Below are 56,316 nucleotides of genomic sequence, written 5' to 3'. Positions count from 1 at the left end.
GTGACGCGCCGCCCTCACACGCCCGCCGCACCCTCGGCCGCATCCTGGCGCTGCGGATGCTCGCCCTGGTCGGTGGCGTGGTGCTGGCGCTGGCCGTGGCCGGCATCCTGATCTTCTCCCCGAAGGACTCGACCGTGCAGCCGAGCACGGCGTTACCCGCCTTCACCCCCGGCCAGCCCGGAAGCCCACCCGCCGCCCCCGCCCACCCGTCGGCCTCGGTGGCGACCTCATCACCCAGCGCATCGGCAAGCGCGTCACCCAGCGCCTCCGTCTCGGCGTCGGTCGCGGCGAGCGCCTCCGCCCCGAGCCCGTCGGCATCCGTTTCGGTGACGCCGACCCCACCGGCCAGCGACCGCACCGGCTCGGTGACCGCGGCAAGCGGCCGATGCCTGGCCCTGGGCGGCCTGTTCGGCATCGACGGCAGCCCGATCATGGTGAGCGGCTGCGCCGACGTGGACGCCCAGCACTTCACCCTGGCCACGGACGGCACGCTGCGGGTAGCCGGCAAATGCGCCCAGACAACCGGCGACGCCACGGTCCGCATAGCCGGCTGCACCGGCCAGGCGTCCGGCCAGTGGCGAACCGGAGCCGCAAACGCCCTGGTAAACCCCGCAACCGGCCAGTGCCTGACCGACCCCGGCTCACTGGGCGCAACAACAAAGGTCACCGCATGCTCGGGCGCCACCGACCAGAGCTGGTCCCTGCCGTAGGAAAGTCCACGTCCGAAGGACAGTTCTTGCCGCACCGTCGGTCGGAACGATAGAACCTACGACCGTGCCGTTCGTGACCCGCCCCGACGGCGCACTGCCGGCTTCGAGCGATCTTGATGAGATGGCGCGCGCTTTGAGCACGAACCGACAGGTTTCAGCGTGCGACTCCCGGCCGCGATCAACCTTGTCGAGTTGATGCTCTCCGCGGACAGGAAATGCTCAAGGTCTAGACGCGCCACGCTCGCGCCTCGCCCGACTCGCACCGCCGCGCGCCGCACCACGCCCGCGCTGCATCCGGGCGCTGTGCTGGTCAGGCGTGTGCGTTGCGGGTGGTCTGCCCGAAGGGACATTGACTTCGGTCGCTGTCGGGGAAACGCTGGCTCAGGAGAGAGCGCTCTCAATTACGGCCTGGCCACATCCCCCGACCAGCCTCCGCCGCGGCCGGAGCCGGACGCCATCCCCCCTTGCGGCGTCGAACCTGGAGGCCCATCCCCAACGGATGTGAGCCATGAAGAAACTGCTCATCGTCGCCGGCGCGCTCGTGCTTGCGCTTGGTGGTGCCGTCGCCGTTGCCGGCGGTGCTGATGCCGCCCAGACCAGTCTTCGGGCCGCTGATCCCAGTGTTCTGCGGGTCGGGGGCACCTACATCTCGGTGCAATCGACCGGTGGTGGCATCGCCGTACGGCAAGCCGGCTCTCCTGATGCTCTTGGCTCGGCTGCCGCTCGGCAGGTCTGGAGTGACAGCCGTGGGCGCGGTGAAGTTTGGGCTCCCGAGATCGTGGTGGATGGTGGGCGCTTCTACATCTACTTCACCGCGGGGGTCGGCTCTGCTCATCGGATGTTCGTGATCAGCTCGGCGACTGCGGACAGCGGGTATGGGGGCGAGACGCAGCTTGCGTTGCCCGACAACAAGTGGGCGATCGACGGGACGCTGTTCACCTTCAACTCGCAGCGGTGGTTCGTCTGGTCGGGGTGGGCCGGTGACACCAATGTCGAGCAGAACCTCTACATCGCGCGGATGAGCTCGCCCACCGCGCCGACCGGGGCTCGCTATGTCATCTCGCAACCCCGGGAGAGCTGGGAACGGGTCGTCGGGAATCCGTTCATCAACGAGGCGCCGGAAGCGATCAAAGACCCGAACGGGCAGCTGCACATCGTCTACTCCGCCAACGGCAGCTGGAGTGAGCAGTACTGCCTGGCCGAGTTGCGGCTTCGGGCCGGCGGCGACCCCACCTACGTCTGGGACTGGTACAAGTCGAACGGCTGCCTGTTCGGGTCGAACCGGGCGACGATGATGGCCGGCTGGGATCCGACGGTCAACGTCAACGGGCCCGGGCACCACTCGTTCGTGCTGCTCAACGGGGACATCGCCACCTCGCCGCCGGCCGGGCCGCGGTTTCCGCTGATGTTCCACGCGGTGCCGAAGGGCACGCCGTACTCGTGGAGCAACCGCTACTGGTTCACCGGGAGTTTCTGCTGGTGGGGCAACACCACCTACAGCCGGGCGAACGTTCCGGGCGCGACCACGAACACCGGGTTCAGCCTGAAGCTCTTTGAGTAAGGCCTTTCCTGAGCTAAATTACATCCACCATCGTCGATCCGGCTCGCGGTGTCGTGGGAACGCGGGCGCGGAGGAGGTCCCCCATGCACCGTCCCACGCTCGCCGTCCTCACCGTCGTGGCCGTCGCCCTCGTCGCGACGGCCACCGCCGCGTCCGCCGCCACCACCTACGTCGTGGCCGCCGACGGCTCCGGCAACTACACCACCATCCAGGCCGCGCTGGCCAAGGCCGCTGCCGGCGACACCATCTCGGTCAAGGCCGGCACCTACAAGGGCCAGGTCTCCATCCCGGCCAGCAAGTCCGGGATCACCATCAAGGGCGCCACCGGCACCGCGACCGACATCGTGATCACCGGGAACGTGCCGCAGTCCACCGGCGGCGCCACCGGCAGCGCGACCGTGCTCAACCTCGCGGCCAACACCTCGATCACCGGGGTGACCATTGCCAACACGTACGGCATCGGCAGTCAGGCTCTTGCTCTTTATGCCGGTGGCGATCGTCAGGTCTACCGCAACGTGCGACTCCTCGGTCGCCAGGACACGTTCCTGTCGTGGGGCGGCACCGGCAGCAAGCAGGTGCGGCAGTACGTCTACAAGAGCTACATCGAGGGCGACGTCGACTTCATCTACGGCAACGGCGCGCTCGTCATCGACAGCAGCACGATCAAGTCGCTGGACCGCGGGAGCAGCAACAACGGCTACATCACCGCGGCGGCGACGAACGCTTCCAACGCGTACGGGATCCTGATCACCCGGTCCACCCTGCAGGGCCCGGCGGCGCAGACCGTGGCGCTCGGCCGCTGCTGGCACGCCGGCGGCGCGACCGACGCCATCGGTCAGGTGCTCATCCGGGACTCGTCGCTCGGCAGCCACGTCCGGCAGGCCGGGGCGTGGCAGGACATGAGCGGTTTCTCCTGGAAGACGTGCCGCTTCACCGAGTACAACAACAGCGGCGCCGGCGTCACCCAGGGCACGAGTGACCGCCCGCAGATGAGCGCGTCGACGGCGGCCAACTACACGTCGCAGAAGTACCTGGCCGGCGCCGACGGCTGGAACCCGGTGCAATAGTTCCTAGATCTCCAGCGACTTTTCGATGTTCCGCAGCTGGTGGCGGGCCATGGCGAGGTTGGCCCGGTCCTTCTTGAGCGCCAGGTAGAGGAAGAGCCCGTGCCCCGATCGCGCGGTGAGCGGGCGGATCAGGTGGTACTGCGAGTCGAGCGTCACCAGGACGTCCTCGATCGACTCGTCCAGGCCGAGCATCTCCATGGTGCGCAGCTTGGCCCGGATCACATCGGTGTTGGCGGCCGCGGCGGTGATGAGGTCGAAATCCTTGTCACCGCCGACGGTCCCGAGCGCCATGCCACTGGTGTGGTCGACGAGGGCGACACCGATGGCGCCATGAATCTGCATCGCGTCCTTGAGTGCAACGTCCATCTCTGCCATCGGAGTCCTCCCGTGGGTTGGCTGGGGATGCGACGACCATGCCGGGCGATCGCACGAGTCGATCGGACACGATGTCCGATGCGGCAGTGACCACCGGTGAAATCTTTATTTGGCAAGCCAACCGACTTGAAGAATTCTGCAACTACGCATCACTTCATGCGGCGTAACCGTTCGGCGCGCGCGCAGTTATAGGCCGGATACCGCTGCGAACACACCTGGGGGGACGCGCATGTCGGTGCCGCTGTACCAGGCGAAGGCCGAAATGTTCCGCACCCTCGGTCATCCGGTTCGCATCCGGGTCCTCGAACTGCTGCAGGCGGGCCCGCGCCCGGTCCGCGACCTGCTGGCCGAGATCGACGTCGAGCCGTCGAATCTCTCCCAGCAGCTGGCGCTGCTCCGCCGGGCCGGCATCGTGGTGAGCTTCCGCCAGGGCGGCTTGGTGATGTACGCGTTGAGCACCCCCGCCGTGGCCGATCTGCTGGCCGCCGGCCGCCGCATCCTGGGTGAGGTGCTGACCGACCGGGACGGCCTGCTGGCCGAGTTGAAAGCCCGCGACTGACCAGGCCCTGCGGGTTACTCCGGCGGCGGCTACCTGCTGATCAGCAGCGCCGGCCAGCACTACGGCTACGGCGACGCACCGCCCCTCGGCAGCCCGCCAACGCCAGCCCCTTCTGAGCGAGCGGAACGGCCCCTCGGCATCGAGACCGAGGGGCCGTTCCGTCGCTGATAACGCTGTCAGGAGACGATGCAGTTCTTGCCGTTGGCGCCGCTGCCGGTCTTGACCGGCTCGGCGCCGGTGTTGTTGCCGGTGTAGAGCCAGCAGGTGGGGATGCTGCCGATGCTGTTGCCCTTCAGGGTCGCGACGTCGCCGTAGTTGGTGTTGACGCCGGCGATCACCTTGCCGCTGGTGGCGGTGACGCCGGTGATCGTCACCTTGCGGGCTGCCTGGGTCGAGCAGTTGCCGCAGGAGCGGTAGAGCTTGCCGAAGTTGCTGACCTTGAAGTTCTTGATGGTCACCGAGCCGCCGGCGCCGCGGTTGTCCTGGAACACCTTGTCCGAGGCGCTGGCGGCGCTGCCGCCGCTGACCACGACGGTCGCGTTGGTGCCGCGGAAGGTGGCGGCGTCCTCGCCGACGTCCTGCCAGACGACGTTGGTGAGGTTGCAGCTTCCCGCGCAGTGGACGCCGTCGGCGGCCGGGGAGCCGAGGATGACGTTCTTCAGGGTCGCACCGGCCGCCAGGTCGAAAATCGGATCCTGGCCTTCGGCCTGGCCACCGCTGCCGAGGTCGCCGGAGCCGATGTAGCGCTTACCGCCACCGTCGAACGTGCCGGTCACCTTGATCGAGGCGGTGACTTTCACATCGGTGGCGGCGGACGCCAGGCTCACCACGGAGGCGGAGCCGACGAGTGCTACGGCCAGCACGGCCGCACCGATGAGAATGCGTGGCCTTTTCATTTTTTGGACCTTTCCTCGAGTACCCACCTTTGTTCGGTCAAGATGGGGCGTACGGGAGGAACATATGCCTCGGTAATAGGTCCGAAAACAGTTCGACACAGATGAATGTCTTAGGAGACCTTTAATCGGTGCTTTTTTCAAGGCTAATTTTGCTGCAACTTACTATTGACATGCGTAAATGTGGCTACACGGCGATCGAGCCGGCGAGGTCCAGCCCCAGCCACTCGGCCAGCGACTCGATCTCCCGGGTCACCTCGGACTCGTCGAACGGCTCGTCCTCGTGGATCGCGTCCACCCGCAGCACGCCGGCTTTCCGGTCGGCGGTCGCGTCCACCTTGCCGACCAGGCGGTCGCCGTCGAGGATCGGCAGCGCCCAATAGCCCCAGCGGCGCTTGGCGGCCGGTTTGTACATCTCCAGCTGGTAGTCGAACGCGAAGAGATCGGTCATCCGCTTGCGGTCGAAGATCAGGCGGTCCAACGGGGACAACAGCGCCACCCGGCCCTCGAAGGGCTGGTCCAGCTGGGCGGGATCGACCCGCCATTTGCCGCGTACGCCCTCGATCTGCGCCTCTTCGCCGACGTCGCCGGCGCCGTTCGGCTCGATCATCGTCTCGGCCGCCCGGGCCCGGGCGATGCCCAGCGCCGACAGGCGCCGTTCGTTCCGCCTGCGGGCCGCTTCCGCCGCCGGCACCGCGGGCACGTCCGGGTAGACCCGTTCGGCCAGGTCGAACCGGCGCTCGCCGCGGTGCCGGGAGGACACCGCCACCTCGCCGCGGGCGACCATCATCTCGAGCATCTGCAGGACGTTGCGGTCGTTGGTCCAGCCCGTCGACTTCCACGGCACCGCGCAGGTGTCCGGCAGGTCCTGGGCGGCCGACTCGCCGTCGGCGGCCAGCCGGCGCAGGATGTCGCGGCGGCAGGCGTCGTTCGCCTCGAGCCACTGCGCCCGCTGCGAACGCCACGCCGAATCCCCCGGCCACGCCGCCATCTCCGCCCGGAACAGCGCCAGGTCGGCGGCCGGCCGGATCAGGCCCTGCAGATCGATCAGCTCCCGGGTGGCCAGCGCCCGGGTCAGGTCGGCCGGCGAATAGGCCGGGCCCAGCCGGCTCCAGGCGACCAGGTGGGCGCTCGGCGCCACCGCGGCGGTCTGGTCGTGCTGCAACAGGGTCAGGCCGTGCACCATGTCGAGCAGCCCGTCCGGCCGGGCGGCGTCGAGCAGTTGCGCCCGCACCGCGATCCGCCGTGCTTCCTGGCGCGACAGCTGATGAACACCCACGAGCTGAAATCTACCGGCCCGCGACAGCCGGCAGTGCCAGAGCGAGTGCACGGTCGCCGTCGAGGAACATCAGGCCGCGGTCAGCCAGCGCCGCGAACGTCGCGCGAACGGTCTCTTCCGGCAAAGCCAGTTCGCGAGCCACGGCGACGGCGGTCCGTGGGCGTTCGGCGCAGGCCTCGTGGATGCCGGCCACGGGGTCGGGAAACGTGTAGGTGCCATCATGGCCGCGCCGGTCCCGGATCTGCAGGAGGCCGGGAATCCAGCGATAGGTGAGGGACGGGCGGGTACGCCATCGGTCCTGCCAGGCGACAACGCCGAGGCGCAGTTCCTCGTACGGGGGCAGGTCGTCGGGCCAGTCGAAGAAGTAGGCGGCTTTCGACAGGTCGACCGACGGCGGATAAACGTAGCGATAGCTGGGTTCCGGCGAAGGTGACACGGTCGACGTGAACAGCGGGCTGAATCGCTCCAGCCAGATCCGGTCGGCCGAGCCGGGTGGCTGCAGGTGAACCAGGTGCGGGAGGAGCTCGGTCTGCGCGCGGTAATCCTCAGCGGTCTCACCGGGGAAACCCCACAACAGATTCCAGGCCACGTCGATGTCGTAGTAGCGCGCCCACCGCAGCAGGTTGACGTTCTGCGAGGCCCGCACCCCCTTGCGCATCAACCCCAGCACCCGGGTGCTCAAAGATTCCAGACCGGGCTGCAAGCGGCGTACGCCGGCCTGCGCCAGCAACCGCAGCTGCGCGCGCCCCAGATTGGCCTTGACCTCGTAGAACAGGTCGTAGCCGGACTCGGTGAGGGCGGGCATGACCGTCTTCAGATACGCGGGGTCGAGGATGTTGTCGACCGCGTCGAAGCGGAACGTCCGGTAGCGCCGGGCCAGGCCGGCCAGCTCGGCCAGGACCTGTTCGGGCGGCTTCGACCGATAGGCCATCGTGGTGCCGTTGAGACCGCAGAACGTGCAGTGATGTTTGGCGCCCCACCAGCAGCCCCGGCTCGACTCGAACGGCAGCCGCACCTTCTCCCGGTCGAGCAGCCCGAGGCGTTCGGCCCGCTCGAAGTATTCGTCGTAGTCGGGCGGGAAGGCCGACCCCGACGCGGTGCCGCCGAGCAACTCGGGCAGCGCGACCTCGCCCGGCCCGGACACCACGTGGTCGACGCAGTCCATCGCCCGCAGATACTCGGCGCCCATCGGCGGGTCGAAGTTGGCGCCCCCGAACACGGTGACCAGCGACGGAAACCGCGCCTTGAGCCGCCGGGCCAGCGCGAACGACGCCACATTCTGCTGAAAGGTCGAGGTGAATCCGACCACGGTCGCGTCGTCGAACACCGGATCGGCGGCCAGCGCGTCCAGATACTCGGGCACGACGGCGTCCCGGATCTTCATGAGGTCCAGGTCGGGGGCGTCCGCGGCGAACCGGGACACCATCAACCCGTCCGGGTCGGGCGCCGCGGAGCCGAAGGCCTGCACCGAGAACAGCCAGTCGCCGAACATCCGCCCGCGATGCGCGGCCAGCTGCCGGTAGGCGGGCATCCCGATCCGGGCGGCCAGATCCAGCCCGGCGTGCAGCGTGCGAACCGGGAAGCCGGCCGCCGCGACGGCCGGTTTGAGCAGGCCGAGCTGCAGCGACGGCCCGTCGGCGAACGGCATGGAGACCAGGACGACCGCCCCGGTCACCGCCCGATCTTTCCGAACGTCACCGCCACCGTGTCGTCCTTGCCGTCGTCGTCACCGGCGGCGGAAGCGGCAGCGGACGGTGCGAACGCCTGGTCGAAGATGGTTCCGAGGTCCGGCAACGGGCCGTCCTGGATGATCGTCACGCCGGGTGTGCTCCGCTGCACCAGGACATCGGGCAGGGTGCGGCCGAGCGAGTCGACGGCGAGCGCGAAGACGGCCAGCATCACCGACGTCTCGTGCTCGTCCAGCTGCAGGCCGGCGATCTTCTCGGCGAGGTTGTCGAGGTCCTGTCGGGTGATCCGCGTGGTCGTCATGGCTGACCTCCGGCCCCGATGAAACGCGCACCACCGCTGACCGGTCAAGGGGCGGTCCGCAATCGGACACGCACCCCGCCGGCGTCCGGATGTTCGAGAATCTCGAAGATCTCCAACGCCGTACGCCAGGCCTCGCGCGCCGTCCCGATCGCCCCGTCGTCGCGGTAGGTGTCGCCGAGCGACACCAGGGTGTCCGCCTCGTTGAAGCGATCGCCGAAATCCCGGTAGAGCCCGGCCGCCCACCGATAGTGCACCGCCGCGGCGGCATATTCGCCCAGGTTGCGATAGATGAACCCGAGACTGTCCAGGGTCTCCGCCTCGCCGAACCGGTCCCCCAGAAGCCGCTGCCGATCGACCGCCGCCGCACATCGCACGAGAGCCCGCCGATGGTCGCCGAGTCGCGCATGGAACCAGCCGAGCGCGTTCAGCGCACGCCCCTCCCCCACCCGATTCCCGGCGGCGTGATGATCGGCGAGCGCGCATCGGGCCCGGTCGAGCGCCTCGGCATGCCGGCCCTGCCGTTCCAGCACCCACGCCGCCGTCCGGTGCACCCGGGCCCGTCCGCCGGGCCCGGCACAGAGCGCCAGCGCCTGGTCGAGGTGCACGTGCGCGGCCCGGAAGCGACCCAGCCTGACCTGCGCCGATCCGAGCATCCGATGGGTCTCGGCGCACAGTTCCGGGTCGTCGAGGCGCTGCGCGGCGGCCAGGGCCGCATCGAGCACGTCGACCTTTTCCTGCCAATACCCGGCATAGTCCAGAAAGGACACCATGGTCCAGGCGAGCCGCACCACCGGCCGCCCGAGCTCGGCCGTGCGCCGCACCAGCGCGATCAGCACCGGGAGCTCGGCGGTCAGCCACGCCGCGGCGTCCGGTCGGCCGGCGAACGACGCCGGCGTCACCCCGGCGAGCGCGGCGGCGAGCGGCAACCGGTCGTCGCGGTGCGGCTTGAGCAGCACATCCGCGCCATGCGCGGAGTGCAGATAATGATCGAGCAGGCGGGTGGTCGCGGCCCGGCGGTCCTCGTCCGGATCGTCGTGCAGGTGCCGACTGATGGCGTACGACCGGAGCAGATCGTGCACCTCATACCGCCCGTCCGGCTGCTCCCGGATCAGGTGCGCCCCGGCCAGTTCGGCCAGCAGTCGCCGCACCGCCGGCACCGGCAGGCCGGCCGCGCTGGCCGCCGCGGCCACCCCGAACCCGGGCCCGGGATGCGGCCCGAGCAACCGGAACAGGCGCGCCCCGGGCCGGGTGAGCTGCTGGTAGGACCAGTCGAACGCGGCCCGAACATCGGTGCTGCGGTCCTCGGCCGGCCCGTCGAGCACCTGCTCGGCGACCGTGCCGAGGGAGATGCCGGGGCGGGCCACCGCCCGGGCCGCCACCACCGCGAGGGCCAGCGGCAGCCGGGCGCAGGCACCGATGAGCGCGGTCACCGCGGCCGGTTCGGCGGCCACCCGGTCGTCGCCGAGCCGGGCCCGGAGCAGCAGCCGGGCCGCCGCGTAGCCGGGCCGTTCCAGGGTGATCGGCCGGGCGCCCTCGGCCACCGCCAGGCCGGTCAGCTCGTTGCGGCTGGTCACCACGGTGAGGCAGCCGGGGGTGCCGGGCAGCAGCGGGCGCACCTGTTCGCTGCTCCGGGCGTTGTCGAGCAGCACCAGCATCCGGCGGCCGGCGAGCAGGCTGCGGTAGAGGGCGGTCTGCGCGGCCAGGCCCGGCGGCACGGCGGTGACGGACAGCGCGGCGAGGAACCCGCGGAGCACCTCGGCCGGGTCGGCCGGCACCCCGTCCGGGTCGAAGCCGCGCAGGTCGGCGTAGAGCTGGCCGTCCGGGAAACCGGGCCGGGCCTGGTGCGCCCAGTGGACCGCGAGGCTGGTCTTGCCGACGCCGGCGGTGCCGCTCAGCACCGCGACGGTGGCCGGGTCGCGGCCGTCGGTCAGGGCGTCCAGCCGGTCCAGCTCGGACTCCCGGTCGACGAACCCGGGCAGCCCGGACGGCAGCTGCATCGGGGCGACCGGCGCGGCGGCGGGCGACTCCAGGGCCGGGTCGGCGTCGAGGACGCGGCGGTGCAGGGTCTGCAGGGCGGCGGCCGGTTCGACGCCGTACTCCTCGCGCAGCAGCCGGTCGATGCGGCGGAACTCGGCCAGCGCGGCCGGGCGGTGGCCGGTGCGGTGCAGGGCCAGCATGAGCAGGCCGCACAGCCGTTCGTCGGCCGGGTGCTCGGCGACCAGCCGGCGCAGGTCGCCGGTGACGTCGGCGCGACCGGGCCGGTCCAGCTCGGCCGCGCACCGGTCGGCCTCGACCGCGAGCCGCTGCTCGTCGAGCCGGCGGCGCTCGGCGGCCAGGAGCGGGCCGGGCAGGCCGGCGCAGAACGGTCCGCGCCACAGCGCCAGGGCAGCCCGGTACGCGGCCGGGTCGCCGGTCTCCCGGGCGCGGGCGACGGCCTGCTCGAACTCGTCGAGGTCGCGGGCGCCGGGCGGCACGGTCAGGACGTAGCCGTGGTCGGTCCAGGTGAGGACGCGGTCCGGGGTGAGGGCCCGGCGCAGGGCCGACATGTGCTTCTGGAGCTGATTCACCGCGTACGCCGGGGAATCCTCACCCCAGACGGCGCGGATGAGAGCGTCCCGGCCGAATGGCCGTCCTGGCCGCAGGAGCAGCGTGGCCAGCACCGCCTGCCGCTGTGCGGAACCCAGCGGCAGGACGCGATCGCCGCGCCGGGCCCGGAACGGCCCGAGCAGCTCGAACCGCACGTCCGCGTCCATGCGTCCGCACGATAGTCCGCTCCAGCGCACGTTCCAGCGGTCGTTCCAGCCCTCTGCCACAGGGTGGGAAACAAGCAACACCCAATACCAAGGGGGACAAGAAATGCCGACCATCGCCGACTACGTCGTCGTTCAGGACAGCTCCGAGACGCTGCCCAAGTCCAACGGGGACATCGACCACGACTTCGGGAAGTTCAGCGCCACCGGGCTGGCCAGTGGCCGGACCGTGCTCATGTTCCGGGTCAACCCGAGCGGCACCGCCACCCTGGAGGTGACGCTGAACGGCACCAGCCTGCTGACCCAGACGTTCGACACCGAGCCGCAGCGGTCCTGGCACGAGGTCATCGACGACGGAATCCTGCAGGCGACCAACAACGTACTCACCGTGACCCGCACCGCCGGGCCCGGCTCGATCACCGTCTCCGACCTGGTGATCCTCTACCAGGCCACGGTCTGATCCGCGGGTGATCCACGGGCCGCGCCGGTTATCCGGCGCGGCCCGTTCCGTGTCCACATCGCGCCATGGCGTTGGTGCGGCAGGTTTGGGTCTTTTCGCAGGACATCCGGTGTCCTCAAAATTTGAACCGCTGCCCCACCGCCGGTTGCTCGAAGGAGACCCACCATGCGGCAACTGCCAGCGCTCGCCGGCGCCCCGATCGGCGTCCGAGCCGCGGCGGGGTCGCCTCAGGCCCCGGCCGCACCCGCCCGCGCGACTCCCCCAGCCGCGCCGGCGCCAGCGCCCCGCACCTACGTCGCTCCGCATGCCCCCGCGCGCGACGTGTGCACCGCGCCGGTGCGGCCGGGTTTCCGGCAGCCGTCATGATCCCGCTCGGCGGGTACGACGGTCAGAGCCACCCGCGCTTCGCCGCCTGGAAGGCCAGGCCGGCCCGGCTGTCCACGCCGGCCACCAGCATCAGGCGGTCCAGGCGCCGCTGCACCGTTCGCTTGCTGACCTGGAGGTGGGTGGCGATCGACTTGTCCGGCATGCCCGCCACCAGCAGCGACAGCAGCAACCGGTCGGGCTCCTCCGGCGACGTCGCCAGCAGCGGCGTCGCCCGCACCCAGTAGCTCTCGAACAACGCGATCAGGGCGTCGAGCAGCTCGCAGGGGCGGATCAGCGCGGCACTCGGCTCACCGCCGCCGCGAGCGGCATCCGGGACGAGCGGGCAGATCGCCAGGTTGCGGTCGGCGATGGCCAGCCGGACCGGAAGAACCGGGAGCGTACGCGCCTGCTCGCCCAGGCCGACCGCCTCGACGATGCTCTGCAGCTCACCCGGCTTCTCCAGCAGGGCCCGCTCGTAGATCGCGCGATAGCGCACGCCGCGGGTGAGGGCCGGCGTCTCCTCGGCGTTCTCCGGGCCCTGCATCGCGATCGGGTTGGCCCGGCAGAACCAGAGGATCTCCTGCTTGGCCGAGTCCTGCATCTCGCGCAGCCGTTCGCGCAGCGCGGGCGCGCCGACCACGATCTCCATCAGGTGCTCGGTGCTGCGCCAGCGGGTGTTGCTGCGGTACTCCTCGCTGAGCGCGGCCACCATCTGCCGGGCGGTCTCGAGGTGCTCCTGCTCGCGCAGGAGCACCTCACCGAGCGCAACATCGGGTGGTAGCGGACGGTAAGCCGGGCCGGCCGTCACGAGCCCGCGATGCCGCAGGCCCTCCAGCAGCGTGAGGGCTCGCTCGGGCCCGATCCCGGCCCGCTCCGCGAACTCGTCCACGCCGGCGCCCGCCATCCGCACCAGCAGGCGATAGGCCTGCTCCTCGGACGGCGGCAGCACATCCAGCCGCTCCACCACGCGCACACCATACGAACCTTTACCGCACGGCGTCGCCCCCCGAGGCCATCAGAACGGTACGCAGCGGCGGGAATCCGTTGAAGCCGACCGACGCGTAGGTAGCGGTGTAGGCGCCGGTGCCGTGGATCTGCACGATGTCGCCGGGCCGCAACGCCAGCGGCAGCTCGTAGTGCGCGTTCTGATAGAGGATGTCCACGCTGTCGCAGGTCGGGCCGGCCAGCACGACCGGGGCGGTGATCGCGCCGTCGTGCGGGGTGGTCAGGCGGTACTCGATCGCCTCGTCCTCGGTCTCGGCCAGCCCGCCGAAGCGGCCGACGTCCAGATAGACCCAGCGCGGTTCGTCGGCGTAGGACTTGCGCGACACCAGCACCACCTCGGTGTGCAGGACCCCGGCCGGGGCGGCGATGTAGCGGCCCGGCTCGATCATCAGGTCCGGGCGCACCGGGAAGTGCTTGGTGACGGCGGTGGCGATGGCCGACGCGTACTCCTCGATCGGCGCCACCACGGTCTGATAGTCGACCGGGAAGCCGCCACCGCAGTTGAGCAGGCGCAACGTGATGCCGTCCGCGGCCAGCCGGGCGAAGATGGCGGCCGCGTCGGCGATGCTCGGCTCCCAGCGGCCCGGGTCCAGCTGCTGCGAACCGACGTGGAAGCAGACCCCGGCCGGGTCGAGACCGTGCGCCGCCGCCCACCGGATCAGGTCGACCGCCATCTCCGGCGCGCACCCGAACTTGCGGCTCAGCGGCCACCGCGCCCCCTTGCTGGAGGCGAGCACCCGGCAGATCACCGCCGCTCCGGGCGCGTGCTCGGCGAGCTTCTCCAGCTCACCGAGACTGTCAAAGGCGAAGGTCCGGACACCCTTGGCGTACGCGTACGCAATGTCGTCGGCCTTCTTGATGGTGTTGCCGAAGGACAGCGTGGACGGGTCGGCGCCGGCCGCGAGGGCCAGGTCGATCTCGGTGCGGCTGGCCACGTCGAAGTGGCAGCCGGCCCGGACCAGCTCGATGAGCAGGGCGTGCTCGGGGTTGGCCTTGACCGCGTAGTAGACCGGGGTGCCGGGGAAGGCCGCGGCGATGCGGCGGTACTGGGCGACGGCGACGGCGATGTCGACGAGAAGGTAGGGAGTGTCCATCCATGGCCCCCGTGATCACTGGAAGGGTTCGCCGAAGACTTCCCGGATGCGGTAGAGGTCGCGCATCCGCGGCTCGGTGGTGCCGGCCACCCAGCGGCTGATCGTCTTGGTGGAGACGTCGAGCCGGCGGGCGGCCGCCTCCATGGTCAGGCCTTCCTCGCGCAACCGCCGGCCGAGCCAGGCCGCGAACGACGGCCAGTCCTTGGGCACCGGCGGGATCTGAGCGGCCGCCGGGGTCACCGGAGTGGACGGTGCGAACAGCACGTCCACCTCGGCCGAGTCCGGGAAGATGCGCATCGAGACCTGGATCATGCCGGTCGCGCCGGCGCCGTCGAGGAGCACATCGGCGACGCGCTCGCAGAGGCGGCGGATGTCGTCGTCGGCGACCGGGGTGTCGGTGAGCTGGCGGCGGACGAAGTCGCGGACGTCGGGGAGCGCGGCCGGCCGGGCCGGGAACGACTGGGCCACTACTTCCAGCGGCAGGATCTCGACGATTTTCGGCATCTCCGCCTCCTTGGTCCAGAAGCTTACGGTGACCGGCCGAACCCGATCGAGTGACGAGGGTCTTTCAGGTTTGTCCGCTCGGGCCTAGCATCCCGGGGATGGGCGAGCCGGTGCTGCACATTCTGTGGATGAACGGCGGCCTGAGCTGCGACGGCGAGTCGGTGGCGCTGACCGCCGCGACCCAGCCGAGCATCGAGGAGATCGTCGCCGGGGCGCTGCCCGGGGTGCCGCCGATCGCCCTGCACTGGCCGTACTTCGACTTCGACAGTGGACCGGACGGCGGTGCGGGCAGCTTCATCGAGTGGTGGCACCGGGCCGCCCGCGGCGAGCTGGACCCGTTCATCCTGATCGTCGAGGGCTCGGTGCCGGACGAGACGAACAAGCCGGAGGGCTACTGGTCGGGGTTCGGCAACGACCCGGCGACCGGGCAGCCGATCACCGCGTCCGCGTGGCTCGACCGGCTGGCGCCCAAGGCCACGGCGGTGATGGCGGTCGGCACCTGCGCGGCGTACGGCGGGGTGCACGCGATGGCCGGGAACCCGACCGGCGCGATGGGGGTGCCCGACTATCTGGGCTGGGACTGGAAGTCGAAGGCCGGGATGCCGATCGTCTGCGTGCCGGGCTGCCCGACCCATCCGGACAATCTCGCCGAGACCATCCTGCACCTGCTCTACCAGGTCAGCGGGCAGGCACCGGCGATGGCGCTGGACGAGTCGCTGCGGCCGCGCTGGCTGTTCGAGCAGACCGTGCACGCCGGCTGCGACCGGGCGTCCTATTACGACTCCAGTGATTTCGCGGGCGGTTACGGCTCGACGAACTGCCTGGTCAAGGTCGGCTGCTGGGGTCAGGTCGTGCGCTGCAACGTGGCCAAGCGCGGCTGGATCAACGGGGTCGGCGGCTGCCCGAACGTGGGCGGCATCTGCATCGCCTGCACGATGCCGGGCTTCCCGGACAAGTTCATGCCGTTCATGGAAGCGCCGGCGACGGACGCGACGGCTCCGGCCGGTGGTTACGCACCGTTGATTCGTACGCTCCGCGGCTTCACGCTGCGTGTGGCGGCGGAGCGGTGACGTCCGCGGTCGAGACCAACCGCCGGATCGACCAGGTGCTGGCCCAGCTCGGTCCCGGCGCCCCGCTCGGCGAGGAGCTGATCGGGCTGCTGCTCGGGCTCTACGGCGACGGCCTGGCCCGGATCACGGCCGCCCTCGGACCGGCTGCGACGGCCGAGCTCTGCGCGGATCCGCTGATCGCGAGCCTGCTCCTGGTGCACGACCTGCACCCCGTACCCCTGGCGAAGCGGATCGTGGCCGCCCTGGCCGGCACCGACGCGGATCTTCTCGGCGTCGACGACGCCGGCGTCGCCCATCTGCGCGTGCGGACCACGGGTTGCGGGGTGTCCGGGCGGATCGAGGCGGCGGTCCGGACGGCCGCGCCCGAGGTGACAGCTGTGGACGTGGTCAATGCGCCGCCGCTGCTGCAGATCTCGCGGCGACCAGGACTAGTTGTCGCACATCATCCCCCGGGAGCCCTACCGGCGCCCCCGCAACCGGGCGGGCCGGTCGGACACAACTGTCCAGCCGCACCCTGACCAGGCCTTTCCCTCGTCGTTCGGAACGGCATCCGCTCCACAACTGGGTGGACAGCCCTGGGGACTGGTGGCTGTCACCGCCGCCCGGGGAGCCTGATGTCCCCGCACCACAACCTCCGAAGAGGTGAACGGCCTTGCTGTGGCAACGACTCACTGCGCAACGAGCGCTGACCGACATTCCGGTTCAACGCGGCGGATCGCGCCGGTCGCACACTCCGTTGATGATCCGCGAGCCGGAGGCCGACTGGTGGGCAGCGCAGGCCCGGGCGACCGTGACCGTCGCAGCGGTGCGCGAGGCCGATACCGGCTGGCACCCGGAGCAGGTGGTGGCCCGGCTGGCCGAGGTGGCCGCCGACGATGAGCTGCTGGTGGTCTACGGGTCGAACGGGCGCACGGTGCAGAACCCGATGGTGAGCGAGCTGCGCACCCTCCTGCCGCGGCGCGAGGTGGTGCCGATGCGGGTGCGGCACCGGCACGGTCACCTGCTGCGCGATGCGGCCACCGTCGAGCAACTGCTGGACGCGGGCAGGCTGCCGGTGGTGGTGACGCCGGTGGCGACGATGCACGACGTGACCGCCGAGATCGCCAGCTACCTGCGCGCCGACCGGGTGCTGCGGGTGCTGCGCACCGACGACGGCGCCGACCTCTACCAGGTGTGGCGGCGCGCTAGCTCAACCACTCGTACCAGCGGCTGAGGTTGTCACCGCGAGTCGCGGACACCGCGATCAGCTCGGCCTTCGGATTGACCGTGGCGACGTACTTACGGCAGGCGCCCAGATCGAAATCGACGTAGGGAAGCAGGTCCAGTTTGTTCACCAGGACCAGGTCGGCGGCCGCGAACATGTACGGGTATTTCAGCGGCTTGTCGGTTCCCTCGGTCACCGAGATGATCACGACCTTGCCCGCCTCACCCAGGTCGAACAGGGCCGGGCACACGAGGTTTCCCACGTTCTCCACGAACAGCAGCGAGCCTTCGACCGGCTGCAGCCGCTCGTACGCGTCGCGCAACATGGCCGCGTCGAGATGGCAGCCGGCCCCGGTGTTGACCTGCACGACCGGGGCGCCGGTGCGCTGGATCCGCTCGGCGTCGAGGAAGGTTTCCTGATCGCCCTCGATCACCGCGACGGTCGTCCCGGCGAGATCGACGATGGTCCGCTCCAACAGCGTCGTCTTGCCGGAACCGGGCGAGCTCATCAGGTTGATCGCCCGGATCCCGCGCGCCGCCAGCAGCGCCCGGTTTTCCTCGGCCAGCCGATCGTTGCGGGCCAGCACCTTCTGTTCGAGCGTTATCTCCTCATGCGGGTGGTCATGGCCGCATCCACACGTTCCGCACATCAGCCCACCTCCATCGAGACGACCAACAACTCCGGCCCGGCCGTGACGTCGATGTCGAGCACAGCCCCCTCGGCGGCCGTGCCCTCGCAGGCCAGATCGAAGCAGAACCGCATCGCATCGGGCACGACCGCGCTCAACGCTCCGATGCGGACGGTCACCCGGTGCACCGTCCGGCCGGCGGCGCGCTCGCACACCGCGTCGACGATGCTCTCCGCGATCGCAAGCTCGTGCATGGTCATGCCCCGGTCAGGTGGTGATCTACGGAACGCATTGACAGTGTTACACGCCGCAGGACTACTGTGTTACCTGCCTCACACGTCCGGGCCGAGGGGGCCCCATGTCAGACGATCCGCTCATCCATGTCCTCTGGATCAATGCGGGCCTGAGCTGCGACGGAGACTCGGTCGCGCTGACCGCTGCCACCCAGCCCAGCATCGAGGAGATCGCCCTCGGTGCGCTGCCCGGCCTGCCGCGTATCGCGATGCACTGGCCGCTGATCGACTTCGAGTGCGGGCCGACCGGCGGCGCCGACGATTTCCTGGAGTGGTTCTTCAAGGCCGACCGGGGCGAGCTGGAGCCGTTCGTGCTGGTGGTCGAGGGCTCGATCCCCAACGAGCTGCTGCACGACGACGGTTACTGGTCCGGTTTCGGCAACAATCCGGCTACCGGCCAGCCGATGACGACCAGCGAGTGGCTCGACCGGCTCGCCCCGAAGGCGACGGCCGTGGTCGCGGTCGGCACCTGCGCGACGTACGGCGGGATCCACGCGATGGCCGGCAACCCGACCGGCGCCATGGGCGTGCCCGACTATCTGGGCTGGGAGTGGAAGTCCAAGGCCGGCATCCCGATCGTCTGCGTGCCGGGCTGCCCGATCCAGCCGGACAACCTCTCCGAGACGCTGACCTACCTGCTCTACCAGGCCACCGGTCAGGCGCCGATGATCCCGCTCGACGACGCGCTGCGTCCGCAGTGGCTGTTCGGCATCACCGTGCACGAGGGCTGCGACCGGGCCGGCTACTACGAGCAGGCCGACTTCGCCACGGAATACGGCTCACCCAAGTGCATCGTGAAGCTGGGCTGCTGGGGCCCGGTGGTGAAGTGCAACGTGCCGAAGCGCGGCTGGCTCAACGGGGTCGGTGGCTGCCCGAACGTGGGCGGCATCTGCATCGGCTGCACGATGCCCGGCTTCCCGGACAAGTTCATGCCGTTCATGGACGAGCCGCCCGGTGGCCGGCTGTCGACCAGGGCGGTCGGCTGGTACGGCACGACGATCCGAAAGCTGCGCGAGATCACCACGCACACCCTCGACCAGGAACCGAAATGGCGCCGGCCGAGCAAGGAGCTGACCACAGGAGCGCACAAGACCTGGTGAGAGGGCGACGATGCCTGAGTTAGTTGAGATGGCCTGGGACCCGATCACAAGGATCGTCGGCAGCCTAGGGATCTACACCAAGATCGACTTTGCCAACAAGGTCGTGGCGGAATGCCACAGCACCAGCTCGATCTTCCGCGGCTACTCGGTCTTCATGAAGGGCAAGGACCCGCGGGACGCGCACTTCATCACCAGCCGGATCTGCGGCATCTGCGGCGACAACCACGCCACCTGTTCCTGCTACGCACAGAACATGGCCTACGGCGTGAAGCCCCCGCACCTCGGTGAATGGATCGTCAACCTGGGCGAGGCCGCCGAGTACATGTTCGACCACAACATCTTCCAGGAAAACCTGGTCGGCGTGGACTACTGCGAGAAGATGGTCGCCGAGACCAACCCCGGCGTGCTGGAGCGGGCCAACCGCACCGAGGCCCCGCACGGCGGCGACCATGGGTACCAGACCATCGGCGACATCATGCGCTCGCTCAACCCGTTCACCGGCGAGTTCTACCGCGAGGCGCTGCAGGTCAGCCGGATGACGCGGGAGATGTTCTGCCTGATGGAGGGCAGGCACGTGCACCCGTCGACGCTCTACCCGGGCGGGGTCGGCACGGTCGCCACCATCCAGCTGATGACCGACTACCTGACCCGGCTGATGCGCTACGTCGAGTTCATGAAGAAGGTCGTGCCGATGCACGACGACCTGTTCGACTTCTTCTACGAGGCGCTGCCCGGTTACGAGATGGTCGGCAACCGCCGGGTGCTGCTCGGCTGCTGGGGCTCCTTCCAGGACCCGGAGCACTGCAATTTCAAGTACGCGGACATGACCGACTGGGGTCGCAAGATGTATGTGACCCCGGGCATCGTCGTCGACGGCAACCTGATCACCACCGACCTCGTCGAGATCAACCTGGGCATCCGCATCCTGCTCGGCTCGTCCTACTACGAGGACTGGACCGACCAGGAGATGTTCGTGACGCGCGACCCGCTCGGCAATCCGGTCGACCGCCGGCACCCGTGGAACCAGCACACGAACCCGCGCCCGCAGAAGCGCGACCTCGACGGCAAGTACAGCTGGGTGATGTCGCCGCGCTGGTTCGACGGCACCGACTACCTGGCGCTGGACACCGGCGGCGGCCCGCTCGCCCGGCTGTGGACGACCGCGCTGGCCGGGCTCGTCGACATCGGCTACGTCCAGGCCACCGGCAGCAGTGTCAAGATCAACCTGCCGAAGACGGCCCTGAAACCGCCGGTCGAGCTGGAGTGGAAGATCCCGCGCTGGAGCAACACCATCGAGCGAAACCGGGCAAGGACCTACTTCCAGGCGTACGCGGCCGGGTGTGCTCTGCATTTCGCGGAGAAAGCGCTCGCCGAGATCCGGGCCGGGCGCACCAAGACGTGGGAGCCGTTCGAGGTGCCCGACGAGGGCATCGGCTGCGGCTTCACCGAGGCGGTCCGCGGCGTCCTGTCGCACCACATGGTCATCCGGGACGGGAAGATCGCGAACTACCACCCGTACCCGCCGACCCCGTGGAACGCGAACCCGCGGGACAGCTACGGCACTCCGGGTCCCTACGAGGACGCCGTGCAGGGTCAGCCGATCTTCGAGGAGAACGACCGGGACAACTTCAAAGGCATCGACATCATGCGTACGGTGCGGAGCTTCGACCCGTGCCTGCCGTGCGGCGTCCATATGTATCTCGGTGGTGGCAAGAAACTGGAGCTGCTGCACTCGCCGACCCAGTCGGCCGGAGCTTGACCATGACCTGGCGGGAGTCCGCCGCCCGGGTCGACGCTCTCCTCGGCAACGGCGCCGACGAGAACGTCGTCCGCGAGGTGGCCAACCTCTACGGCGCCGGCCTCGAACGGCTGCTCGAACTGCTGCACGAGCGGGGCGCGCTGACCGACGAGGTGCTCGATGCGATGGCCGCCGACGACCTGGTTGGCGGCCTGCTGCTGGTGCACGGCCTGCACCCGTGGGACGCGGCCACCCGGATCACCCGCGCGCTGGCCGGCTCCGGCGTCCACCTGATCGAGGTGACCGACGACGGGGTCTGCCGGCTCAGCGGCCCCGGCTTCGAAGATCGGGTCACCGCGGTCGCCCCCGAGGTCACCCGGGTCGAGGTGCGGACGGTCATCCCGGTGGCGTCCCTGTTCAGCCGGCCGGCCCCATGACCGACTCGCCCCTGGAGACCCTCCGCCGGATCGCCCAGCGCCCGCGGCCGCCGGCGGTGGAACGCTGCGACCTGTGCGCCGCCGAGGTCGGCCCGGCCCACTCGCACCTGGTCGACCTGCAGTCCCGGCAGTTGGCCTGCGCCTGCCGCCCCTGCTACCTGCTCTTCACTGACGACCGCGCGCACCTGCGCTATCGGGCCGTCCCCGACCGCTACCTCGCCTTCGGCGGGCCGGTCCTCGAGGAGCGCGAGTGGTACGAGCTGCAGATCCCGGTCGGGCTGGCCTTCCTGTTCCACAACTCGGCCCAGGACCGGATGGTGGTCCTCTACCCCGGCCCGGCCGGGGCCACCGAGTCCGAACTCGACCTGCCCGCGGTCACCCATCCGGCGCTGGCCATGCTTCGGCCCGACGTCGAGGCGCTGCTCCTGCGGCGCGGCCTGGACGGCTATCTCGTGCCGATCGACGCCTGCTACGAGCTGGTCGGCCGGCTGCGTACGCTCTGGCGCGGCTTCGACGGCGGCCAGGAGGCGCACGCGGCGATCGCCGCGTTCTTCGACGAGATCCGGAAGCGGGCCACGTGAGCGCGTACACCTTCACCGTGCTGGACGTGACCGCCGAGCCGTACGCGGTCGCGCCGCAGCTCACCGCGCGGCTGCGGATCACCACGACCGGGCCGCGGGTGCACGCGATCGCGCTGCGCAGTCAGGTGCGCATCGACCCGCAGCGGCGCCGCTACACCGGCGCCGAGGAGAACAGCCTGCGCGGCCTCTTCGGCGAGCGGGCCCGCTGGGGCGACACCCTCAAGTCGTTCCTGTGGATGCAGGCCAACACGACCGTGCAGGGTTTCACCGGCGACACCGAGACCGATCTGGCGCTGCCCTGCACCTACGACCTCGAGGTGATCGGCTCCCGCTACCTTCATGCGCTCGACGCCGGCGACGTGCCGCTCAACCTGCTCTTCTCCGGCACGATCTTCACCCGCGGCGAGTCCGGTTTCGAGGTGGAGCAGGTGCCGTGGGCGTGCGAGGCGCGCTGGTCACTTCCGGTCTCGGTGTGGCGCGACATGATCGACTCATACTTCCCGAACACCGGCTTCCTGCGGATCGACGCCGACCTGCTCAAGGAGCTGGCCGCGTTCCGGGCCCGGCACGATCTGATCAGCTGGGACGAGACGGTGCAGCGGCTCCTGGAGGGCCGCTCATGAGTGTCGAGGCGGCCCGGGCGGTCGCGGACGCGGTGCTCTACGAGGGATACCTTCTCTATCCCTATCGCGCGAGCGCGGCCAAGAACCGGTCGCGGTGGCAGTTCGGCGTGCTCGGCCCGCCGGCGGCGGCCTCGACGGCCTTCGCGGAGGGGCCGGCCATGGCGATGACGTGTCTGCTTTCCCCTTGCGTACGCCCATCAAGCGTGACCCTGCACCTGCGTTTCCTGCACCTCCAGGCCCGTTCGGTAGGCGACGCCGCGGGGGTGCCGGTCGCCTCGCTGGATTTCGCCGGCGAGACGTTCCTGAGCTGGGACGAGGCCGTGGAGCTTTCGTTTACCTTCGCGCGGATTCCGTTGACCGGGGCGTCGTCGTTCCCGGTGGCCGTGCCCGCGGCCACCTCGGTGGAGGCTGTCGGTGACGTCGGCCGCATCGTTCGGCGGCGATGGCCGTTGACCGCGCGGGTCGGGACGGCCGTCGTCGCGGACGGTGACCTGCTACGGCTCACCGTCACGGTCCGCAACGAGCACCCGGCGCCGGTCGCCGACAAGGACGAGGCGATCCGGCATTCGCTGCTCGGTGCCCACCTGCTGATCGAGGCGCACGACGCGGTGTTCCTGTCCATGCAGGACCCGCCGCCGCACGCCGCCGCGGCCGCCGCCCGCTGCCATCAGGAGCGCTGCTGGCCGGTGCTGGCCGGCTCGGATACGGTGCTGCTCGGCGCGCCGATCATCCTCTACGACCACCCGGCGGTGGCCGCGCAGAGCCCCGGCGAGCTCTTCGACGCCACCGAGATCGACGAGATCCTGACGCTGCGGGTGATGACGATGACCGACGCGGAGAAGGCCGAGGCCCGCGCCACCGACCCGCGCGCCGCCGCCATCGTCGACCGGTGCGACGCCATCACCCCCGGTGACCTGGAGCGCCTGCACGGCGGCCGGATCGACTCCGACCCCTGGTGGGATGCCGCCGTCTCGCCCGGCCCCACCTCGGTGCTGGTCGACGGCGTCGAGGTGGGCAAGGGCAGCGTGGTGCGGCTGCACCCGCGCCGGCGCGCCGATGCGCAGGATCTGTTCTTCGCCGGGCAGCTCGCGCGGGTCACCGCCGTGCTGTCCGACGTGGACGGCGGCACCCACGTGGCCGTCGTCCTGGTCGACGACCCCGCGGCCGACCTGCACGACTGGTACGGCCGCTACCTCTACTTCGCCCCCGACGAGCTCGCCCTCGTCCTTGGAGAGGAGACCTCATGCTGAAGTTCATCGGCGCCGTCACCACGATCGCCGGCGCGGCGCTGGCCGCCTTCGCGGCCGTCCTGGTGGTCGAGTCGATACCCGACATCCAGCGCTACTTCAAGATCCGCTCGATGTGAACGTCCTGGTAGCCGGCATCGGCAACCTCTTCCTGGGCGACGACGGTTTCGGCCCCGAGGTGGTCCGCCGGCTGATCGCCGAGGGCCCGCCGGCCGAGGGCGTGCGGATCGTCGACTACGGCATCCGCGGCGTGCACCTGGCCTACGACCTGCTCGACGGCGTAGACCTGTTCGTGCTGGTCGACGCCCTGCCCGGCGAGGAGACCCCGGGCGAGCTGGTGGTCCTGGAGGTCGGCCCCGGCGACTTCACCCCGGCCGAGTTCGACGCCCACGCCATGACGCCGGGCGCGGTCCTGGGCGTCCTGACCCGGATCGGCGGCACCCTGCCCCCGACCTACGTGGTCGGTTGCCGGGTCGACGTCCTGGACGAGGCGGTCGGCCTGACCCCACGGGTGGAGGCCGCCGTGCCCCGGGCCATGGCCGAGATCCGAGCCCTGATCGCCCGGGCCCAGGTCTCGCCGGCCCCGGTCGGGGGGTCCTGACATGTGTCTGGGCATTCCGGGTCAGGTGGTGGAGATCGTCGACGGGTTCGCCGGGCAGCTGGCACTCGTCGACGTCGCGGGCGCCCGCCGCCGGGTCAACATCGGCATGCTCGACGACCCGCCCGAACCCGGCGCGTGGGTGCTGATCCACATGGGCTTCGCGGTCGAAGTCATCGACGGCGCGGAGGCGGCGCGGGCGATGGCCGGCCTGGAGCTGATGGGCCAGGCCCGGCGGCTGCGGCGCCGCTACACCGTCTCCGGTCTGGTGCAGGGGGTCGGTTTCCGGCCGTTCGCCTACGCGACGGCCGCCGCGCTCACCCTGTCCGGCTCGGTGGCGAACACCCCCGACGGGGTGGTGATCGAGGTGGAGGGCGACGCCGACGCGGTCCTCGAATACGGCCATCGCCTGCGCACCGACGCCCCGCCGCTGGCGATGGTCATGGACGTCGCCGACGAGGACCTGCCGCTGCAGGGCGGCACCGGCTTCACGATCGCCTCCTCGAAGGGCGACGGCCCGCCGCACACCCTGGCCTCCCCCGACGTGACCGTGTGCGACGACTGCCTGAGCGAGCTGCGCGACCCGGCCGATCGCCGCTACCGCCATCCGTTCATCACCTGCACCAACTGCGGCCCGCGCTTCACCATCATCACGGCCCTCCCCTACGACCGGGCGTCCACGACGATGGCCGGCTTCCCGATGTGCCCGGCCTGTCGCGCCGAATACGAGGACCCGGCCGACCGCCGCTTCCACGCCCAGCCGATCGCCTGCCCGTCCTGCGGCCCACGGTTGGAACTGGTGGACGCCGACGGATCCTCGCTGTCCGACGACCCGATTTCGGACACGCGGCGACGACTCGCGGCCGGCCAGATCGTGGCGATCAAAGGGCTGGGCGGCTACCACCTGGCGTGCGATGCCCGAAACGCCGACGCCGTCGCCGAACTGCGCCGACGCAAGCAACGCGGCGGAAAGCCCTTCGCCGTGATGGTGGCCGACCTGGACACCGCGCGCGAGCTGGTCACGTTCCCGGACGGCGCGGAAGATCTGCTGACCGACCCGCGACACCCGATCGTGCTGCTCCCCCGCCTGCTTCCCGCCGAGCTCGCGACTTCGGTTGCGCCGGACAATCCGGACCTGGGGCTGATGCTGCCGTACACGCCGTTGCATGTGTTGCTCTTTGGGCTTCCGGGGGATTCGGGTGGGCCGGATGCGCTGGTCATGACGTCGGGGAATCTCTCCGGGGAGCCGATCGTGATCGACGATGCGGAGGCGCTGCGGCTGCTCGGGGCGCTCGCCGACGCGTGGCTCCGGCATGACCGCGGGATCCGGGTGCCGTGCGACGACTCGGTCAGCCGGGTGGTCGGCGGGGTCGAGCTGCCGGTGCGGCGGTCGCGTGGGTACGCGCCGATGCCGATCGCATTGCCGTTCGAGGTGCCGCCGATGCTGGCCGCGGGGGGCGATCTCAAGAGCACCTGCGCGGTCGCGGCCGGGCGTTACGCCTGGCTCAGCCAGCACATCGGCGACATGGACGACCTTCGCACCATCGACGCGCTGAGCAGCACGTCGCGGCACCTGGAGGAGCTGACCGGGGTGCGGCCGGAGGTCGTCGTCGCCGACCTGCATCCGGGTTATCGCTCCAGCGAGTGGGCCAAGCGCTACGCCGGCGAGCGGCCGGTCCGGCGGGTGCAGCATCACCACGCGCACGTCGCGGCGGTGATGGCCGAGCACGGGCTCGGGGTGGACGAGCGGGTCATCGGCATCGCGTTCGACGGCACCGGGTACGGCACCGACGGCGCGGTGTGGGGCGGCGAGATGCTGATCGCCGACTACAAGTCGTTCCGGCGGGCGGCCCGGCTCGGCTACGTTCCGCTGGCCGGGGGCGACGCGAGCGTGCTCCGCCCGTACCGGATGGCGCTCTCTCATCTGTTCGCCGCCGGCGTGCCCTGGCATCCGGACCTGCCGGCCGTCGTGGCGTGTCCGCCCGCCGAACGTGACCTGCTCGCCCGGCAGTTCGGCAGCGGAACCGGATGCGTGCCGACCTCCAGCATGGGCCGGCTGTTCGACGCGGTGGCCGCCCTCGCGGGCGTGCGGCAGACCGTCGAGTACGAGGCGGAGGCGGCCATCGTGCTCGAAGGGCTGGCTCGATCCGCGCACACCGGGCAGGACCACCCGTACACCTTCGAATTGTGCCCGAGCCCGGACGGCCCGGACGTCGCCGACGGCGGCCCGGTGATTCGCCAGGTCGCGCGGGATGTGCTCGCCGGTGTGCCGGCGGCGATCATCGCCGCCCGGTTCCATGCCGGGGTGGCCGCGCTGATCGGGATGCTGGCCGAACACGGCCGGGACGAGACCGGCCTCGACGTCATCGCGCTCGGCGGCGGCGTGTTCCAGAACGCCCTGCTGCTCGAAACCGTGGTCGATGACCTGGGTAGACGCGGCTTCACGGTGCTGCGACCCCGGCTGCTGCCGCCGAACGACGGCGGCCTCGCGCTGGGCCAGCTCGTGATCGCCGCGGCTGGTTGATCTTCTGGAAGGAGGGACGCGCATGTGCCTGGCGGTTCCCGGACGCATTGTGCAGATCGGCGAGGCCGACGGCATACCGATGGCCGAGGTCGATTTCGGCGGCGTCCGGAAAAGCGTGTGCCTGCAGTACGTACCGGAGGCGGCGGTGGGCGAATACGTCGTGGTCCACGTCGGATTCGCCATTCAGCTGCTCGACGAGAAGTCCGCGCAGGAGACCCTGGCGAACTTCGCGAAGATGGGCATTATCGAGGAGGAGTTCGGTGAAGTACCTCGATGAATTCGGCAACCCCGACCTGGCGCATCGGCTGGTCGAGCAGATCCATGCGGTGACCACCCGGCCGTGGGCGATGATGGAGGTCTGCGGTGGGCAGACCCATTCGATAATCCGGCACGGCATCGACCAGTTGCTGCCGTCCGGCGTCGAGATGATTCACGGGCCGGGCTGCCCGGTCTGTGTGACGCCGCTGGAGATGATCGACAAGGCGCTCGCCATCGCCGCCCACCCCGGCGTCATCTTCTGCTCGTTCGGCGACATGCTGCGTGTGCCCGGCAGCAGCCGCGACCTGTTCACGGTGAAGAGTGCCGGCGCCGACGTCCGGGTCGTCTACTCGCCGCTCGACGCCCTGAAGATCGCCCGGGAAAACCCCGATCGGCAGGTGGTCTTCTTCGGGATCGGCTTCGAGACGACGGCTCCGGCCAATGCGATGACCGTTTATCAGGCCCGCCGCCTGGGCGTTCCCAACTTCTCACTGCTCGTCTCGCATGTGCTGGTCCCGCCGGCGATCGCCGCCATCATGGAATCGCCGCGCTGCCGGGTGCAGGCGTTCCTGGCCGCCGGGCATGTGTGCAGCGTGATGGGCACCGGCGAATACCCGCCGCTGGCCGAGAAATACCGGGTGCCGATCGTGGTGACCGGTTTCGAGCCGCTCGACATCCTGGAAGGGATCCGGCAGACGATCGTGCAGCTCGAAGCGGGCGAGCACGTGGTGCAGAACGCCTATCCACGGGCCGTGCGGGACGAGGGGAACCCGGCCGCGATGGCGATGCTGCGGGACGTCTTCGAGGTGACCGACCGGACCTGGCGCGGCATCGGGATGATTCCCGCCAGCGGATGGCGGTTGTCCGCGAAATACCGGGAGTTCGACGCCGAACAACGGTTCGACGTCGACGACGTGCGCGCCGCGGAATCGCCGCTGTGCCGCTCCGGCGAAGTGCTGCAGGGTCTGCTGAAACCGCATCAGTGCGCGGCCTTCGGCAAGCAGTGCACGCCGCGCAATCCGCTCGGGGCGACGATGGTCTCGTCCGAGGGCGCGTGCGCCGCCTACTACGCCTATCGGCGGCTCGAGCTGGTGCAGCTATGACCGCGGAGCTCGATTTCGAAAGCTGGACCTGCCCGCTTCCGCTGCGCGACACGCCCGCGGTCGTGATGGGACACGGCGGCGGCGGGGCGATGTCGGCGGAGTTGGTCGAGCATCTGTTCCGGCCCGCCTACGGGCCGGCCGGGGAAGGCCCGCTCGGGGACAGCGCGGTCGTGCCGGTGGGCGCGGAGCGGATCGCGTTTTCCACCGACTCGTACGTGGTCAAGCCGATGTTCTTTCCCGGCGGGTCGATCGGGGACCTCGCCGTCAACGGCACGGTCAACGATCTCGCGATGTCGGGGGCCACGCCGCTCTACCTGTCGGTCGCCTTCATCCTGCAGGAAGGCACCCTGCTGGCCGAGGTCGCGCGGATCGCGGCCGCGGTCGGGGCGGCCGCCCACGCGGCCGGGGTTCGCCTGGTCACCGGGGACACCAAGGTCGTCGACAACGGCAGCGGCGACGGGGTCTACCTGAACACGGCCGGGGTCGGGATGGTCGCGCCCGGCCTGGAGATCGGCGCGCATCGGGCCGCCGTCGGGGACGCCGTGCTGATCAGCGGGGACATCGGCGTGCACGGGGTGGCGGTGATGAGCGTGCGCAAGGGCATCGAGTTCGACACCACGGTGGTCAGCGACTCGGCGCCGCTGCACGGCCTGGTCGCGGCCATGCTGGCGACCGGGGTCGACGTGCATACGCTGCGCGATCCGACCCGGGGCGGGGTGGCCGCCTCGCTCAACGAGATCGCCCGGACCGCCTCGGTCGGGATCTCGCTGACCGAGCGGGCGCTGCCGATCCCGGCCGCCGTCGCCGACGCGTGCAGCCTCCTCGGCCTCGACCCGTTGCAGGTCGCCAACGAGGGCAAGCTGCTGGCGTTCGTGCCGTCCGCCGACGCCGACGTGGTGCTCGCGGCCATGCGGGCGCATCCGCTCGGATCCGGGGCGCGGCAGATCGGCACCTGCGTAGCGTCGCATCCGGGGATGGTGGTGGCGCAGACCGCGCTCGGCGGGACCCGGGTGGTCAACATGCCCATCGGCGAACAGCTCCCCCGGATCTGCTGACATGTCGGATCTGGGGGCGCTGCTCTTCGCGCGGTATGCGTACCCGCCGAATGAACTTGGTTATTGCGGGCCGGACGGGGCCGCCCTGCTGCTGCGGGCCGACCTGCCCGGGGAGATCGCGCGGCGGGCTCGGGGCTTCGAGGGCGCGTGGGCCTACCTCTGTTTCCTCGCCCGCACCACCGGGGTGTCCGACCCGCTCGACCCGGCCATCGTCTCCGCCTACTGGGTCGGCGATGCGCTGCCCGACCGGCAGTTCCCCGATCTGCTGCCGTTTCTCCGGTCGCATTTTCTCAGCCAGCGCGGCGGCACGTGGCAATCGGCGGACGGGCGGGCGGTGCCGCACCACAGCTTCCACGTCTTCGAGGTCTATCCGTGGACGGAGCTGCTGCGGCGCACCGAGAACCCGGCCGCGGTCACCGTGCTGGACCGCTGCCGCATCCGGACCGGAACGGTGGTGAGCGTGGCCGCCGAGACCGCCACCGTGACCAGCCGCCCGCTGACCTGGGACGGCGCCACGCTGGCTGCCGGCCCGCCGGCCGAGGAGCAGGTGACCTGGTCATCGGGCGGCCGATCGCTGCTGAAGGGGGTGGCCCCCGGCGACCGGGTGGCCCTGCACTGGGACTGGCTCTGCGACCGAATCACCGAAAACCAGGCCGCCCGGATCGAGACCTTGGAGGCCCGGCAGCTCAGCGCGTTGTTCCCGAAAACTGTCGTACCCCCCGTCTAGCGTCGATGCCATGACCACGCTGGAAAACCGCCCGAACAGCGCCTTGCTGGTGATCGACGTGCAGAACGACGTGGTGGCCGGCGCCCACGACCGCGACCGCATCGTCGCCAACATCGCCGACCTGGTCGACCTGGCCCGCAACGCCGGCGTCGACGTCATCTGGGTCCAGCACAGCAGCGACGACATGCCCATCGACTCAGACGGCTGGCAATATGTGGCCGAGCTGAAGCGCTCCGAGTCCGAGCCGGTGGTGCACAAGCGCTGGCCCGACTCCTTCGAAGACACCACCCTCGAACAGCTGCTGGCCGCCCGCGAGACCGGCCACCTATACATCTCCGGCGCCCAGACCGACGAGTGCATCCGCTCCACGTTGCACGGAGCAATCACCCGGGGTTACGACGCCACGTTGATCGCCGACGCCCACACAACAGAGGACCTGTCGGCCTACGGAGCCCCCACCCCCGACAAGGTGATCACCCACACCAACCTGTATTGGAAGTACCACCGAGCCCCAGGCCGCAAGGGCGACGCGGTGCCCATCGCCGAGGTGAAGTTCCGCGACTGACACCTCGCGCGATCTCAGGGCGTGCCCGCGGCGCACGCCCTGAGATCGAGGTCAGAGGTGGTCGGGCAACACGAGGGACGGATATGTCCGCCCGAGGTTGTCGAGCACGGAACGGATGCTGCGTGGTGCCGTGCCCGCGCTGTCCGCGAAGATCCGGCGAAGCTGGTCGTAGGCGACCGGCGCGCGGGCGACGAGTTCGTCGATGTGCTCGATGATCCACTTGATGAGCGGGTGGTCCAGATTCCACACGCCGGACTCGTGCCGGATGAGATGCGGCCGATCGGGGCACGGCAGGAAGGTCTGCGGCGGAAACAGGTCGACCCTCGGCGAGGGCAGCGGCAGCGCCCCGTCGAGGACAACCGGACCGTATCGGTAGGGCCGCCCGGAGTATCGCTCCGGATCGGCCGGCAGATTCCTCGGTTCGAGCTGGGCCAGGTTGAGCCGGCGATGCGCGAGGGCCAGGCGCAGGAAGTCGATGAAGACGAAGGCCGATCCATGCTCGGCCTGCCACGACTGATAGCGATAAAGCGGTCGCAGGTCGAACGCGCGGCCGGCGTGCCCGGCCCGAATCGCCTCGACACTCCGCAGGCCTTGGAGTGTCTCGATCACTTCCTCGTTGTCCCAAAGCCCCGCGGCCACGAACTCGTCATCGAGCGCCGCCGCGGAGAAGTGCGCATGGGGTGGCACGTGGATCAGGGTGGTCCGTTCGAGGGCCGCGGCTCTACCGCTGAACGGAGTGCCCGGCCAGGCGGCCGTGGCCCGGCGCGCCGCCAGCTGCAGCGCGGAGTGCACGGAGAACGGGATGCCGCGAACCTGGTCGCGGGCCACCGAAACGTCCGGCCGTAGCGAGTCGGCCAGCGCGACCATCCCCCAGGCGACGACGGACAGGTCCCGCAACTTGACCGGTACCGCGATGCCGTTATGGCCGAGCCAGCCGTGCTCGCGCACGATGGCAAGCACTTCGGGCTGGATCGGCAGGGCACGCCACGGCACTCGGAACTGGCTCACCAGCGAGTACTCAGCGGTCCCGGTGCTGTCGGCGTGGGTCCGGTACTGCAGGAGGATCCTTCGTAGCAGGAAATCGACGGTCGGCGGGTGGTCGTCAGTCGGTCCTTCCGCTTCGTCGAAGACGGACGGCCCGCTCTTCGCCAGGATGACGACCGCCTGCCGCACCGCGGTCACGTCGAGCCGGCGGTTCAGCCGGAACTCGAGGCCGTACTCAGTTCGCCATTCGCAGGTCGCGCTCCAGGAGACGACGCTGTTCCGTAACGCCGCGCGAGCCTCGCGGAGGCCGTCGTGGTCGCCGACGAGTTTGCAACCGGCGAACGGATCCCGCAGCGCCTGGCGCAGTCTCGGGGTGCTGTCCGGGTCCGCATTGGTCAGCACTCTGCACACCAGCAGTTGCCCTCGGAGCTGTGGTGTCGGGGAGTGCGCGGTGAGATCCAACGGCAGGATGGCGATCTTCAGCGGCCCGGCGTACGGCATGCTGCCGGCGACCTCGAACCGCGGACCGGCCGGCACATCGACGATCTGCGGTTCCGGGAACCACGGGCGGTCGACCAGGTCGTTGGTCACCGTCCCGACCTCGACGTCGTTGAAGGTGACCGGCACCGGAGGACAGAAGAGATAACGATCGAGCGCCGTCTCGACCGTGTCCGTGGTGAGGTGGGCGCGTAGTGGGTCGACGCGCAGGGCCAGGCTCGTGCCCGGCAACGTGCGGTAGGTCTCGCCGGTGTAGTCCCGGGCCGGCATGGGATCGACCGGGTCGGGGTTCTCGCGGAGGACGAAGAAGTCCTCGTCCCGGCGCAACGACAGCCTCAGCGCCGTCGCTTCCGTACCGTCTGCGTACCGGCGGCGCGTGCTCACCTCGACGCGGTCGGCGACCAGGAAACAGGACAGCACACCGATGCCGAACCGGCTGATAGGGGTGAAGGCGGACTCAGCGATGCCCTGGCGGGTGAGTTCGGCCCGCAGCGTCGCGGACCGGTAATACGACTTCCCGACCCGCAGGAAGTAGTCGACCAGCGCGTGCTCGTCCATGCCGATGCCTTGATCATCGACGCGGATCCACAGGTAGCCGATCTCGTCCGGCCAGCAGGACACCACCACCGCATCCGTGGTGTCCTCCCCGTCGAAGAGCCGGCGGAGCCGGGTGGCATCGAAAGCGTTCTGCAGCAGCTCGCGAATGAAGACGTACTGATCGTCGTAGAGCTGCTCGCCGGTGAAGAGCTCCAGCATCGCGGACCGGTCGAGCTCGAAGCGGAACTCTCCGTACTTGTAGCCGTCGGATGTCAGGTGATCGAGCGAGATCTTGCCGGGCAGCTCGATGTCCTGTGCCGTGCGCTGGAACTGGTGCTGCAGTGCGAGGCACTGCAGCAGTTCGCCCTCGACATCCGCCAGGTACCGACGTAGGTCGTGCTCGGCCGCCGGGTGGGTCGGCGCGGCCAGTCGGGACACGGTGTAACCGGGCGTGCGCTGGACGGGGAAGACCCAGCGTCCCATGTGCAGCTGTCCGTTCCACGCCTTCAGGCCGTCGACGGACAGGCCCAGGTGCCGGCGGACCTCGGCCGGGTGCCGGGCGTCGCTCATGTCCATGAACTCGGCGATGCGCAGGATCACGGCGCAGAACCGCAGGTCCGCGTCCAGGCCGAGCACCGGGTCGAAGCGCGCTCCGCGCAGGTCGTGCGCGGGGCGCGTCAGACTCTCGCACAGTGCCACCACCGCGCCGCGGAGCGGAACGCCCTGCCAGGTCGGCCGGAACACCTGCGGCCGGAGGCTGTCGGCCTCCGTGCCGGCCGGGCGATGGTGGTGCGCGGCGAGGAGCAGCAGGGCGGCATCGGCGCCGCCGATCTGCGCGAGGGCGGGGCCGAGGAGGTCGGTCACCAGCGTGAGGAGCCGCTCGGCATGCTCAGGGTCGACGCCGCCGCGCCGCGCCGCCGCCAAGATGTCCGCGCCGTCAGGGAAACCCTCGACGATCTCGGCGATCGACGCTTGGCTACCGGGCCCGGGTGTCCTCGGGGACTCACCGGCAGCTGTCGGGCGCGAGGCGAGTACCGGCCCGGCCGGCTGAAAGAGTGCGGTGGCCGGCTGGTAAACGACCTCTACCGATTCGGACGGCCGGGAAACCGTAACGGTCCGGCGGCGGGTCTCCTTGGCCGATCTGATGGCCGCTTCGGCAAGCTTCGCCGCCTTCTCGGCATCCTCCGGGCTGCCGCCCATCGCCAGCACCAACTGCCTCGCCTGGCCTGCGTTGGACGGGAGGGCGGATCCATTGAGGATGTCGCTGACGCGCCCCTTCGACGAAGCGCTCAGTTGCAGGCGCGTTGCCAGCTCGCGGTACGACCGGGACGAGTCGCGACGCACCGCTTGCAGGTGCCGGACGAGACGGTCACGGTCGGCTGCAGCCCTCTCGAACGACGACACGTCTATCGCACTCCTTCGCCGCCTGCTGAACGGTGTCGTTCAGCTTGCCACGTGGAGACCGTTCCGCAGCGCCGTTCCGTGCGCCATCCGGTGAACGGTTCGGACGCCCCTGGCCAGCAGGTTGGCGGAACCCGTGAACGAGTACGGAACGGATCACCGCCCCACGGAACGGGGGTGGCGCGGCCTACTTGTGCAGGTCAATTCCACTGTCAAGACAGCTTCTTGGAGTCGTGATGCGTCGAATCCTGTACTTCTCGCTGGCACTCATCGTGGCCGTCGTCCAGGCGGTCCTGCTCGGTGCCCTGAGCTTCACGATCGGCCGGCTCGCCGGACTCGACCCGTCCGCCGCGGCGGAGACCGCGGCGACTGTCGGGGGTGCAGTGTTGGGCGTCCTGCTGGCGATCGCCGGCTTCGCCGTCGAGGTCTTCCTCCGCGAAAAGCGGCGTTGATCTCACCACGGAATGGACGTCGCCGATGGCGGCGTCCATTCCGTTTTTGTTTACGTGCCCGGGCCGGTAGCCGGGTGACCGCCCCAACCATGCAATCAGCTGGGCGTGCGCCACGTAACTGCCATTGTTTGGCGGGAGCTGACCAGCCCGTACCTGTATCGGATTTTGAAGTCAGAGGGTTCGGGCCTGTTGTTCGGGGGCGTAACGCGTCAGCGTGAGCTGTTCGATGACGCTGATCAAGGTGTAGAGCAGGATCGACGCTACCGTCACGATCGTCACGCCGGTCCACATGCGGTCCAGCTCGAACGTTGTCACCGAGGCCAGCATCATGTAGCCCAGGCCCTTTCCGGTGGCCAGCCACTCGGCCAGCAACGCTCCTACCAGGGCCAGCGGTGCTGCCACCCGCATTGCGGCGAACAATGCCGGCAGCGCGCCCGGCAGCTGGACCCGCAGGAGCGTGGCGTAGGGGGACGCGCCGTATGCGTGCATCAGGTCCATCGACGAACTTGGCACCGCGCGCAGGGCCAAGGAGACGTTGACCAGGACCGGGAAGAACGTGACGATGCCGGCGATCACCGTTACCGCCATCAGGCCCCGGCCGAAGATCAGGGCGATCAACGGGGTCATCGCCACCAGCGGGACCGCTCGCAGGGCCATCGCGATCGGGAGCAACGTCTGCTCGACCGGGCGCCACAGCGCGAACGCCAGTGCGGTGACCAGGGCCGCCACCGTGCCGCCGAGCAGGCCGATCGCGGCGTCCAGGGCGGTTACCTTGCTGGCCTCCCAGAGGAGGGTGCGTTCGGGGCCGTGGGTCGGGTCGGTCAGGTAGCGCCAGACGTCCAGTGGGCCTCGGGTCAGGAACGGGTCCAGGTCGAAGCCCTTGACCAGCAACTGCCAGACGCCGCAGATGACGGCGACCGAGAGGACGGCGCCGCCTACTCCCTTGAGCAGGCGCACCAAGGCCCGGCGCCCCGTCGTCATTTGGCCGCCCTCGGAGCCCACGGGGTGAGGAGACGGCCTATCAGCGCGGTCAGGCCGTACGCCAAGCCGGACAGGGCCGTCGCCACCAGGGCGATTCCCCAGGTTCGCTCGACCGCGAGGCTCTGCTGTGAGTTGATCATTGCTACTCCTAGGCCGGATTCGGCGCCCAGGTACTCGCCGATGATCGCGCCCAGCATCGCGGCGGGGGCGGCGATGCGCAGGCCCGCGAACAGGCTTGGCAGCGACGTGCGCAGGCGGACCTTCCACAGCTGGGTCCACTTGCCGCCGCCGTATGCGCGGATCAGGTCGAGGCTGGTGCGGTCGGCGCTGCGCAGGCCGACCAGCGCGCCGACCAGGGTGGTGAAGATGACCGAGATGGCGGCCAGGATGACCTTGGACTTGTCCCCGGTGAACAGGACGGCCAGGACCGGGCCGATCGCGATCACCGGCAGGCAGTAGCTGACCAGGGCCAGCTGCATGCCGGCCTTTTCGATCAGCGGGAACTGGATCAGGAGGAACGCGAAAGCTATCCCGATCGCGTTGCCCCACAGCCAGCCCCACCCGGCCGTACGCAACGTGGCTTTGATGTTGGGCCAGTAGAAGGACCAGCCGTCGTGGCCGAACTGGCTGAGGATCTTGGTGGGGGGCGGGACGGCGCGGCTGTCCGCGAACACGGTCCGGCCCAGGATCTCCCAGACGACCAGCAGAGCGAGCAATCCCGCGGCGCCGTAATAGGAGCGGCGCGGCGGGACGAGGACGGACGCGAGCGTCATCCGACCGTTTCCTTCTCTCCGAACAGCAGCGCGCTGAGCTGGTCCTCGAGTTCGTGGAAGCGGGCGGTGCGCATCATCTCGGGAGTCCGCGGGCGCGGCAGGTCGATCTCCACCTGGGCGACGATCCGGCCCGGCCGGGCGCTCATCACCGCGACCGTGTCGGCCAGGAAGACGGCCTCCGCGATCGAGTGGGTGACCAGCAGGGTGGTGGTGGCCCGCTCGGTCCAGATGCGCTGCAACTCCAGGTTGAGCCGCTGCCGGGTCATCTCGTCGAGGGCGCCGAACGGCTCGTCGAGCAGCAGGATCTGCGGCTCGACCACCAGCGCGCGGGCGATCGCCACCCGCTGCCGCATGCCGCCGGACAGCTGCGCCGGGCGAGCCTGCTCGAAGCCTTCCAGGCCGACCAGCTTGATCAGCTCGGTGATCGTCTCTTCCTTGACCTTGACCCCACTGACCTCGAGCGGCAGCCGGATGTTCGCGGTCACCGACCGCCACGGCAGCAGGGCCGCATCCTGGAACGCGATGCCCAGGTGGTGGTTACGGCGGGTGGCCGCGGGTTCCTCGCCGTGCACGAACGCCTCGCCCGAGGTGGGTTGCTCCAGGTCGGCGAGGATGCGCAGGATCGTCGACTTGCCGCAGCCGGAGGGGCCGAGGAGCGCGACGAACGCGCCGGCCGGGGTGTCCAGGTCGACGTGGTCGAGGGCGGTGACGGTGGACCGGCGGATCGTGAACTGCTTGGTGAGCTGCCGCAGCACGATCCCCCGGCCCTCCATGGTCAGGCCGACCCCTTGAGCGAGGGGTTCTCCGTATAGATCTCGGTGATGACCGACATGTCGAACAACTGCTCCTTGGTGATGGTCGTGCCACCCAGGGCCAGCGTCTTGATGGTCTCGTCGATCAGCTCGTCGGTAATGGTGAAAAGGCCGTTCTTCTTGGTGTCGTCGGTCGAGACCACGGTGTTCTGCGCGGTCGACTCGAGCACCTGCTCGGCCTCGTCGAGACCCAGGTCCTTGCCGTATTTGGTGGCGGCCAGATTGGCGCCCACCTTCGGGTCGGCGATCGAGTCGGTCCAGCCCTTGATGTCGCCGATGATCGCGGCCTTCAGCTTGTCCCGGTCGCTGGTCAGGGTCGATTTCTTCACCACGTAGACCTCGGAGACCATCGGATATCCGTGGTCGTTGAGGAGCATCACCGCGGTGTCGACGCCCTTGGTCTTGAGCAGGTTGGGCTCGTTGGTGAAGAACGAGAACCAGCCGTCGACCTCTTTGGACACCAGCGGCGACGGGTCGAACTGGGCCGGCACCTTGGTGATTTTGCTCGGGTCGAGGTTGTTGGCCTTCAGGAACGCGTTCCACACCGGCTCGTTGGTCGCCTGCACACCGATCTTCTTGCCGATCAGCTCCTGCGGTGAATTGATCGGAGCCGATGCCAGCGACATGATGCAGAATGGGTTCTTCTGGTACTGCGCCCCGACGATGACCAGCTCAGCACCCTTGAGAATGGCCGCCGCGGTGATGTCCGGCGAGGAGATCCCCAGCAGCGCCTTACCGGAGGCGACAACCGCGTCCTGGCTGACGTTGGGCCCGCCGGCCATCAGATTGACCGAGCTGAAACCGGCGGCCGAGTAGTAGCCCTTGGTGTCCGCGATATAGGCGCCCGCGAACTCCACGTTCTTCACCCAGGACAGCTGGTAGTTGAGAGCCCCGAAGTCCTTCGCCCCACCGGAGGCCGACGAGGACGGCGACGAGTCATCGTCACCACAGGCGGCGAGCAGGGCAGAGCTGGCCCCGAAGAGCGCCAGACCCGCACCACCACGAAGCAGGGAACGCCGATTTATATATGAGGTCACGCCGAAGCTCACTTTCCCTGGAGAGGGCACGACGCTAACCAGGGCGTGTTTCACCGGAGTTTCCGCAAAAAGCCCAGCGTGTGGCGGCTTTATCGACAAGGTTTCGAAACCCGCAAACCCCAACCGCGGAGAGTACGCGTCGCTCCGTCCCCGCCAAAACGATGACAGTTCCGTGGCGCACGCCACGCTGGTTGCCGGGTCACCCCGACCACGCCGCCACCGGCGAATCAGGGCGCTTCACCTCGCTCCCGCCGCAGCCGTTCAAGGGCGGCGGTGTCGGATGCGAGGTCCGGATGCTCGACCTCGCGGTCGAGCTCGACGACGATCTCGAGCTCGCTGATCGCTCGGTCGAGATCCCCCTCCGCCCGGTGGATCATCGCGATGTTGTACCGCGTGACGGCTTCGACAGGGCGGTCGCCGACGTCCCGCAGGATGTCCAGAGCCTGCTGGTAGTGGGTCAGGGCCTGCTGTTGATCCCCAGCTTGTTGGTACAGGAGGCCGAGGTTGTTGAGGGTGACCGCTTGGACTGGGCGATCACCGACCTCCCGCGACATGAGGAGGGACTGCTGGAAGTAGGTCAGGGCTTGCTGCAGATCACCAAGCCCTCTCCACGCGCTGCCGATGCTGGAGAGAGTGCTCGCTTCGCCGGCGCGATCACCGATCTCTCGCCGGATAGGGAGAGCCTGCCGAAGATAGGTCAAGGCCTGCTGCCATTCCCCGAGGTCTTTGTACACGGAGCCGATGTTGGTCAAGATGGCTGCTTCGCCGGCGCGGTCTCCCTCCTCCTGGGTGATGGTCAGGGCTTGCCGGTGATAGGTCAGGGCCTTCTGCCGCTCCCCGAGCCCGTTGTACAAGGCGCCGATGTTGCACAGAGTGGCTGCTTCGTTGACGCGATTTCCGACCTCCTGGTTGATGGCCAGGGCTTGCCGATAGCAGGTCAGGGCCTGCTGCCGGTCCCCGAACCCGTCGTACACGAGACCGACGTTGCCAAGGGTGGCTGCTTCGCCGGCGCGGTCTTTGGCCTCGCGGTACAAGTGCAACGCCCGCTCGTAGGTCCCCAGGGCCTGTCGACTCTGCCCGGTGGAGGCTTGGGCCGCGCCCAGGTCATGTAGGGCGGCCGCGTACGGGCCAAGAGTCAAGGTCGCGTTCGCCAGGACAACAACATCCGTGAACCGGGACCGACGTAGCCACCGCTTCGCCACCCGGTTCCCGGCATCCCGGGCGATCCCCGCCTCCTGGCCGGCCACCGCGAGCCGGTGCACCTCCACGAGCTGGGCGATGGTGGTCATGTCTCGGAGCTGGCGGCGGCGGGGTCGGTCACCCAGAGTTTGTGGAGGGAACGCGCAGCGGCGGCGCACGCTTCGACGTACTCGTCGTCGGTGATCAGTGGGCGGATCAGCGGGCGCAGGACGTTCGAGACGTAGTAGCGGGGCTGGCGCGTCTCCGGGTCGGTGCCCTCCTCGAGCAGGCCCAGCTGGGCGGCGCGGTCGATGTGGGTGGCGGCATCCGGGTGGTCGTGGACGGCCTTCACCGTTTCGGCGGGGATCGGCAGCTCGACCACGTTGACCTTGGCCAGCATCTTCTGCAGCTCAGGATCCTGGGAGCTGAGCAGGTTCTTGGCGAGGATCGTCTCCCGGCGGAATCGGTCGGCTTCCTCTTCGACCGCGGTGATCAAGCCATCGATGTCGAGCTCGGGGGCGGCGACGATCAGATCGAGCCAATCGAGCAGGCGAGGGTTACCGGCCGCGGCCTCGATCGCTCGCGCCCGGATGCTGGAGTCGATGGTGGAGCCGGGGCGCAGGTTTGTCAGGTTGGTGATCTTCTTGGCCTGCTCGATACCGGTGAGAGTTTCGAGCGACTCGACAGCGACGGTGGTTCCGGGCGGCGCGGGGAAGCGGTAGCGGCTGGTGATGATGACCCGGCTCTCGCTGCCGGTCTCGCGGATCGCCTTGAGCAGGGCCGGGAGGAGCTCCGCCATCTCCGCGGAGAGCACCTGACCGCCGTCCCGCTCGGTGAGGTTGCCCTCCTCGAAATCGTCGAACACGAACAGGCACGGGATCTGCCCGAGGGGTCCGTCGACGTGGAGGAGGAGACGCAGGCGCACGGCCAGAGATGCCTGTTCGTTGTCGAGCAGCTTGGCCGCCTCGATCTGCTCCTCCACGCTGGAGAAGGTGACCTTGGTGGTTAGCTCGCGGAATTTCGTCAGGTCGACCCGGCCGTACCAGACGGCGCGCTGATGGGTCGGCATACGCTCCAGCAGGCGGGATGCGAGGCTGCTCTTACCGAGTCCACCCATGCCCTGTAGGGCGAGCGCCTCAGGGCCGCCGGTTTTACGGAGAACACGCAGGCAGCGCTGGATCACCCGTCGCCGGCCGACGAAGGCCGCGCGGGCGGCGACCCGGGACAACTGGGTCTGCGGGTCGAGGAACTCCTGGTCGGCGGGGCGGATCTGGATGCGTACCCGTCCCTTGTTCCGTAGGGGTGTGACCATCGGGGCGAGTGGCGAGCGGTCGGCGTAGAGGCGCAGCAGGTGCCAGTTGCCGCGCTTCCGGGTGTAGAGGTATTGGCGGGCCTCGACGATGGCCCGGTCGAGAGCCGCGCCGTCGGCCAGCGATCGGTAGAGCTCGGCGGCGAACTCGGTGGCGGAGACGTCGCCGACCGGCAGCGCCCACCCCAGCACGGCCGGTGCGCCGGCCCGGACCAGGCTCTCGCTCATCGAGGGGAACGTGCCGGCGTCCGGGGCGCTCCCGGTCAGGCAGCCGGAGACGAAGACGAGGCGCGGCCAGTGCCCGGCCATGGCCTGGGCGATCTGATCGGCGGTCGCGTAGGCGAGCCCGCCGAACTCGTTCTCCACCAGAAAGGTGGGCTCGCCTTTGTCGCTGACGGTGGCGTGGCCGCTCAGATGCAGGACGTCGAAGTAGCCGGCGCCGTAGTCGCGGCTGAGAAAGCGCAGACCCTCCAGGGTGCCGCTTTCCTCGACGACCAGCTCGGTGCCGGTGCGGGAGGTGGCCTCCAGGATGGCGGCTTCCTCGCCCTCGTAGTTGAGCACCGGCTCGACACCCTCGGGCGAGGTCGCCATGAACAGCACCCGCAGCGGCCGGTTCCCAGGCGCGACCGGCGCCTTGAGGGCAGCGTTGGTGCCGATCGCCCGCACCGGCAGCAGCGGCGCCTCCCCGGCGACGGCCAGATAGGACCCGTTGTCGGCAAGGAGTTCCCAGGGCAGATGCCGCAGCCGCTCCGCCGCGGTGATCCGCAGCGCGGCGCCGGGCGGTTGCCCAAGAACCGGTTCGAGCCACCGTTCGTCACCGTCGAGAAAGGTGAACAGCCGCCGCCCGAGATCGCTCAACCGCGCCGACCCGAACACCCCCTGGGCAACCGCATGCTCGGTGTAGTCGTGCTCCACCATCCCGATCAGCTCATCGACGGCCGCTTTGTCGAGCCCTCGGGTCTTCGGCGCCCCACCACCGGTAGACAGCCGCAACTCGGAGTAGTCAGAGGTCTGCTCAAAGATCTCCAACTCGTACGCGTTCATCTCACTCACCGCGATGCTCCCCCCTCGTTTGCTGGAGCTCGACAAGGAGCTGTTGCATCCGGTCCAGCGCCGGATGGCTTGTCTCCTGAGCCAAGACGATGGCCTGACGCAGAGGTTCGACGGCATCGTCCACTCGCTCCATCCGCACGAGCAGAACGGCCAAATTGAATCTCGCCAGTGACTCCGACGCCCGATCGCCGATGACATTGAAGATCTCAACAGCTTCGTCGAAGCTGCCCTTTGCGGCGACCAAATCACCACGGTAGGACTGGATCCCGCCGATGTTGTTGAGAGTTGTTGCCTCGCCCATGCGGTCGCCGACCTCCCGCCGAATAGGCAGAGCCTCTTGGTAGAAGGACAGGGCCTCCTGCCATTCTCCCAGCGCCCGGTAGGCGAGACCGATGTTGTTGAGGGCGAGCGCTTCGCCGCCGCGGTCACCAACTTCTCGAGTGATGGGCAGACCTTGCTGGTAGTAGGCCAGAGCCTGCTGCGGATCCCCGAGATGGTTGTAGGCGAGGCCGATGCCGGTGAGGGTGATCGCTTCACCCGCGCGGTCGCCGACCTCCCGCCAAATGGGCAGGGCTCGATGATAGAAGGCAAGCGCCTGCTGTTGGTCTCCGAGCTTGCTGTAAGCAGTGCCGATATTTGCGAGAGTGGATGCTTCGCCGGAGCGGTCGCCGACCTCCCGCAGAATGGACAGAGCCTGCTGGTAATAGGTCAAGGCCTGCTCACGGTTCCCGAGATTGATGTGCGCGCCGCCGATGTTGCTGAGGGTGGTCCCTTCGCCGGCACGGTCGCCGACCTGCCGCGCGATAGGCAGGACTTGCTGGTAATAGGTCAGGGCCTGCCGGGGATCCCCGAGTCGGTTGTACACGGTGCCGAGGTTGTTGAGGACGGCTGCTTCGTTGCCGCGGTCGCCGGCCTCGCGATACAGATCCAAGGCCCTTTCGCAGCTGGCCAGGGCCTCTCGCGGCAGACCTATGGAGGCTTGGGCCCAGCCAAGGTCGAAGTAGGCGCTGCCGTCCGGCCCGAGATTGAGGGTGGCGCTCGCGAGGGCGGCAACGTCCGCGAACCGAGACCAGCCCAGCCACAACCTCGCGACCCGGTGCCCCGCCACCCGAGCGATCATCGGCTCCCGGCCGACCACCGCCAGCCGGTGCACCTCGACCCATCGGGCGATCGTCTCTGCCGTCACACGGTACGTCAGGCGTTCCGGATCCCCGGCCTGTCCGCTGCCGGCCGTTGAGCCTGGACCGTCCGCCAACCCGGCACCTTCCTCGCCTCGGCGCAGCGATCCCAGGACCACGCAGAGCAGACCGAAACTCGCCTACAACGGCCAGCACGCTACGGCTGAGGCTGGTCCGGCCGACCAGAATGACCATGATCTGACACCGGACATCACCCCGGAACCACTTGCACGTGGACAGTCCTGGGTCAGCGCTTTCGGACCAGCGTTACGCCGTCGCGGACGGACAGCATCACCGACTCGACTCGGTTGTCGTGCAGAACTGTCTCGTTGAATTTCTTGATCGTGATGGTGGCCTCTCGGGTCGGGGTGGGTTCCAGGACCTGGCCGCCCTGCAGGACATTGTCGATGGCCAGGAGGCCGCCCGGGCGCAACCGCGTGACCAGGGCCTCGTAGTAGGCCGGGTAGCTGGTTTTGTCGGCGTCGATGAACGCGAAGTCGATCACCGGGTCGGCCGGGAGGGCGGTCAGGGTCTCCGCGGCCGGGGCGATGCGCAGGTCGATGCGGTCGTCGACGCCGGCCCGCTGCCAATACTTCTGGGCCAGGGCGGTCCACTCCTCGGAGACGTCGCACGCCAGCAGGCGGCCGTCGGCCGGCAGACCGCGGGCGATGCAGATGGCCGAGTAGCCGGTGAAGACACCTACCTCCACGGCGTATCGGGCGCCGGTCAGCTGGACCAGCATCGTCAGCAGGCGGCCCTCGTCGGCGGAGACCTGCATCCCGGCGGCCTCCGGGAAGAGCGCGATCGTTTCGGCGGCCAGGTCGCGGAGGACGTCGTCGGCGGGGGTGCAGTGGGCCTCGACGTACGCGGTGATGGCGGATTCGGAAGTCATGCGGCCAAGCGTCGACTATTCTCGACGCTTCGGCAACCCCAGTAGCTTGAAAAAGTGTCGACAGTCCTAGACACTTCGGCCATGCAAGACGAGCGTGACCACCTGGTGCTCAGCGAGTCCGAGCAGTTCAAGGCGCTCGGCCACCCACTGCGGCATCGCCTTCTGATGGCTCTGCGGCAACGGCCGGCGACCCTCGCGCAGCTTGCGGCGGCGCTCGCGGCGACCAAGGGCACGATCGGTTACCACGTCAAGGTTCTGGAGCAGGCCAAGATGGTCCGCCTCGCCTACGTCCGGCGGGTGCGCGGCGGCACCGAGCAGTACTACGAACCGACCAGTCCGCGGCTGCGCATCGCCGCCGATGCGCCGGTCGGCGGGGATTTCCTGATCAAGGCGGCACTGTCCGAGATGCTGCCGCCCGAGAAGGACGGGCCCGACGTCACCTTCCTGCGGCACCTCCGACTCACCGGAGAACAGGCGCACGCCCTGGCCGCGGCCCTCGAGCAGTTCGCCGACGGCGACCACATCCCCGAGCCGGGCGCCGGGCAGCAGTACGGCCTGCTGCTCAGCCTCCACCGATCGAATATCCCCGTCCTGCCCGACGACGAGGCCCTTACCTATGACGGCGGTCACATGTAGATTCCGGGTAAGAGATCGATAGATCTGGATGGTCAACATGGTGGATCAATTCAGAATCGTGACCGACCCCGTCGCCGACTCGATCGCCGTCTCCGCCATCTTCGCGGCGCTTCCGCTGCTCACGCTGTTCGTACTGCTCGGCGCCCTGCGCATGCGCGCCTGGCTGGCCGGGGTCATCTCGCTCGTGGTGGCCCTCGTGGTGGCGATCGCCGTCTACGCCATGCCGCTCGGCCAGGCGCTGCTGTCCGGCACCGAAGGGGCGGCATTCGGGTTCTTCCCGATCCTGTGGATCGTGCTCAACGCGATCTGGGTCTACAACCTGACCGTCGTCAGTGGGCACTTCGACGTGCTGCGCCGGTCGATGGCGCGGGTCAGCCCGGACATGCGCATTCAGGCGATCATCGTGGCATTCTGCTTCGGGGCGCTGCTGGAGGCGCTCGCCGGGTTCGGCACGCCGGTCGCCGTCACCGTGGTCATGCTGATGGCGCTGGGCTTCCCGCCGATCCGGGCCGCCGCCGTGGCGCTGATCGCCAACACCGCGCCGGTCGCGTTCGGCGCGCTCGCCACGCCGATCACCACTCTCGGTACGGTCACGGCCGGTGCCGGTGACGATCCGCGACTGAACGCCGACACGCTCGGTGCCATGGTCGGCCGGCAGACGCCGTTCCTCGCCCTGATCGTGCCGCTGATCCTGGTCGCGGTGATCGACGGCCGCCGCGGCATGCGCCAGACCTGGCCGGCCGCGGCCGTGGCCGGCGGGATCTTCGCGGTCGCCCAGTTCCTGGCCTCCAACTACGTGTCGGTCCCGCTCACCGACATCATCGCGGCCCTGGCCGCCGCGGCCGCAGTGGTCCTGCTCCTGCGCATCTGGCAGCCGGCCGAGATCCCGCCGCTGCACGCCGGAGCCGAGGCCGCGCCGGTGGGTAGTGCGGCCGGCGATCGGGCGGACGCGGATCCGGGGACGGCCGGGGCTTCGGCGCGGAGCGCCGGGGACGGCTCAGCGGCGTACGCAACAAGGGAAGACGATCGGCGTGACCCGCCCGCGGAGATCGCCCGCGCCTATGCGCCGTATCTGATCATTATCGCGATCTTCTCGGTGGCCAGCATCGGGCCGATCAAGGCCGCCCTCGCCAAGGAACCCTGGACCGTCGTCTTCGGCTGGCCGGGGCTGCACGTCACGGGAGCCAACGGGAAGCCGCTGTCGTCGGTCAACTTCACCTTCGGGTGGCTTCCGGCGGCGGGGACGCTGATGATTTTCGCCGGGATTCTCACCGCGCTGCTGTTGCGGGTCGGGGTCAGGCGGGCCGTGCGGGCCTACGGGGAGACCTACTGGAGTCTGCGGCACGCGATCGTCACGGTGATGGCGGTGCTGGCGCTCGCCTACGTGATGAATCAGTCGGGGCAGACCAACACGCTCGGTGAGTTTCTGGCGGCGGCCGGCGGACTGTTCGTGTTCCTGTCGCCGATTCTCGGCTGGATCGGGGTGGCCGTCACCGGGTCGGACACCTCGGCGAACGCGCTGTTCGGGGCGTTGCAGGTGCAGACCGCGGCCAAGGCGGGGCTCGATCCGGTGCTGCTGGCCGCGGCCAACTCGTCCGGCGGGGTGCTCGGCAAGATGATCAGCCCGCAGAACCTGGCGATCGCGGCGGCCGCGGTCGGGATGTCGGGTAAGGAGGGTGACATCTTCCGGCGGGTGGTCGGGTGGTCGGTCGTGTTGCTGCTGATCATGTGCGTACTGGTGACGTTGCAGGGGACCCCGGTTCTGGACTGGATGATTCCGTGACCGAGCCGCTACGGTGAGAGAGTGCTGACCGATCGCGATCGCACCCTCCTGGCCCCACACCTGGCCCTGCTGCGCACCGCCCGGTCCGAGCTGACCTCGGCCCGTCAATCACTGGACGACGCCGGCCGGCAGGCCGACGATTCCCGCGGCGGCACCGACTGGCGGGACCGGCTGTTCGGCGGGCTGCTCAGCGTCGACGAAGGGCGGTCACGGCGGTTCCGCGATGCGAAGCGCGGACGCAAGACGGCGCAGAGTGCGGTGGACGAGGCGGCGAAGCGCTACGCGAAGTACGCCACCCGGATGGATCAGCTGCTCGAGCCGATGCTTCGGCGGGACGATCCGGCATTTCGCAAGGTGCTGGCCGCGATCAAGGAGTGCGATCAGACGCTGCGCTCCTGCGAGTGGTTGCGCGACCACATCAGTTCGGCACTGTCCAAACCCGCCCAGAACGTTCGGCAGGCCCGCCCCGAGCGGGACACCTCGACCTGGCACGAGGCCGAGTTCGCGCGGCGGCGCTTCGACGAGTTGGCGGCCGAGGTGCAGGCGGCGGTGCCGAAGCTGGTTCGCTCGATCGCGGTGACCGCGCGGGCGGTCGGCGAGGCGACCACAGGGCGGCCACCGGTGCCGGTCCGGCTCAACACGGCCGGCCTCAACCGGCGCGGACGGGCGGCCGAGCAGCCGTTGCGGAGCTTGCAACGGCAGCTCGACGAGGCGATCAAGGAGATCACCCGCTGGCGCGCCCGAGCAGATGAGGAGCGGACGGCGTCGCTGCGCGCGGCCCAGGAGCGGCTGTAGCAACCCGGAGCGGGACCTCGCGGCGGGTGATCAGCGAACCGAACGCGGCGATCGTCGGCGCCTTCGATCTGCTGGAGAACGGGTGGGTCAGCGGCGGCTGACCGCCACCGCGGTCAGCTTCACCTGCTCCAGCGTGTCGCCCGGGCCGCCGTCGCTGGTCACGGCGAGGGCCAGGGTGTTGTGGCCGTGCGGGTCGAGCACGCCGGCGGGTAGGGCGAACGTGTGCTGCGGCCCGACGTCGGCGATGTACTGGCCGAGGTTCCAGCCGTTCAGGAAGATCAGCACCCGGTAGTGGCCGCCGGAGCGGGGCACCGCGGGATCGCCGATGGTCAGCCCGATCGACGCGTCGAGATCGGCCGGGATCCGCAGGTCGAACGAGGTGCGGTACCACGAGGTGCCGGCGGTGGCCGAGGTGTCCGGGACGGTCCGGGTGACCCACGAGCGGTCCCGGAAGCCGGGCAGCGACCAGCCGGTGCGCTCGCCGTAGAGTCCGCCGTTGTTGAGCGGCCCGCGCACCGGATCCATCGCCGCGCCACCCTGGATGCGCCAGGTGAGACCGGTCAGCGAGCTCCCGATCAGACCCCGGCCCTCTTTGTGCGCGTCGTTGACGCCACCGTCCTCATTGTGCGAGTTGTTCCGCACCATCACCGACAGCACGTGGTCACCGTCGCCCCGCAGCGCTTCCGGGACGGTGAAGGTCGCGGTGCCGCGCGTCGACGGCGACGCCACCCCGGTGGCCAGCACGTTCTGCCCGAGGTAGACCCCGTCCAGCCAGGCCTGCAGAAGACCGGCGCCACCACCGCCGTAATTCAGCGCGATACCGGCCGGCAGGCTCCCGGTGCCGTGCCCTCGATACCAGACGTCGCCGTGGTGGAAGCCGTAGTCGTCGGCGGTCAGCACCGGCTGCCCGGCCGGCGGCTTGGTGGTGCTGTTGGTGCTGGTCAGGTCGGCGACGCGCCAGCCGCTGTCGTCGAATCCGGCGGCCGCCTCCGGCGACTCCGCCGAGTATTTCCAGGTGGTCAGGTCGGGCAGGGCGACCTGCCGCGGCCCCGCCAGCTTGCGTACGCCGAGCAGGCTGCCCGCCGAGGTGGGCCGCACCGCGACCGGCCGCCCGTTCCAGGTGACCGCCCGGGACAGCGGCGGACCCCACACCTCGAGGTCGGCCACGGCCGTGGTGTCCCCGGTCAGGGCGAGAACGCCGTGCTGCGACCGGGCCGAACGGACCAGCTGCGGCCCGCGCACGAGCGTCGAGTCGACCCGCCAGAAGGTGGCCGCCGTCGCCTCGTCCGCGATCAGCAGGGTCAGCGGCGCCCGGTGCGGCTCGGTCACTCGTACCCTGATAAGCCCGGAATGCTGGTAGGTCAGACGCAGGTCGCCGGACGCCGGGTCGTAAGCGGCGTCCGCCGCGCCGTGCAGGACCTTGACCGTGGGCGCCGACGGGTAGCGCAGAACGGTCTCGCCGCTCTCCCCCGGCCGGCCGTGCAGCAGCGCCACCCCGCGCAGGTGCGTCTCGATCTCCGAGGTCGAGTAGACGAGGTGGTTGCCCTCCATCTCGTAGTTGGCGACCAGCGTCTTCGCGTCCTGCCCGGCCAGCCGCAGCGGCACGGTGTGGTCGCCGATCGGGAACGTGAAGCTGTCGTCGGTGGTGGCGTTGGACGGGTTGTGCACGGCGAAGTAGAAGTTCGTGCCGGTGTCCGGGTTGACGGTGTGCTCGATCCGCACCGCCGCCGACGAGGTGGGTACGTCGTCGCCCTTCTCCACCTTGGTCAGCGGCTTCACCGTCTGCACGAAGTAGCCGAGCGTACGCAAGGCCTCGTTCTTGGCTTTGAGCTCGCGGAACTCGCCGATGGCCGCGCCGTAGTCGTAGGAGCTGTAGACCACCGGCGCCGGCAGCCAGCCCCACGAGGTGCCGCCGACAGTCATGTAGAAGTTCTGCACGGTGATCCGGTTGGCGATGTTGGTGCCGTAGAAGACCCGCTCGTAGCCGTTGCCCTCGCGGACCCCGGTGCACGGATAGGTGCCGACGCTGCCCCAGTAGTCGAACCAGCCGCCGCCGAACTCGGCGACGAAGCCGGGGGTGTTCGGCGAGGCGGTGGCGCCGCCCTTCGCGCCGCCGGCGCCCTGGATGCCCCAGTCGGGGGCGGCGCTGGGTGAGCCGACCGTGCCGTCGGTGCGGCAGGTGCCGCCGGGGTAGCCGTCGAACGCGTACATGTCGAGCGGCCCGGGAACGGTGCCGGGAACGGTCGAGGACGCCGGCACCCAGTAGCCGTTGCGGCCCTTGTCGTTGTGGAAGATCGGCACCTCGATGCCGTCGAGCCGGGCCTTGTCGTAGAGGTGCTGCAGGTAGTTGCGCTGCGCCGTGCCGGTGGCGGCCAACTCGTTCTCGACCTGGTAGAGGATCACCGAACCGGTGCCGTTCGTGATCTGGTGCTTCGCGATGATCGCGTCGATGGCGCTCTGCCACTCGTCGGTCGCGGCCAGATAGTCGGGGGCGTCGGTGCGGGCCCGGCCGGCCTGGGTGGTCAGCCAGGCCGGGAAGCCGCCGCCGTCCACCTCGGCGTTGATGTAGGGGCCGGGCCGCGCGATCACGTACAGACCGACCTGCTCGGCGATGGTGAGCAGGCGGTCCATGTCGCGGACGCCGGTGAAGTCGTAGACCCCGGGGGCGGGCGAGTGGTAGGCCCAGTTGAAGTAGAAGGACACCGTGTTGAAGCCGGTGGCCTTCATCTTCTCCAGGGTGTCGCGCCACAGCGCGACGCTCGGGATCCGGAAGGGATGCATCTCGCCGGACCAGACGAAGGTGCGCTCACCCCCGATGATCATCGAGTACTGGTCGAAGCTGACGGTCTTGGCGGTGCTGGCGTTGTGCGGCGGGGAGACCGGCTGGGAGGTAGCCGACGCCTGGGTCGGCGCGGACGTGGCGAGGAGCGTGCCGACCAGCACGGCCAGGGCCGTGGCGAGGGCGCGGCGACCGCTCGATCCATCGAAGCGCATCGACACATGCTAAGCGGAAATGGTGGCGATTCCGCCCGATCCGCCGCCGCGACCGCCATGATCGAGAACGAGTGGCGCCACCCGCGGTGCGGACATTGACATCAGTGAATCTCGATGCGAGGGTACGGGCACCCAGACCGACCGGCGTCAGCGTGTCGCCGACCCGTCACGCGCCCGACGCCCCACCCCTGGAACAGCAGAAGGGACCCTTCATGCGCCTACGACGGGCACTCGCACTCGGCGCCGCGGCCATCGCGGCCGCCACCGGCCTCATCACCGCACCCGCCTCGGCGGCCCAGGCCGCTCCGGCCCAGGCCCTGCTGGCCGGCACCCTCGCCAACACCATCAAGCTGAGCAACTGCTCGGCCTCGCTGGTGCGCTTCCCCACCTCGGTCGCCAGCGACCGGGCCATGATGCTCACCAACGGCCACTGCTACGAGGGCGGCATGCCGGGCGCCGGCGTGGTGATCCAGAACCGCACCAGCACCCGCAGCGGCTCGCTGCTCAACTCGGCCGGCACCGCGCTCGGCACGGTCCGCGCCGACCGCGTCATCTACGCCACGATGACCGGCACCGACGTGACGCTCTACCGGCTCAGTTCCACCTTCGCGACGCTGACCAGCCGCTACGGCGCCACCGCGTACACCATCGCGGGCAGCCGGCCGGCCGCCGGGAGCTCCATCGCGATCCCCTCCAGCTACTGGAAGCAGATCTGGGACTGCACGATCGACAGCTTCGTCAGCCAGCTGCGCGAGGACGTGTGGACCTGGAAGGACTCGATCCGCTACGACGCGAACTGCGACACGATCCACGGCACCTCGGGCTCGCCGATCGTGGATGCGACCAGTGGGCAGATCGTCGGCATCAACAACACCGGCAACGACGACGGCGAGATGTGCACCCTGAACAACCCGTGCGAGGTGGACGCGAACGGCACCACGCACGCCTATCAGGGGCAGAGCTACGGCGAGCAGACGTACTGGTTCACGACCTGCGTCAACGCGAGCCGCACCATTGATCTGACCGTGTCGGGCTGCCTGCTGACCAAACCGGCAAGCTGACTCGTACGAACGGTGGAATAACCCCAGGTCCGGCGGCATATTGCCGCCGGACCACATTATTGCAAATCGAAATAGTCCCTCGATCAATTCACCTATTCGGGTGTGCGTTTCTTTCCGGACAAATGCCACAAATTGCCTAAGATCATCACATCGGCAATACCCCGGATACGAAAAGGTGGATTCGATGAATAAAGCAGCCCGCATGCTCGTGATGTCGGGAATGGCCGCCGTCGCCGCCCTGGCCTTCAGTGCCGGCCCGGCCGCTGCCGCTTCGGCCACGCCGGCCAACCCGGCCCCCAAGGCCGACAAGGCCACCACCCAGGCCGCCGACCGGTTCGGCCCGTTCCGGTCCTGGACCGTCGGCATCTACCGCAGCCCGATCCAGTGCAACCGGATCGGCCAGTTCGGCGAGCGCCGCGGCCAGTGGGACGACTACACCTGCGTCCGCGTGCCGTTCGGCCCGCGTCGCGGCTGGTTCGCCCTGCAGGCCCGCAACTACGGCCCCGGCTTCCCGGGTCACGGCCCCGGCTTCCCGGGCGGCCCCGGCGGCTGGGGTCCCGGCGGCTGGGGCCCCGGCTTCCCGGGCGGCCCGGGTCACCCCGGTCCGTTCCACCCGGGCCCGTTCCACCCGGGCCCGTTCCACCCGGCCAAGAAGTAATGCGCTGACCTGCTAATACGGCCGAGGGCCGCACCCGGGAACGGGTGCGGCCCTCGCCGCATTTCACCATCGATTGGAGGTCCAGGAAATTCCCCGGAAATCTCCGTGACATTGACAGCCCTCATTGACAACCGCAGACTGGGAGCGCTCCCAATCCCCTCTTGATATTCACCCACCTTGGAGAGCCATGCAGTCCGCGATTCCCCGTCGCGCGGCCCTGGGCGCTGCCCTGCTCGCCGCCACCGCCCTGGTCGCCCCACCCGCCCAGAGCGCCTTCGCCGCCGAAACTCCGGTCAAAGTCTCCGTCAACGCCCGCGCCGGCCTGGCCACCGTCCCGGCCACCGCGCTCGGCGTCAACGACGCCATCTGGGACACCACCCTCGGCACCAACGCGGTCGCCGACCTGCTCGGCGACGCCGGCGTCAAGATGATCCGCTACCCCGGCGGCTCCTACGCCGACATCTACCACTGGGAGACGCACACCGCGCCCGGCGGGTACGTCGCCCCCAACACCGACTTCGACACGTTCATGGCGTCGGCCCGCCGCACCGGCGCCGAGCCGATGATCATCGCCAACTACGGCACCGGCTCGGCCGAAGAGGCCGCGGGCTGGGTCCGGTACGCCAACGTCACCAAGGGCTACCAGGCCAAATACTGGACGATCGGGAACGAGAACTACGGCAACGGCCGCTACGGATCCGCGTGGGAGGCCGACGATCACACCGATCTCAGCCCGACCCAGTACGCGAACGAGGTGGTCGCCTACGCCGACGCGATGAAGGCGGTCGACCCGACGATCAAGGTCGGCGCGGTACTCACCACCCCGGCGAACTGGCCGGACGGGATCGTCGCCGGCGGCGACAGCGCCACCTGGAACCAGACCGTGCTGTCGATCGCCGGTCCGCACATCGACTTCGCCGACGTGCACTGGTACCCCGGCGGCGGGACCGCGGCCGAGGCGATCGGCAAGACCCAGTACCTCGACGACACCGTCTACGCGCTGCGGCAGCAGATCAACACGTTCGGCGGCGCGAACGCCGGCAAGATCGGGATCAGCCTGACCGAGCTCAACGTCGGGGTCGGGCAGAACACCCAGCCGGGGGCGATCTTCCTGGCCGACGCGTACGCGAGCCTGATCGCCAACGGCGTCTTCACGGTGCAGTGGTGGAACGTCCACAACGGCATCGGCACGCCAAGCATGGTGGAGGGCCGGCAGGACTACAACGACTTCGGGCTGCTCTCCAGCGGCACCTGCACGGCCGACAACGCGGTCTGCGAACCGGCGCTGAACACGCCGTTCGCGCCGTATCACGCGCTGAAGCTCCTGTCGTCGTTCCTGCACCCGGGCGACCAGATGATCCGGGCCGGCACCGATAACGCCCTGGTCACCGCGCACGCGGCCCGGCGGCCGAACGGCGACCTGTCGGTCCTGCTGATCAACAAGGACCCCTCCTCGGCCCACGACGTCGCGCTCAACTACGCCGGATACACCTCGTCGGCCGCGGCGCCGACCGTGCTCACCTACGGCAACGGCGACCCGGCGGCGCACGCGGGCAGCGCGAGCACGCTCCCGGCGTACTCGCTGACGCTGGTGACCCTGCACCCGTCGGCGGCGGCGACCGGACCGCAGGCGCCGTCCGCGCTGACCGCGACGGCGGTCACCGACCGCACCGCCACGATCGGCTGGACCGGCGCGGCCAAGGCCACCAAGTACGAGATCTACCGGGCCAACGGCGCGGTCAGCGAGCAGCTCGGCGAAACCACCGGGACCTCGTTCACCGTGCGCAACCTGCAGCCCGGCAATCGCTACACGGTGAACGTGCTGGCCCGGGACGCGGCCGGCAACCAGTCGTGGTCGTCGGCGCCGCTGACCTTCACCACCGGCGCGCCCGCGACCAGCACCTGCAAGGTGAAGTACGCCGACACCAACGACTGGGGCAACGGCTTCGTCGGTCAGATCGACATCACCAACACCGGAGCGGCCCCGATCACCGGCTGGACGCTCAACTACACCTGGCCCACCACGTGGCAGAGCGTCAGTAGCGGCTGGAGCGCCACCTGGACGTCGAGCGGCACCGACGTGCGGGTCACCAGCGACGGCACCCTCGCGGCCGGCGGCGGGTCGACCTCGGTCGGCTTCGTCGGTTCCTACAGCGGCCCGAACATCGCGCCGATCGCGTTCACCCTGAACGGCACGGTCTGCTCGATCGCCTGATCATCGGCGGTAACCCGGGCTCCGTGCCCGGGTTACCGCCACCGGTTACCGTCCGCCCGATGCGGCTCCTCGAGTACGTCCTGGTCTTCTTCGGGCTCGTCGGTCTCTACATCGCCGTCCACGTTCCGGGCGGGCCGATCCCGATCCTGCTGCTGGCGGCCGTCGCCGTCGTCGTCTACCTGCGGCGGACCGGCGGCTTCGCACCGTTCCGGCGGTCCGCGCTGCGCCCGGCCCTGCCCGGAATGCTCTTGCGGTGGGCCGCGGTCTCGGTGCTCGCCGTGGTCGCGGTCGCCGTGGTCGACCGCGACCATCTCTTCGATCTGCCGCGCCGCGAGCCGCTGCTCTGGCTCGCGGTCATCGTGTTCTACCCGCTCGTCTCGGTGTATCCGCAGGAGCTGCTCTTCCGGGCCTTCCTGCTGCGCCGCTACGCGCCGGTGTTCGGCACCGGCCTGGGCGCCGCCGCGGCGAGCGCGGCGGCGTTCGGCTTCGCCCACCTTCTCTTCGGCAACGTGCTCGCGGTGCTCGCCACGATCGCGGGTGGCTGGCTGTTCGCCCGCCGCTACCAGCGCACCCGCTCACTGCTCGTGGTGTCGGTCGAGCACGCGCTCTACGGGATCACGATCTTCACCGTGGGACTGGGTCAGTACTTCTATCACGGCGCCGGGTCGCTCTGAGCCGTGGTGAGTCGGCCGGGACCGGGCCGCGGATCTGCCGGGCCACCGCGGACCACCAGCCCAGGTCGAAGCGGCCGCCGTCGGCCTCGAACGCGCCGCGCAGGTCGGGCCAGGCCAGGCCCGGGTGTTTGTGGTGGATGCCGTGCAGGTTGAAGGCCAGCACGAACGACTCGAGCGGCCGGGGCAGGCGCAGGTTCATCGCCTCCAGGGGCTCGTCCAGGGCGGTGGCGTAGTGGTAGGCGTTGTCCGCCACCGACACCAGGAGCGCCCGGCCGGCCAGGACCGCCAAGAGCATCCACCCCTTCCGGCCGTACGCCGTGAAAGCACCCGCGTAGAGCAGGACGATCAGGATCGCGTCCAGGCGGAACTGAGCCAGTTTTCGGCCGGTGATCGCGTCGAAGAGCAGCGCGGTCACCGTGTCCGGGGTGTCCAGCAGGTGGCGCAGCCGGTGCCAGAGCCGGCGCGGGGCCAGCGCCAGGATCACCGAGGCCACCTCGGCCAGGTAGAGGCCGCCGAACAACCGTAGGTAGTACCCGGGTGCGGTGGATGCCCACGTCGACCGCGATGGCTCGTACACCTCGGTGCGCTCCCTCGGCGTACGGGAAAAGCGGTGGTGAAGTAGGTGTCCGGATTTTAAGAGGATGAACGGTGCGCCGTAGCCGATGCCGAGGGCGCGGCCGAGGCGGTCGTTGAGGGTGCGGTCGCGCAACAGCGAGCCGTGGATCGACTCGTGCAGGATCGACCAGAACGGCGTGCTGGTCAGCACCAGCGGGACCAGCAGCCAGCCGTACGCGTTGCCGTGCGGCAGCAACACCATCGGGATGACGAACAGTTGCAGGCAGAGAGAGCCTAGGGCGCCGGCGACCAGCAGGGTCGAGGTCGTCGTTGCGCCATACGTCCGGGATGGCACGGGCGGAAAGCTAGACCCGGTGTTTGACCAGTACGTGTACGGAATGCGACGCCGGCCGGAGCTTTTCGGCTCCGGCCGGCGTCTCCCCTTACTCCCCGAGTGTCTGCTACATGGTGATACTGCCCTGCGGGCCGGAGTACGTCTTGACCAGCGACGGCACGTCGGCCGCGGCGTCCAGGGTGTACGAGTAGAAGCTGCTCGGCGTGAACGCGGCGCCGCCGGTCACCTGCTTGCCGGTGCAGTTCACGGCGATGCTGCCGGACTGCTTGAGCTGGCCCTTGGTGGTGTCGTCGATGTTCCACGGGTTGTTGACGTGGTCGAAGTAGCTGTTCTCCAGCACCATCTTGGTGCTGCCGCGGGACAGGTTTCCGTACGAGGTGACGTTCACCAGGTAGTTGTTGTAGAGGTGCGCGTACAGCAGGTTGTCGGCGCTGGGATTGCGCTGGTTGGTGTCGTGGATCCAGTTGTGGTGAATCGTCATCCGGGCGACCACGTTGTCGGTCCACCCGATGCCGAATGCCTTGTTGTGGGCGCCCAGCTGGTTCCAGGAAACGGTGACGTAGTTCGTGTCCTTGCGGCTGTCGATGAAGCCGTCGTTGATGTTCTGGAACGTGTTGTGGTCGATCCAGACGTGGTCGGCGGTGTCCATCTGGATGCCGTCGTAGTCGAAGTCCTTGTCGTCCGGGTCGTCACTGGCCACCGCGGTGTCGCCGATGGTCAGGTTCCGGATGATCACGTTGTGCACGCCGGAGGCGAGGAAGATGCCACCGGCTTTGATCCGCCCGGTCGTGCCCACTCCGACAAGAGTCTTGTTGCTGGTGACCGGAATTTCGTAGCCGTAGGTCGGCACGGTGATGGTCCCGCTGATCTTGATGACGTACGCGGCGCTGCTGGTGGCGTACTTCAAGAGGTCGGCATAGGTGGTGACCGTGACCGACGTGCCGCCCGCACCACCGGTGGTGCCGGTGGCGAACCCGTCGGCGGTGTTGGAGAAGGTGCGTCCGCCGGTCGACCCGCCGGAGACCGCGTTGAACGCCCACTGCTTGTTGCTGTTGGCGCTGCAGGTCTCCTGGATGATCGCCGCGCCGCTCGCGGTCGAAGCGCCGGCGTCGCTCAGGCACAGGCCGCTGTTGACGTTGAT

At 69.4% G+C, this 56,316-nt stretch carries 53 protein-coding genes (2 of these 53 running past the window's edge); 30 read left to right on the top strand and 23 right to left on the bottom strand.

The window, feature by feature from the left end; genetic code table 11:
* The 3 genes from Adu01nite_RS20340 to Adu01nite_RS20330 all read left to right on the top strand — a co-directional run.
* Positions 1-710, top strand: the 3' portion of a protein-coding gene (locus Adu01nite_RS20340; protein WP_203728480.1) for a ricin-type beta-trefoil lectin domain protein. Its footprint begins 310 nt before the window's first position; the window shows 710 of its 1,020 coding nt (coding positions 311-1,020); the start codon falls outside the window, past its left edge; the stop codon is at positions 708-710.
* 508 nt (positions 711-1,218) lie between these two features.
* On the top strand, positions 1,219-2,271 hold the full coding sequence (locus Adu01nite_RS20335) for a glycoside hydrolase family 43 protein (protein WP_203728479.1): 1,053 nt from the start codon (positions 1,219-1,221) through the stop codon (positions 2,269-2,271).
* Positions 2,272-2,354: 83 nt separating this feature from the next.
* The gene (locus Adu01nite_RS20330; protein ID WP_203728478.1) at positions 2,355-3,338 is read left to right on the top strand and encodes a pectinesterase family protein; all 984 of its coding nucleotides are present in this window, start codon (positions 2,355-2,357) and stop codon (positions 3,336-3,338) included.
* Between the two features lie 3 nt (positions 3,339-3,341).
* Here the strand turns inward: Adu01nite_RS20330 and Adu01nite_RS20325 are convergent, their stop codons facing one another.
* On the bottom strand, positions 3,342-3,713 hold the full coding sequence (locus Adu01nite_RS20325) for a hypothetical protein (protein ID WP_203728477.1): 372 nt from the start codon (positions 3,711-3,713) through the stop codon (positions 3,342-3,344).
* Between the two features lie 229 nt (positions 3,714-3,942).
* Here Adu01nite_RS20325 and Adu01nite_RS20320 point away from each other — a divergent pair, with 229 nt between their 5' ends.
* The gene (locus Adu01nite_RS20320) at positions 3,943-4,272 is read left to right on the top strand and encodes an ArsR/SmtB family transcription factor (RefSeq protein ID WP_203728476.1); all 330 of its coding nucleotides are present in this window, start codon (positions 3,943-3,945) and stop codon (positions 4,270-4,272) included.
* A gap of 176 nt (positions 4,273-4,448) precedes the next feature.
* Here Adu01nite_RS20320 and Adu01nite_RS20315 read toward each other — a convergent pair whose 3' ends face one another.
* The 5 genes from Adu01nite_RS20315 to Adu01nite_RS20295 all read right to left on the bottom strand — a co-directional run bounded on the left by Adu01nite_RS20315 (position 4,449) and on the right by Adu01nite_RS20295 (position 11,186).
* Positions 4,449-5,168 (bottom strand): pectate lyase, encoded by a 720-nt coding sequence (locus tag Adu01nite_RS20315; protein WP_203728475.1) that lies wholly within the window; start codon positions 5,166-5,168, stop codon positions 4,449-4,451.
* A gap of 184 nt (positions 5,169-5,352) precedes the next feature.
* Entirely contained in the window at positions 5,353-6,444 is a 1,092-nt protein-coding gene (locus Adu01nite_RS20310) for a DNA glycosylase AlkZ-like family protein (RefSeq protein WP_203728474.1), read from the bottom strand.
* 10 nt (positions 6,445-6,454) lie between these two features.
* On the bottom strand, positions 6,455-8,119 hold the full coding sequence (locus tag Adu01nite_RS20305) for a RiPP maturation radical SAM C-methyltransferase (protein WP_239132558.1): 1,665 nt from the start codon (positions 8,117-8,119) through the stop codon (positions 6,455-6,457).
* Positions 8,116-8,433 carry a hypothetical protein gene (locus Adu01nite_RS20300; protein ID WP_203728473.1) on the bottom strand — a complete coding sequence of 106 codons (318 nt, stop codon included), beginning with the start codon at positions 8,431-8,433 and terminating at the stop codon, positions 8,116-8,118. The genes Adu01nite_RS20305 and Adu01nite_RS20300 overlap by 4 nt, the downstream gene beginning before the upstream one ends.
* A 44-nt stretch (positions 8,434-8,477) precedes the next feature.
* Positions 8,478-11,186: an AfsR/SARP family transcriptional regulator gene (locus tag Adu01nite_RS20295; RefSeq protein ID WP_203728472.1), complete on the bottom strand. Its 2,709-nt coding sequence runs from the start codon at positions 11,184-11,186 to the stop codon at positions 8,478-8,480.
* 103 nt (positions 11,187-11,289) lie between these two features.
* On the opposite strand from Adu01nite_RS20295, the gene Adu01nite_RS20290 reads away from it, so the two are divergent.
* Positions 11,290-11,643 (top strand): hypothetical protein, encoded by a 354-nt coding sequence (locus Adu01nite_RS20290; protein WP_203728471.1) that lies wholly within the window; start codon positions 11,290-11,292, stop codon positions 11,641-11,643.
* Positions 11,644-12,031: 388 nt separating this feature from the next.
* Here the strand turns inward: Adu01nite_RS20290 and Adu01nite_RS20285 are convergent, their stop codons facing one another.
* The 3 genes from Adu01nite_RS20285 to Adu01nite_RS20275 are packed head-to-tail and all read right to left on the bottom strand — an operon-like array spanning position 12,032 to position 14,612.
* A complete protein-coding gene (locus tag Adu01nite_RS20285) occupies positions 12,032-12,976 on the bottom strand; it encodes a helix-turn-helix domain-containing protein (RefSeq protein ID WP_203728470.1) in 945 nt (314 codons plus the stop codon).
* A gap of 19 nt (positions 12,977-12,995) precedes the next feature.
* Positions 12,996-14,108: a type III PLP-dependent enzyme gene (locus tag Adu01nite_RS20280; RefSeq protein ID WP_203728469.1), complete on the bottom strand. Its 1,113-nt coding sequence runs from the start codon at positions 14,106-14,108 to the stop codon at positions 12,996-12,998.
* Between the two features lie 15 nt (positions 14,109-14,123).
* On the bottom strand, positions 14,124-14,612 hold the full coding sequence (locus tag Adu01nite_RS20275; protein ID WP_203728468.1) for a helix-turn-helix domain-containing protein: 489 nt from the start codon (positions 14,610-14,612) through the stop codon (positions 14,124-14,126).
* 98 nt (positions 14,613-14,710) lie between these two features.
* Here Adu01nite_RS20275 and Adu01nite_RS20270 point away from each other — a divergent pair, with 98 nt between their 5' ends.
* The 3 genes from Adu01nite_RS20270 to Adu01nite_RS20260 all read left to right on the top strand — a co-directional run bounded on the left by Adu01nite_RS20270 (position 14,711) and on the right by Adu01nite_RS20260 (position 16,895).
* Positions 14,711-15,682, top strand: coding sequence for an NADH-quinone oxidoreductase subunit B family protein (locus tag Adu01nite_RS20270; RefSeq protein WP_203728467.1), 972 nt, complete (start codon positions 14,711-14,713; stop codon positions 15,680-15,682).
* On the top strand, positions 15,679-16,200 hold the full coding sequence (locus Adu01nite_RS20265) for a NifU-related iron-sulfur-binding protein (RefSeq protein WP_203728466.1): 522 nt from the start codon (positions 15,679-15,681) through the stop codon (positions 16,198-16,200). Before Adu01nite_RS20270 ends, Adu01nite_RS20265 begins: the two co-directional genes overlap by 4 nt.
* 221 nt (positions 16,201-16,421) lie before the next feature.
* A complete protein-coding gene (locus Adu01nite_RS20260) occupies positions 16,422-16,895 on the top strand; it encodes a hypothetical protein (RefSeq protein ID WP_203728465.1) in 474 nt (157 codons plus the stop codon).
* On the opposite strand, the gene hypB is transcribed toward Adu01nite_RS20260, so the two are convergent.
* Together hypB and Adu01nite_RS20250 are read right to left on the bottom strand one after the other, a co-directional pair.
* On the bottom strand, positions 16,867-17,535 hold the full coding sequence (hypB, locus tag Adu01nite_RS20255) for a hydrogenase nickel incorporation protein HypB (protein ID WP_203728464.1): 669 nt from the start codon (positions 17,533-17,535) through the stop codon (positions 16,867-16,869). The genes Adu01nite_RS20260 and hypB overlap by 29 nt on opposite strands.
* Positions 17,535-17,768 (bottom strand): hydrogenase maturation nickel metallochaperone HypA/HybF, encoded by a 234-nt coding sequence (locus Adu01nite_RS20250; protein WP_203728463.1) that lies wholly within the window; start codon positions 17,766-17,768, stop codon positions 17,535-17,537. Before Adu01nite_RS20250 ends, hypB begins: the two co-directional genes overlap by 1 nt.
* 104 nt (positions 17,769-17,872) lie before the next feature.
* On the opposite strand from Adu01nite_RS20250, the gene Adu01nite_RS20245 reads away from it, so the two are divergent.
* The 14 genes from Adu01nite_RS20245 to Adu01nite_RS20185 are packed head-to-tail and all read left to right on the top strand — an operon-like array spanning position 17,873 to position 30,363.
* Positions 17,873-18,907 (top strand): NADH-quinone oxidoreductase subunit B family protein, encoded by a 1,035-nt coding sequence (locus tag Adu01nite_RS20245; RefSeq protein WP_203728462.1) that lies wholly within the window; start codon positions 17,873-17,875, stop codon positions 18,905-18,907.
* A gap of 10 nt (positions 18,908-18,917) precedes the next feature.
* Complete coding sequence (locus Adu01nite_RS20240) at positions 18,918-20,666, top strand: nickel-dependent hydrogenase large subunit (RefSeq protein ID WP_203728461.1); 1,749 nt, start codon at positions 18,918-18,920, stop codon at positions 20,664-20,666.
* A 2-nt stretch (positions 20,667-20,668) separates the two neighbouring features.
* On the top strand, positions 20,669-21,082 hold the full coding sequence (locus Adu01nite_RS20235; RefSeq protein ID WP_203728460.1) for a NifU-related iron-sulfur-binding protein: 414 nt from the start codon (positions 20,669-20,671) through the stop codon (positions 21,080-21,082).
* Positions 21,079-21,663, top strand: a complete 585-nt coding sequence (locus Adu01nite_RS20230; RefSeq protein WP_203728459.1) for a DUF5947 family protein — start codon at positions 21,079-21,081, stop codon at positions 21,661-21,663. Before Adu01nite_RS20235 ends, Adu01nite_RS20230 begins: the two co-directional genes overlap by 4 nt.
* Entirely contained in the window at positions 21,660-22,286 is a 627-nt protein-coding gene (locus Adu01nite_RS20225; RefSeq protein WP_203728458.1) for a DUF6084 family protein, read from the top strand. Before Adu01nite_RS20230 ends, Adu01nite_RS20225 begins: the two co-directional genes overlap by 4 nt.
* The gene (locus Adu01nite_RS20220; RefSeq protein WP_203728457.1) at positions 22,283-23,536 is read left to right on the top strand and encodes a hypothetical protein; all 1,254 of its coding nucleotides are present in this window, start codon (positions 22,283-22,285) and stop codon (positions 23,534-23,536) included. Before Adu01nite_RS20225 ends, Adu01nite_RS20220 begins: the two co-directional genes overlap by 4 nt.
* Positions 23,530-23,652: a DUF6893 family small protein gene (locus tag Adu01nite_RS48515; protein WP_275414677.1), complete on the top strand. Its 123-nt coding sequence runs from the start codon at positions 23,530-23,532 to the stop codon at positions 23,650-23,652. The genes Adu01nite_RS20220 and Adu01nite_RS48515 overlap by 7 nt, the downstream gene beginning before the upstream one ends.
* On the top strand, positions 23,649-24,134 hold the full coding sequence (locus Adu01nite_RS20215; RefSeq protein WP_203728456.1) for a hydrogenase maturation protease: 486 nt from the start codon (positions 23,649-23,651) through the stop codon (positions 24,132-24,134). The genes Adu01nite_RS48515 and Adu01nite_RS20215 overlap by 4 nt, the downstream gene beginning before the upstream one ends.
* Before the next feature lies 1 nt (position 24,135).
* Complete coding sequence (gene hypF / locus Adu01nite_RS20210; RefSeq protein ID WP_203728455.1) at positions 24,136-26,655, top strand: carbamoyltransferase HypF; 2,520 nt, start codon at positions 24,136-24,138, stop codon at positions 26,653-26,655.
* A gap of 22 nt (positions 26,656-26,677) precedes the next feature.
* Positions 26,678-26,932, top strand: a complete 255-nt coding sequence (locus Adu01nite_RS20205; protein WP_203728454.1) for a HypC/HybG/HupF family hydrogenase formation chaperone — start codon at positions 26,678-26,680, stop codon at positions 26,930-26,932.
* Positions 26,916-28,016 carry a hydrogenase formation protein HypD gene (gene hypD, locus Adu01nite_RS20200; RefSeq protein ID WP_203728453.1) on the top strand — a complete coding sequence of 367 codons (1,101 nt, stop codon included), beginning with the start codon at positions 26,916-26,918 and terminating at the stop codon, positions 28,014-28,016. The genes Adu01nite_RS20205 and hypD overlap by 17 nt, the downstream gene beginning before the upstream one ends.
* Positions 28,013-29,071 carry a hydrogenase expression/formation protein HypE gene (hypE, locus tag Adu01nite_RS20195; RefSeq protein WP_203728452.1) on the top strand — a complete coding sequence of 353 codons (1,059 nt, stop codon included), beginning with the start codon at positions 28,013-28,015 and terminating at the stop codon, positions 29,069-29,071. Before hypD ends, hypE begins: the two co-directional genes overlap by 4 nt.
* 1 nt (position 29,072) lies before the next feature.
* Entirely contained in the window at positions 29,073-29,798 is a 726-nt protein-coding gene (locus Adu01nite_RS20190; RefSeq protein WP_203728451.1) for a DUF6390 family protein, read from the top strand.
* 10 nt (positions 29,799-29,808) lie between these two features.
* Positions 29,809-30,363, top strand: a complete 555-nt coding sequence (locus Adu01nite_RS20185) for an isochorismatase family protein (RefSeq protein ID WP_203728450.1) — start codon at positions 29,809-29,811, stop codon at positions 30,361-30,363.
* A 51-nt stretch (positions 30,364-30,414) separates the two neighbouring features.
* Here the strand turns inward: Adu01nite_RS20185 and Adu01nite_RS20180 are convergent, their stop codons facing one another.
* The gene (locus Adu01nite_RS20180; RefSeq protein WP_203728449.1) at positions 30,415-33,786 is read right to left on the bottom strand and encodes an HD domain-containing protein; all 3,372 of its coding nucleotides are present in this window, start codon (positions 33,784-33,786) and stop codon (positions 30,415-30,417) included.
* Positions 33,787-34,019: 233 nt separating this feature from the next.
* On the opposite strand from Adu01nite_RS20180, the gene Adu01nite_RS20175 reads away from it, so the two are divergent.
* Positions 34,020-34,235 carry a hypothetical protein gene (locus Adu01nite_RS20175; protein WP_203728448.1) on the top strand — a complete coding sequence of 72 codons (216 nt, stop codon included), beginning with the start codon at positions 34,020-34,022 and terminating at the stop codon, positions 34,233-34,235.
* Positions 34,236-34,406: 171 nt separating this feature from the next.
* On the opposite strand, the gene Adu01nite_RS20170 is transcribed toward Adu01nite_RS20175, so the two are convergent.
* From Adu01nite_RS20170 to Adu01nite_RS20135, 8 genes are all read right to left on the bottom strand, one after another.
* The gene (locus Adu01nite_RS20170) at positions 34,407-35,216 is read right to left on the bottom strand and encodes an ABC transporter permease (RefSeq protein WP_203728447.1); all 810 of its coding nucleotides are present in this window, start codon (positions 35,214-35,216) and stop codon (positions 34,407-34,409) included.
* On the bottom strand, positions 35,213-35,989 hold the full coding sequence (locus Adu01nite_RS20165) for an ABC transporter permease (protein WP_203728446.1): 777 nt from the start codon (positions 35,987-35,989) through the stop codon (positions 35,213-35,215). Before Adu01nite_RS20165 ends, Adu01nite_RS20170 begins: the two co-directional genes overlap by 4 nt.
* The gene (locus tag Adu01nite_RS20160; RefSeq protein ID WP_239132557.1) at positions 35,986-36,762 is read right to left on the bottom strand and encodes an ABC transporter ATP-binding protein; all 777 of its coding nucleotides are present in this window, start codon (positions 36,760-36,762) and stop codon (positions 35,986-35,988) included. The genes Adu01nite_RS20165 and Adu01nite_RS20160 overlap by 4 nt, the downstream gene beginning before the upstream one ends.
* A gap of 2 nt (positions 36,763-36,764) precedes the next feature.
* A complete protein-coding gene (locus Adu01nite_RS20155) occupies positions 36,765-37,850 on the bottom strand; it encodes an ABC transporter substrate-binding protein (RefSeq protein ID WP_239132556.1) in 1,086 nt (361 codons plus the stop codon).
* A 215-nt stretch (positions 37,851-38,065) separates the two neighbouring features.
* Positions 38,066-39,127: a tetratricopeptide repeat protein gene (locus Adu01nite_RS20150; protein WP_203728445.1), complete on the bottom strand. Its 1,062-nt coding sequence runs from the start codon at positions 39,125-39,127 to the stop codon at positions 38,066-38,068.
* Complete coding sequence (locus Adu01nite_RS20145) at positions 39,124-41,370, bottom strand: CHAT domain-containing protein (RefSeq protein ID WP_203728523.1); 2,247 nt, start codon at positions 41,368-41,370, stop codon at positions 39,124-39,126. Before Adu01nite_RS20145 ends, Adu01nite_RS20150 begins: the two co-directional genes overlap by 4 nt.
* A gap of 1 nt (position 41,371) precedes the next feature.
* The gene (locus Adu01nite_RS20140; protein WP_239132555.1) at positions 41,372-42,634 is read right to left on the bottom strand and encodes a tetratricopeptide repeat protein; all 1,263 of its coding nucleotides are present in this window, start codon (positions 42,632-42,634) and stop codon (positions 41,372-41,374) included.
* A 170-nt stretch (positions 42,635-42,804) separates the two neighbouring features.
* Positions 42,805-43,449, bottom strand: a complete 645-nt coding sequence (locus Adu01nite_RS20135; RefSeq protein ID WP_203728444.1) for an O-methyltransferase — start codon at positions 43,447-43,449, stop codon at positions 42,805-42,807.
* A gap of 81 nt (positions 43,450-43,530) precedes the next feature.
* Between Adu01nite_RS20135 and Adu01nite_RS20130 the strand changes: the two genes are divergently transcribed.
* From Adu01nite_RS20130 to Adu01nite_RS20120, 3 genes are read left to right on the top strand one after another with little or no spacing between them, the layout of a single operon-like run.
* Positions 43,531-44,085, top strand: a complete 555-nt coding sequence (locus tag Adu01nite_RS20130; RefSeq protein WP_203728443.1) for a winged helix-turn-helix domain-containing protein — start codon at positions 43,531-43,533, stop codon at positions 44,083-44,085.
* Positions 44,086-44,113: 28 nt separating this feature from the next.
* On the top strand, positions 44,114-45,868 hold the full coding sequence (locus tag Adu01nite_RS20125; protein ID WP_203728442.1) for an L-lactate permease: 1,755 nt from the start codon (positions 44,114-44,116) through the stop codon (positions 45,866-45,868).
* A gap of 21 nt (positions 45,869-45,889) precedes the next feature.
* Positions 45,890-46,663 (top strand): hypothetical protein, encoded by a 774-nt coding sequence (locus tag Adu01nite_RS20120; RefSeq protein WP_203728441.1) that lies wholly within the window; start codon positions 45,890-45,892, stop codon positions 46,661-46,663.
* 87 nt (positions 46,664-46,750) lie between these two features.
* Here Adu01nite_RS20120 and Adu01nite_RS20115 read toward each other — a convergent pair whose 3' ends face one another.
* The gene (locus Adu01nite_RS20115; RefSeq protein ID WP_239132554.1) at positions 46,751-49,657 is read right to left on the bottom strand and encodes a beta-galactosidase; all 2,907 of its coding nucleotides are present in this window, start codon (positions 49,655-49,657) and stop codon (positions 46,751-46,753) included.
* Between the two features lie 212 nt (positions 49,658-49,869).
* Between Adu01nite_RS20115 and Adu01nite_RS20110 the strand changes: the two genes are divergently transcribed.
* From Adu01nite_RS20110 to Adu01nite_RS20095, 4 genes are all read left to right on the top strand, one after another.
* Complete coding sequence (locus Adu01nite_RS20110; protein ID WP_203728440.1) at positions 49,870-50,718, top strand: S1 family peptidase; 849 nt, start codon at positions 49,870-49,872, stop codon at positions 50,716-50,718.
* Positions 50,719-50,902: 184 nt separating this feature from the next.
* The gene (locus Adu01nite_RS20105; protein WP_203728439.1) at positions 50,903-51,376 is read left to right on the top strand and encodes a hypothetical protein; all 474 of its coding nucleotides are present in this window, start codon (positions 50,903-50,905) and stop codon (positions 51,374-51,376) included.
* Positions 51,377-51,563: 187 nt separating this feature from the next.
* Positions 51,564-53,591, top strand: a complete 2,028-nt coding sequence (locus Adu01nite_RS20100; protein ID WP_203728438.1) for a cellulose binding domain-containing protein — start codon at positions 51,564-51,566, stop codon at positions 53,589-53,591.
* A gap of 59 nt (positions 53,592-53,650) precedes the next feature.
* Complete coding sequence (locus tag Adu01nite_RS20095; RefSeq protein ID WP_203728437.1) at positions 53,651-54,265, top strand: CPBP family glutamic-type intramembrane protease; 615 nt, start codon at positions 53,651-53,653, stop codon at positions 54,263-54,265.
* Here Adu01nite_RS20095 and Adu01nite_RS20090 read toward each other — a convergent pair.
* Positions 54,216-55,175: a fatty acid desaturase gene (locus tag Adu01nite_RS20090; RefSeq protein WP_203728436.1), complete on the bottom strand. Its 960-nt coding sequence runs from the start codon at positions 55,173-55,175 to the stop codon at positions 54,216-54,218. The genes Adu01nite_RS20095 and Adu01nite_RS20090 overlap by 50 nt on opposite strands.
* A 106-nt stretch (positions 55,176-55,281) precedes the next feature.
* Positions 55,282-56,316, bottom strand: partial view of an RICIN domain-containing protein gene (locus Adu01nite_RS20085; protein ID WP_239132553.1) — the 3' portion only. The gene runs 411 nt beyond the window's last position; only the last 1,035 of its 1,446 coding nucleotides appear in the window; its start codon lies beyond the right edge, outside the window; the stop codon is at positions 55,282-55,284.

This window comes from Paractinoplanes durhamensis (genome assembly GCF_016862175.1).
GTDB lineage: Bacteria > Actinomycetota > Actinomycetes > Mycobacteriales > Micromonosporaceae > Actinoplanes > Actinoplanes durhamensis.
This window is presented reverse-complemented; position numbering and strand designations above follow the sequence as displayed.

Bases quoted from the DNA above. Each gene is read 5' to 3' on its own strand.
- Adu01nite_RS20185 (WP_203728450.1), top strand. From the start codon at position 29,809: ATGACCACGCTGGAAAACCGCCCGAACAGCGCCTTGCTGGTGATCGAC.
- Adu01nite_RS20325 (WP_203728477.1), bottom strand. From the start codon at position 3,713: ATGGCAGAGATGGACGTTGCACTCAAGGACGCGATGCAGATTCATGGC.
- Adu01nite_RS20220 (WP_203728457.1), top strand. From the start codon at position 22,283: ATGAGTGTCGAGGCGGCCCGGGCGGTCGCGGACGCGGTGCTCTACGAG.
- Adu01nite_RS20280 (WP_203728469.1), bottom strand. From the start codon at position 14,108: ATGGACACTCCCTACCTTCTCGTCGACATCGCCGTCGCCGTCGCCCAG.
- Adu01nite_RS20315 (WP_203728475.1), bottom strand. From the start codon at position 5,168: ATGAAAAGGCCACGCATTCTCATCGGTGCGGCCGTGCTGGCCGTAGCA.
- Adu01nite_RS20145 (WP_203728523.1), bottom strand. From the start codon at position 41,370: ATGAACGCGTACGAGTTGGAGATCTTTGAGCAGACCTCTGACTACTCC.
- Adu01nite_RS20150 (WP_203728445.1), bottom strand. From the start codon at position 39,127: ATGACCACCATCGCCCAGCTCGTGGAGGTGCACCGGCTCGCGGTGGCC.
- Adu01nite_RS20330 (WP_203728478.1), top strand. From the start codon at position 2,355: ATGCACCGTCCCACGCTCGCCGTCCTCACCGTCGTGGCCGTCGCCCTC.
- Adu01nite_RS20275 (WP_203728468.1), bottom strand. From the start codon at position 14,612: ATGCCGAAAATCGTCGAGATCCTGCCGCTGGAAGTAGTGGCCCAGTCG.
- Adu01nite_RS20240 (WP_203728461.1), top strand. From the start codon at position 18,918: ATGCCTGAGTTAGTTGAGATGGCCTGGGACCCGATCACAAGGATCGTC.
- Adu01nite_RS20160 (WP_239132557.1), bottom strand. From the start codon at position 36,762: ATGGAGGGCCGGGGGATCGTGCTGCGGCAGCTCACCAAGCAGTTCACG.
- Adu01nite_RS20245 (WP_203728462.1), top strand. From the start codon at position 17,873: ATGTCAGACGATCCGCTCATCCATGTCCTCTGGATCAATGCGGGCCTG.
- Adu01nite_RS20335 (WP_203728479.1), top strand. From the start codon at position 1,219: ATGAAGAAACTGCTCATCGTCGCCGGCGCGCTCGTGCTTGCGCTTGGT.
- hypB (WP_203728464.1), bottom strand. From the start codon at position 17,535: ATGTGCGGAACGTGTGGATGCGGCCATGACCACCCGCATGAGGAGATA.
- Adu01nite_RS20170 (WP_203728447.1), bottom strand. From the start codon at position 35,216: ATGACGACGGGGCGCCGGGCCTTGGTGCGCCTGCTCAAGGGAGTAGGC.
- Adu01nite_RS20115 (WP_239132554.1), bottom strand. From the start codon at position 49,657: ATGCGCTTCGATGGATCGAGCGGTCGCCGCGCCCTCGCCACGGCCCTG.
- Adu01nite_RS20105 (WP_203728439.1), top strand. From the start codon at position 50,903: ATGAATAAAGCAGCCCGCATGCTCGTGATGTCGGGAATGGCCGCCGTC.
- Adu01nite_RS20260 (WP_203728465.1), top strand. From the start codon at position 16,422: ATGATCCGCGAGCCGGAGGCCGACTGGTGGGCAGCGCAGGCCCGGGCG.
- Adu01nite_RS20300 (WP_203728473.1), bottom strand. From the start codon at position 8,433: ATGACGACCACGCGGATCACCCGACAGGACCTCGACAACCTCGCCGAG.
- Adu01nite_RS20250 (WP_203728463.1), bottom strand. From the start codon at position 17,768: ATGCACGAGCTTGCGATCGCGGAGAGCATCGTCGACGCGGTGTGCGAG.
- Adu01nite_RS20130 (WP_203728443.1), top strand. From the start codon at position 43,531: ATGCAAGACGAGCGTGACCACCTGGTGCTCAGCGAGTCCGAGCAGTTC.
- Adu01nite_RS20100 (WP_203728438.1), top strand. From the start codon at position 51,564: ATGCAGTCCGCGATTCCCCGTCGCGCGGCCCTGGGCGCTGCCCTGCTC.
- Adu01nite_RS48515 (WP_275414677.1), top strand. From the start codon at position 23,530: ATGCTGAAGTTCATCGGCGCCGTCACCACGATCGCCGGCGCGGCGCTG.
- Adu01nite_RS20290 (WP_203728471.1), top strand. From the start codon at position 11,290: ATGCCGACCATCGCCGACTACGTCGTCGTTCAGGACAGCTCCGAGACG.
- Adu01nite_RS20270 (WP_203728467.1), top strand. From the start codon at position 14,711: ATGGGCGAGCCGGTGCTGCACATTCTGTGGATGAACGGCGGCCTGAGC.
- Adu01nite_RS20095 (WP_203728437.1), top strand. From the start codon at position 53,651: ATGCGGCTCCTCGAGTACGTCCTGGTCTTCTTCGGGCTCGTCGGTCTC.
- Adu01nite_RS20235 (WP_203728460.1), top strand. From the start codon at position 20,669: ATGACCTGGCGGGAGTCCGCCGCCCGGGTCGACGCTCTCCTCGGCAAC.
- Adu01nite_RS20110 (WP_203728440.1), top strand. From the start codon at position 49,870: ATGCGCCTACGACGGGCACTCGCACTCGGCGCCGCGGCCATCGCGGCC.
- Adu01nite_RS20165 (WP_203728446.1), bottom strand. From the start codon at position 35,989: ATGACGCTCGCGTCCGTCCTCGTCCCGCCGCGCCGCTCCTATTACGGC.
- Adu01nite_RS20205 (WP_203728454.1), top strand. From the start codon at position 26,678: ATGTGCCTGGCGGTTCCCGGACGCATTGTGCAGATCGGCGAGGCCGAC.
- Adu01nite_RS20190 (WP_203728451.1), top strand. From the start codon at position 29,073: ATGTCGGATCTGGGGGCGCTGCTCTTCGCGCGGTATGCGTACCCGCCG.
- Adu01nite_RS20175 (WP_203728448.1), top strand. From the start codon at position 34,020: ATGCGTCGAATCCTGTACTTCTCGCTGGCACTCATCGTGGCCGTCGTC.
- Adu01nite_RS20295 (WP_203728472.1), bottom strand. From the start codon at position 11,186: ATGGACGCGGACGTGCGGTTCGAGCTGCTCGGGCCGTTCCGGGCCCGG.
- Adu01nite_RS20125 (WP_203728442.1), top strand. From the start codon at position 44,114: ATGGTCAACATGGTGGATCAATTCAGAATCGTGACCGACCCCGTCGCC.
- hypE (WP_203728452.1), top strand. From the start codon at position 28,013: ATGACCGCGGAGCTCGATTTCGAAAGCTGGACCTGCCCGCTTCCGCTG.
- Adu01nite_RS20320 (WP_203728476.1), top strand. From the start codon at position 3,943: ATGTCGGTGCCGCTGTACCAGGCGAAGGCCGAAATGTTCCGCACCCTC.
- Adu01nite_RS20135 (WP_203728444.1), bottom strand. From the start codon at position 43,449: ATGACTTCCGAATCCGCCATCACCGCGTACGTCGAGGCCCACTGCACC.
- hypF (WP_203728455.1), top strand. From the start codon at position 24,136: ATGTGTCTGGGCATTCCGGGTCAGGTGGTGGAGATCGTCGACGGGTTC.
- Adu01nite_RS20230 (WP_203728459.1), top strand. From the start codon at position 21,079: ATGACCGACTCGCCCCTGGAGACCCTCCGCCGGATCGCCCAGCGCCCG.